This window comes from Burkholderia sp. Bp9016 (assembly GCF_003857765.1).
Lineage (GTDB): Bacteria > Pseudomonadota > Gammaproteobacteria > Burkholderiales > Burkholderiaceae > Burkholderia.
Genome location: NZ_QTPY01000033.1, coordinates 1 through 56270, shown reverse-complemented (window position 1 = coordinate 56270; position 56270 = coordinate 1). Strand labels below are relative to the sequence as shown.

Genomic DNA, 56270 nt, shown 5'->3' with positions numbered 1-56270 from the left:
AGGTCAGCTTCGATACGAACCTGCGCCTGAAGCTGTGGCCGCTGCCGCGCGCCCGCGCGGTGATGCGCGAGGCGCTGCGCCAGACGGACATCTGTCTGCCGAGCTGGGACGACGTCACGGCGCTCACCGGCGCGAACGATCGCGACGCGATCGTCGACGCGATGCTCGAACACGGGCCGCAGGTCGTCGCACTGAAACTCGGCAGGGAAGGCGCGTACGTCGCGACGCCGCACGAGCGACGCGTCGTGCCGGGCTTCGCGGTGGAAGCCATCGATGCGACGGGCGCCGGCGACTGCTTCGGCGGCGCGTTCGTCGCGCGGATCGTCGCGGGCGACGATCCGTTCGCGGCCGCGCACTATGCGAACGCGGCGGCGGCGCTGTCGACGACGGGCTACGGCGCGGTCGCGCCGATTCCGCACCGCGATGCGGTGGAACGCCTGATGCAGGGCTGACGCGGGTTACGCACGCTGGTCGCGGCCGCGCACGATCGGTTCATTCGAACGACGTGAAGTGGCGGCGGGCAGGGTGCGTACCGCGGTCGCTGTGCGTTCGCGACGATGTGTATCGGCGACGCGCGGTCACGGTCGATCGCCGCAGTCGGCGAGCGAATCTGAAGCAAGGAGCAATACAAGGTGGGTCGATATTCGGAATGGCCGCGAGCGCTCGTGCTCGCCGGCGCGCTGGCAGCGGGCTTCGCGATGCCGGGCGTGGCCGCGGCGCAGGTTGCCGCATCGGGTGTGCAGCAGGATGAACCGGTGCCTGCTCGGCCGCTGCGGCCGAATCCGGAATTCGCCCGGCTGCCGCGCTACGAGGGCACGCTTGGCGATCGGCCGATCGTCGTGCATCTCGGTCCGAAGACGGACGAAGAAGGCGTGCATGGCGAATACCAGTTCACGGATACCGGCGAGGTGATCCTGCTCGCGGGCGATCGCGATGGCGATACACTCGAGATCGAAGAATCGAACGACGGCACGAACATCACGGGCGTGTGGATCGGCCGCTTCGATTCGACCGGCGCCCTGAAAGCCGACCGGATGAATTCCGACGAATCGGATCCGCAGCCCGTCGTGCTGCATCCCACGCCGGCCAGGCGCGCGGCGCTGCAGGTCCGCAACGGTCGCGTGCAGGAGATCGAGACGGTCGGCGGCGTCGTCAACCTGCGCACCGACGACTGAGAACGCCCGAGCGCGCGCTGGCTCGGCGCGTGCGGCGCGCATTGTACCGGGCCAAGCGCGCCGATTTTGGCTAACCTAGCAGGATATTCCGCAACCGAACGGCCTTGTGCCCGCCCTCTGCCATGACTGCATCCACTTCGAAGCGCGCACTGCAAACCCGCATCGTTCAACCCGACGACGTCATCCCGGAAGGCTTCCGCTCGTTCGTGCCGCCGGTTGCGCGCGCGTCGACGGTCGTGTTCCCCGATCTCGCGACGATGCGCGCGCTGGTCTGGCACAACGACAACCAGTGGCGCTACGGGCTGCATGCGACCCCGACGTCGCTCGCGCTCGCGCAGCGGCTGGCCGAGATCGAAGGCGGCACGCACGCGCTGCTGCAGCCGTCGGGTCTCGCGGCGATCATGAACGTCTATTTCGGGATCGTGAAGGCGGGCGACGATGTGCTGATCCCGCACAACATCTACGGACCGAATGCCGATTTCGGCAACTGGCTCGCGAAGGACTTCGGCATTACCGCGCGTTTCTACGATCCGCTCGTGGGTGCGGGTATCGCCGACCTGATCCGGCCGAACACGCGGCTGATCTGGATCGAGGCGCCAGGCTCCGTGACGATGGAAGTGCCCGACGTGCGCGCGATTACGGCGGTCGCACAGGCGCGCGGCATCGTCACCGCGATCGACAATACGTATTCGGCCGGGCTCGCGTTCAAACCGTTCGAGCACGGCGTCGACATCTCGGTGCAGGCGCTGACCAAGTATCAGTCGGGCGGCAGCGACGTGCTGATGGGCTCGACGATCACCGCGAACGCGGAACTGCATGGGCAACTGAAACTCGCGCGGATGCGCTGCGGGATCGGTGTGTCGGTTGACGACTGCTCGCTCGTGATGCGCAGCCTGCCGAGCATGCAGGTGCGTTTCGACGCGCACAGCAAGAGCGCGCTCGCGCTCGCGCAGTGGCTGAAGGCACGGCCGGAAATTGCGGCCGTGCTGCATCCGCAACTGCCGGACTGCCCGGGGCATGAAGCGTTCGTGCGCGACTTCACGGGCGCGGGCGGGCTATTCTCGGTGGTGTTCGACGAACGCTACAGTGCCGAGCAGATCGACCGTTTCGTCGAGGCGCTCGAGCTGTTCGCGATCGGTTGGAGCTGGGGCGGCGCATGCAGTCTCGCGATGCCGTACGACGTCGCGTCGATGCGCGCGGACTGGCCGCATCGCGGCACGCTGGTGCGCTTCTACGTCGGTCTCGAGGACGAATCCGACCTGCGCGCGGACATCGAACGCGCGCTGCAGGCCACGCTCGACCGATAATCGCGGCAGAAAAACGAAACGCCGGCGCGATGCAACGTCGCGCCGGCGTTTCGCATTGGCGGCTCGCGCGGATCAGAACAGCCGCAGCAGCCCGTCGAGACCGACGTGGTCGAACGCGACGGTGGCCGCATCGCGCACGACCGGCTTCGCGTGGAAGGCGACCGACAGCCCGGCTTCGGCCATCATCTTCAGATCGTTCGACCCGTCGCCCATCGCGATCGCGCGGCTTGGCGCGATGCCGAGCGACGCGCACGTATCGCGCAGCATGCGCGCCTTCACGTCCGCGTTGACGATCTCGCCGAGCACCTTGCCGGTCAGCTTGCCGTCGACGATCTCGAGCGTGTTCGCGTGCGCGTAGTCGAGGCCGAGGCGTGCCTTCAGACGCTCGGTGAAGAACGTGAAGCCGCCCGACACGAGCAGGGTCTTCAGGCCCGCGGCCTTTACGCCGGCGAGCATCGTCTCGGCACCCGGTGACAGTTGCAGCCGTTCCTCGTACACGCGTTCGAGCGCCTGCGCGTCGAGGCCGGCGAGCAGCGCGACGCGGCGCGTCAGGCTTTCGTTGAAGTCGCGGATCTCGCCGCGCATCGATGCTTCGGTGATTTCGGCGACTTGCGTCTTCAGCCCGCAGAAGTCGGCGATCTCGTCGATGCATTCGATCGTGATCAGCGTCGAATCCATGTCCATCACGACGAGCCCGAAGTCGCCGAGCGCGCGGCCGGCGTCGACGAAGCCGAAGTCGAGTGCATGCGTGCCGCAGTACGCGTCGATGTCGAGGCGCTGCGCCGGATGTGCGTTTTCGATGCGCAGCGCGTGATCGTCGGTCTGCACGATGCGGGTGCCGCGCGACAGCGCGAGCAGCGGTTTGTGATGCGCGTCCGACAGCGGCGCGAGACTCTGGATGACGAGGTTCTGGGTCATGACGGAATGATTGGAAGCGAATGAAACGCGTGCGTGGCCGGCGTGCGGCCACCTGCGAGCGCGGGGCCCCGTTCGGCTGCGGGCCGCGGCGTCGCGAACGCGCCATTGTAGCCGGTTGGTATCCAGTCGCGATCGGATCGCTGGCGGATGCGGCCGTGAGTGGCGCCGGAAGCCGCTCCCCGTGGGATTTGCCGGGCGCGGGCGCTTACCGTTCGCCCGCGCGATCCCAGTAAGGCGGATCGCCGAAGTGATCGGCGAGAAACGAGATGAAGGCGAGCGTCTTCAGCGGCACGTGCGCGCGGCTCGGATAGACGGCCCAGATCGCGATGTCGTTCGCGAACGGATAGTCGTCGAGCACGGTGACGAGCGCGCCGCTCGCGAGCAGCGGACCGACATCCCAGGTCGACTTGATCGCAATGCCGAAGCCGTCGACGAGCGCTTCGCGGATCGCCTCGCCGTTGCTCGCGACGAGCCGGCCGCCGACCCGCACGGTGAGCGGGCCTTGCGGCGTCGCGAACGACCAGTCGCGCTGATCGCCGAGGATCACGCATTCGTGCTGCGTGAGGTCGGCCGGATGGCGCGGCGCGCCGCGTTCGGCGAGATACGCGGGCGAGCAGCACAGCACGCGCCGGTTCGCCGCGAGCTTGCGCGCGACGAGCGTCGAATCCTTCAGCGCGCCGAGGCGGATCGCGACGTCGTAGCCGTCGTCGACGAGGTCGACGATCTCGTCGGACAGCCGCAGGTCGAGCGACACGGACGGGTAGCGGCGCAAGAACGCAGGAATTACCGGCGCGACGTGCTGGCGGCCGAACGACGACGACATCGACACCTTCAGCCGCCCATACGGCTCGCTGCGGCCGTGCCCGACCGACGCGCGCGCGGCGTCGGCGGCCGACAGCAGCGCTTCGGCGCGCGCCATGAAGACTTCGCCATCCTGCGTGAGGCTGATGCGGCGCGTGGTGCGGTGCAGCAGCCGCGCGCCGAGCTGGCGCTCCAGTTGTGCAATGCGCGCGCTCGCGACGGCGGCCGATACGCCGAACTCGCGCCCGGCCGCGGTCACGTTCGCGAGCAATGCGGCGCGCACGAACAGGCCGACATCGAGCAGGTCGAGCGGCTTGTCGGAGGCGGGCACCGGATCGGATCTCATTATTCGGAAATTCCTGAAAATGTTTCAGGAAATATAGCGGTTTTCTGAAATGATCGGGCGGCCTACGATGGGATCCATGGGGCTGCTTTGCGGCCCGACCGATTTCCGTGAACCCTGAAGGAGTGTCGTGATGAAAGCCGTTGGACTGACCCGTTACCTGCCGATCGACGACCCGCAGGCGCTGCTCGACGTGGAGGTGCCGCAACCGGTGCCGGGCCCGCGCGACCTGCTGGTGAAGGTCGAGGCGATTTCCGTGAACCCGGTGGACACCAAGGTGCGCGCGCCGAAGCCGCAGGTCGAGGAAATGCCGCGCGTGCTCGGCTGGGATGCGGCCGGCACGGTCGTCGCGGTCGGCGCCGAGGTCACGCTGTTCCGGCCGGGCGACGCGGTGTTCTATGCGGGCAGCATCACGCGGCCCGGAGCGAACAGCGAATTTCACGCGGTCGACGAGCGCATCGCCGCACTCAAGCCGCGCACGCTCGATTTCGCTGCCGCTGCCGCGTTGCCGCTTACCGCGCTGACTGCCTGGGAGGCGTTGTTCGACCGGTTGCGCGTGTCGCCGCAGGGCGCGGACGCCGGCAAGTCGGTGCTGATCATCGGCGGCGCGGGCGGGGTGGGCTCGATCGCGATCCAGCTCGCGAAGACGCTCGGCAAGTTGCACGTGATCGCGACGGCATCGCGGCCAGCGTCGGCCGAATGGGTGCGCTCGCTCGGTGCGGACGACGTGGTCGATCATTTCGGCGACCTGCCGGCCCAACTGCGCGAAATCGGCCGCCCGAACGTCGACTACGTGCTGATCTTCAACGACACGGATCGCCATTTCCCTGCCGCCGCGGAAGTCATCCGGCCGCAGGGCGGCATTTGCACGATCGTCGAGAACGAGAAGCCGGTTCCGGTCGAACAACTGAAGGCGAAGAGTGCAGCGTTTCACTGGGAGTTCATGTTCACGCGCGCGATGTTCGAGACGCCGGACATGATCGAGCAGCATCGGATCCTGAGCGAGGTGGCCCGGCTCGTCGACGGCGGGACGCTGCGCACGACGCTCGGCGCTCAGCTCGGCACGATCAACGCAGCGAACGTGCGGCATGCGCACCAGTTGCTCGAAGCCGGGCGCGCGATCGGCAAGCTCGTGCTGAGCGGCTTCTGAGCGGCTCCGGGGCCGGGCATCACGGGTACGGGATGCCGCGTCGCGAACGCAAGCGGGGTAACACCCGATGCGTTTGCGGCGCATTGCCTGCCGCTTGGCGGTAGACTGACAACGCGTCATGCATCGAAAACCGCGCGGCGCGCGCGTGCCGCCGCATTACAAGGAGGTCAGCATGAGCCAACGCAGCTTGTCGGTCGCCGTATCGTGGTCGGCCGTATTCGCGGCGGCGTGCGTCAGCGCGAGCGTATTCGCGGCGCCGCCGGTCAAGGGCAGCCTGAAGGGCGGAGGGACAGGGCAGCTCGAATACACCGTCAAGGTCGATTCGAAGACCTTCGGCAACACGCAGGAGACGCGCAAGATCCGCTCGGGCGAAACGGACGACTTCAACTGGAAGTCGGTGCCGCCGAGCGGCGCGGTCGCGATGCCGAACGGCTGCCCGAACGCCGACAATCTGCCGCGCGACGAGAATGGCGCGATGGTCCGCCAGACCCAGATCCGGCTCGCGCCGTCGGTCGACGCGAAGGGCATCGCGAACGTGCAGATGAGCTTCCAGGCCGCTGCGCCGAAAGGCACGCGCAACGTGAGCGTCGGCGGCAAGTCGCTGCAGTGCCCGGACGCCATATCGGTGAGCCAGGTCAAGTGGATATCGATTCCGACCAATGGCGGTTCGAAGTCCGTCACGATGAGCGACGGCACGAAGGTGACGGTGTCGATCAAGCACTGAGCCGTGTGCGCGGCCGGTGAATCGTCCGGTGCGCGCGCAACCAAAATCGGCATCCGGATTCGCGCGATCTCGGCGTGGCGGCGCGCGAGCATTTCGTGTCGCGCGTCGTCGCTGCCTTCGTCGCGCCTTTCATGTGATTCACGTGACGTCATGCGGATGCCACGCTATTCTCGTCGGCATCCTTCATCTTTCCCGAACGTCGTCCCGATGAAACATCGCATGCGCGTACTGCTGTCGGCTGTTGCGTTCGTCGCCGCACATGCACAGGCGGCCGACGATTGCAGCTTCGTGAAAAAAGTCGAGCTGCCGTCGCGCCAGCAGACGGCCGTCGTATCGAGCGGTGCACTCGAACCATGCTCGGCCGGCAGCTATGCGGTGCGCGTGTATTCGACCGCGCATGCCGCACCGGGCTTCGATACCGACGACTACGTAACCGGTGTGCTGCATGCGCGCGATGGTACGGTCGCCGACGCGTTCACGGCCGATCTCGGGGTGCGCGCGCCGCAAGCGCTCGTCGTCACGACGCGCTCGGCCGGCAGCGGCGGCTACGTGAGCGCGCAGGCCTATGTGACGACGCCGCGCGCGGTGCGGCTCGTTGCGTCGGTCGACGGACTCGCGCCCGATGCGGACGTCACGGCCGCGCTGCGACAGGCCATCGGCAAGCGCCGCGCGGCGCACTGAGCGCCCACCGCGCGAAGACCGCGCGTGTCAATGCGCGCGTTCTTCGAGCCGCGATGCGAGAAAGCGATGATCGGCCGAGAACAGCCGGCGATATGTCATCAGGACCGCACCGACCGTGCCGAGCGCGGATGCCGCGGCGATCAGGAACATGATCACGATCTGGTAGCGCACGGCCTGCAGCGGCGACTGGCCCGCCAGCACCTGGCCCGTCATCATCCCCGGCAGGCTTACGACGCCGACGACGGCCATCTGGTTGAGCGTCGGCAGCATGCCGGCACGCACGGCCTGGCGTGCCGCGTCCTGTGCGGCCTCCCAGCGCGTCGCGCCGAGCGCGAGCACGGTCTCGACGCGGTCGCGCCGTGCGGTCAATTCCTCCATCATCCGCTCGACGCCGAGCGACACGCCCGTGAGCGTATTGCCGAGGATCATCCCGAGGATCGGGATCGCATATTGCGGCGCGTACCACGGATGAATGCGGATCACGACGAACAGGCCGATCGCCGCCACGAACCAGCTGCTGAACCAGATCGACACGATGCTGTCGGCGCGCTGCCCGCGATACGTGTGCTTGCCGCGCCCGGCGCCTGCGAAGCCGGCGATCAGCGTCATCAATGCCGTGAGCGGCAGCACGACGGTCCAGTGCGGATGGCCGAACACCCAGCCGAGCACGTAGCCGATGGCGAGCAACTGCACGACGGTTCGCACGGCCGCGAGTGCGAGCTTGCGGCCGAGCCCGAGCGACAGTGCGGCCGAGAGTGTGCCGTTGACCGCGACGAGTGCGGCGGCGATGCCGACGTCGACGAGACTGAGATCCTGCAGTGCCGGGCTCATTGCGTGGCCTCCTTCGGGTCCGTGGCGTGCAGCACGCCGGCCTGCATCATGAGCCGTGTCGCGGCGATGCGTGCGGCCTGTGCCGGATCGTGCGAGATCCACATGTATGCGCGTGCATCGGGCGCCGCATCGAACCACGCGCCGACGAGCGCCTCGATCGCGCGCGTCGAATCGGGATCGAGCGCCGACGTCGGTTCGTCCAGCAGCAGCACGTCGGGATCGAGTTGCAGCACGCGCAGCAGCGCGGCGATCTGCGCTTCGCCGCCCGACAGTTCGCTTGCGCGCTTGTCGAGGAAGTCGGCGCCGCGGCCGGCACGCACGGCGAGCGATTCGACGCGCGCGCGATCGAACGCGACGTCGCGATAGATCGCGAGCGAATACGGGTAGCGCAATTGCGCTTCGACGGTGCCGTCCATTTGCGCGGGGCGCTGACGCACGTACGCGACGCTGCGCCGGTAGCGCGGAATCGCGCTGCGCCGGATCCGCTCACCGCGCCACAGAATGTGTCCGCCATCGAGCGGATCGAGCAACGCGAGCGCGCGCAGCAGCACGCTCTTGCCCGATCCCGACGGCCCCGTGATAGCAATTCGCGATCCCGCCGCGAGACTGAAGTCGGTCGGGGCGAGCAGCGTCCTGCCGCTGCTGGTGTCGCGGCGCGTGATGTGCCGCGCATCGATGAGACCGGTCGGGGCTGTCATGTCAAAAGTGAAAAAAAGCGTTAATGGCGCCGAAGTGTGTCCGCAGCGTGCGTCATAATACCGATTGAAAAGCCGCCGGTGTCGTGCGCCGTTCATTCACGCAAGCGGCCCGACATGGCGCAAAACCCGGCAGAACAACAACGGACCCGCCATGACGCTAACCCGAGCCATCGGTAAATCGGCTGCATGGATCGTCGGAATTGTCGCAATCGTCATTGCTGCAGCCGGCATCTTTCTCTTCACGTTCGACTGGAACCGCGCGAAGCCGTGGATTAACGAACGGGTGACGGCTGCACTCGGCCGTCCATTCGCGATCAACGGCGACATCAAGGTCGGCTGGCGTCGCCCGTCGGGCGAGAGCGGCTGGCGCGCGTGGGTGCCCTGGCCGAGCTTCTCGGCCACGCAGCTCGAGATCGGCAATCCCGATTGGGCGAAGGCGCCGAAGTTCGTCACGCTCGACGCCGCGCATTTCGACCTGGCAATCCTGCCGCTGTTCGCCCACGAGATCGTCATTCCGTCGATCGACATCGTCAATCCCGCGGTCGACCTCGAACGGCTCGCCGACGGTCGCAATACGTGGACCTTCCAGTTCCAGCAATCGTCGCAGCCATCGCCGTGGAAGGTGCGGCTCGACAGCTTCGGTTTCGCGAAAGGGACCGTCGCGTATCGCGATGCGATCACCAAGGCCGATCTCACGGTTGCGATCGATACGCTCGGCCAGCCGATTCCGCTTGGCGACGTGCTAAAGGAGCAGGAGCAGACTTCGCGTGCGGCATCGGCCCAGCGTGTCGGCAAGCGCGGTGCCGCGCAACTGAGCGCGAAGGCGAATGCCCAGGCCGCGTCGAGCGCGTCGGCGGCGGAGGCCGCGAGTGCGTCGTCGTCGGATGCCGCTTCGGCTGCCGCGACTGGTTCGGGTTCCTCCGTATCGACGGTCGCATCGGCCTCCGGTGCAAGCGGCGCCAGTGGTGCTGCCGCTGCAGCGCCGTCCGGGCCGACGTATGCGTTCGGGCTCAAGGTCGACGGCCGCTACAAGAACGTGCCGATCAACGGCACCGGCAAGCTGGGCGGCGTGCTCGCGATCGAGAACGCGACGCAACCGTTCCCGTTGCAGGCCGATGTGAAGGCCGGCGATACGCGGCTCGCGATCGTCGGCACGCTGACCGATCCGATGCATCTCGCGGCGATCGACCTGCGACTGTGGCTGCAGGGCACGTCGATGTCGCACCTGTACCAGCTTACCGGCATCACGCTGCCCGATACGCCGCCGTATGCGACCGAAGGGCGCCTGATCGGCAACTTCAAGCCGCACGCGAGCACGTTCCGCTACGAGAACTTCAACGGCCGCGTCGGCGGCAGCGATCTTGGCGGCACGCTCGCCTACGCACAGGGCGAACCGCGGCCGAAGCTGTCGGGCGAGCTCGTATCGAACCTGCTGCAGTTCTCCGATCTCGCGCCGGTGATCGGCGCGGACACCGCCGCGAGCAAGGCCAAGCGCGGCGACACGACGCGCCAGCCGCCGGGGCGCGTGCTGCCGGTCGAGACGTTCCGTACCGACCGCTGGCGCGCGCTCGACGCGGACGTGAAGTTCACCGGCCGCAAGCTGATCAAGAGCGCGAACCTGCCGATCACGAACCTGTACACGCACATCGTGCTGCAGGACGGCGTGCTGTCGCTCGAGCCGCTGCAGTTCGGCGTCGCGGGCGGCACCCTCGCGACGACCGCGCATCTCGACGGCAGCGGCACGCCGCTGAAGGGCCGTTTCACGGTGGCTGCACGGCACCTGAAGCTCAAGCAACTGTTCCCGACGCAGAAGGTGATGCAGTCTGCGCTCGGCGAGATCAACGGCGACGCGTCGCTGTCGGCCACCGGCAACTCGCCGGCCGCGCTCGCCGCGACCTCGAATGGCGAGGTGAAGGCGCTCGTTACGGACGGCCGCATCAGCCGCCTGCTGATGGAGGCGGCGGGGCTGAACGTCGCGAACGTCGTCTACGAGAAGCTGTTCGGCAACCGCGACGTGAACATCAATTGCGCGGCGATCGATTTCACCGCGACCAACGGCATTCTCGATCCGAAAGTATTCGCGCTCGACACCGACGACGCGCTGATCAACGTCGACGGGCCGATCAGCCTGCGCGACGAATCGCTCGATCTGAAGATCCACCCGCATACGAAGGGTTTCCGGATCTTCTCGCTGCGCTCGCCGCTGTACGCGAAGGGCACGTTCAAGAATCCGAACGTCGGCGTCGACGCGGGCGCGCTCGCGCTGCGTGCCGGCGCGATGATCGGCCTCGGCCTGATCAACCCGTTCGCAGCACTGATTCCGCTGATCGCGCCGAGCAACAACAAGGATGTGCCGTGCTCGCAGTTGTTCGGGCAGATGAAGGAGAAGGCCGCGCAGAAGCAGGCGGCGAAGGCCGGGAAGTGAGGGGCGAGGGCGCCGGCCGGCTGCTGATGTCGGTTGCCGGCGCGCGTCCATTTCAGAGGTCAGCGCGCCGTCGTCATCGAGATTAAAGGGGTCTGGTTGCGCGATATGGCCTTCCGAGCGCCGAGGCGACTGCCCGCAATTCACAGTCGGGCTGAGGGGCGAGCGTGACCGCCGCCAGCGACCGTCGAAAGGCCCGCGTCCCGCCGTATTCACGGGGTGCCGGGCCGCGCGGAAACACCTCGTCACCGGCTGTCGTAGCGGTGCGGTCGGCAGTTTCTCCGACACCTGCTAAAATACACGGTTTTCCGTCGATTTCTCTCTTACGGGACCTGCCGTGCTTTCTACTGCCAACATCACGATGCAATTCGGGCCGAAGCCCTTGTTCGAGAATATCTCGGTCAAATTCGGCGAGGGCAACCGCTATGGTCTGATCGGCGCGAACGGCTGTGGCAAGTCGACCTTCATGAAGATCCTCGGCGGCGACCTCGAGCCGAGCGGCGGCAACGTCGCGCTCGAGCCGAACGTGCGCCTGGGCAAGCTGCGCCAGGACCAGTTCGCGTATGAAGACGTGCGCGTGCTCGACGTCGTAATGATGGGCCACACTGAAATGTGGGCCGCGATGACCGAGCGCGACGCGATTTACGCGAACCCGGAAGCCACTGACGACGACTACATGCACGCAGCCGAACTCGAAGGCAAGTTTGCGGAATACGGCGGCTATGACGCCGAGGCGCGCGCGGGCGCGCTGCTGCTCGGCATCGGCATCGAGGAGAAGTTCCACAACGGCACGATGGCAGACGTCGCGCCGGGCTGGAAGCTGCGCGTGCTGCTCGCCCAGGCGCTGTTCTCGAAGCCGGACGTGCTGTTGCTCGACGAACCGACCAACAACCTGGACATCAACTCGATCCGTTGGCTCGAGCACACGCTCAACGAGTACAACTCGACGATGATCATCATCTCGCACGATCGTCACTTCCTGAACTCGGTGTGCACGCATATGGCCGACATGGACTTCGGCACGCTGAAGGTCTGGCCGGGCAACTACGACGACTACATGCTCGCATCGGCACAGGCGCGCGAGCGCCAGGCTGCGGCGAACGCACGTGCGAAGGAGCGCGTGGCCGAGTTGCAGGACTTCGTGCGCCGTTTCTCGGCGAACAAGTCGAAGGCTCGCCAGGCAACCAGCCGCGCGAAGCAGATCGACAAGATCAAGATCGAGGAATTCAAGCCGTCGTCGCGTCAGAATCCGTTCATCCGCTTCGAGTTCGAGAAGAAGCTGCATAACGTAGCGGTGGTCGCCGAAGACATCACGAAAAAGTACGAACGCACGATCTTCCAGAACTTCAACCTGTCGGTGCAGCCGGGCGAGCGCATCGCGATCATCGGCGAGAACGGCGCGGGCAAGACGACGCTGCTGCGTTCGCTGCTCGGCGCGCTCGAGCTCGATCACGGCACGGTGAAGTGGTCCGAGAACGCGAATGTCGGCTACATGCCGCAGGACACGTACGAGGAATTCCCGAACGACATCACGCTGATGGACTGGATCGACCAGTACCGCAAGGATGGCGACGACGAAACGATGGTGCGCGGCACGCTGGGCCGCCTGCTGTTCTCGTCGGACGACATCAAGAAGTCGGTGAAGGTGCTGTCGGGCGGCGAGAAGGGCCGCATGATCTGGGGCAAGCTGATGCTCGGCCGCCACAACGTGCTGCTGATGGACGAGCCGACCAACCACATGGACATGGAGTCGATCGAGTCGCTGCAGATCGCGCTCGAGCAGTTCGAGGGCACGCTGATCTTCGTATCCCACGACCGCGAATTCGTGAGCGGGCTGGCGAACCGGATCATCGAAGTGCGCACGGACGGTACGCTGTTCGACTTCGGCGGGAATTACGAAGAGTTCCTGACGAGCCAGGGGCAGGAGTAATTGCCCGGGCGTCATGCCCGACACTGATGTACCGCAAGCCCGCCAGGTGGAAACCCGGCGGGCTTTTCCATATCCGGCTATCCGGACTGCTCGCTCGTCGTCATTGAACCGGCTCCATACTCAACGGGCCTGAACTGGCACCGACCTGGCGCAGCCGCGTGCCCGTCCATTCGCAGAAGAAGCGCACCGCATTCCCCGTCAAGCATTGTCAAATCCGCTGCAATATCACGATGCCTGACGTTTTGCGCCGGCGCCGAGGCTGTGTTCGACCGATCGATTGAGTATCCTTGAGTGCGAATCGCGGTACCCACGCAGTCACGACAGGGAGGCTTCACATGAATGCACGTCTATACCGCGCGACCGTGGCCGGTGCGCTGATCGGATTGCTCGCGCCGTTTTCGGTCGCCCATGCGCAGCTTGGCGATGTGCTGAAGCAGGTCGGCGGCGGTGACTCGGGCGGCAGCGCGGGCGGTGCACTGGGCAACCTGGGCGGCCTCGGCGGCGCGCTCACGGGGGGCGGCGGCGCGTCGTCGCTGATGTCGGGCAGCACCAGCAACGTCGCGGGCCTGCTGCAGTTCTGCATCCAGAACAACTATCTGGGCGGCGCGTCCGGCGGCGCATCGTCGGTGAAGGACGCGCTGATGAGCAAGCTCGGCGGCAACGCGTCGTCCGACAGCGGCTATACGAGCGGCGCGAGCGGGATCCTCGACGCGGGCAACGGCAGCAAGGTCGACCTGAGCGGCGGCGGCCTGAAGCAACAAGTCACCAAGCAGATTTGCGACAAGGTGCTCGCGCAAGGGAAGTCGCTGCTGTAAGCCGGCGTCGCATACCGTTCGCGCACGTCCGGTTCGTGCGCGAACGGCGGAAAAGGCCGGTGTGGCGGCAGAAGCGGGCGGTCGCCATCGCCGGCGGTCACGTCCGGCCGCGTCAACCCGAAAAGTCCGTCACGACCGTCACGCCGGCGCCTTCGAACCGGTTCATGTTCATCAGCGCGTCGATCGACTGTCCGAGACTGATTTCCTTGCCGATCAGGCGGCTCGGCGCGAGCGTGCCGGCATGCACCATATCGAGCATCGCGTCGTAGCGATGCGCCTGCATTCCGTGGCTGCCGAGAATCTCGAGCTCGTGCGCGATGACTTTGCTCATCGGCACGGCCGGCGTCGCATGCTCGCCGAGCATCAGCCCGACCTGCACATGCTTGCCGCGGCGGCGCAGATTGCTGATCGAGTTGAAGCAGGTAGTCGGATGGCCAAGCGCATCGAGCGACACGTGTGCGCCGCCGCGCGTGATCTCCTTTACCGCATCGACAACGTCGGCGACTTGTGACGCATTGACAGTCGCCGCGGCGCCGACCGATCGCGCCAGCGCGAGCGCCCGGTCCGAAATGTCGATCGCGACGACGTTCGCGCCGATCGCATGCGCGATCATGATCGCCGACAAACCCACGCCCCCGCAGCCGTGCACGGCGACCCACTGGCCGGCCGACGTGCGTCCCTGGTCGACAACCGCGCGAAACGACGTCACGAAGCGGCATCCGAGGCTGGCCGCGGTGGGGAAATCGAGTGCATCGGGCAGTCGCACCAGATTCAGATCCGCGTGATGGATGCCGACATATTGGGCGAACGAGCCCCAGTGCGTGAAGCCGGGCTGAAACTGCTGCTCGCATACCTGCTGGTTGCCCGAGTGGCACTCCGGGCAGTGGCCGCAGCCGCCGACGAACGGCACCGTGACACGATCGCCGGTCTTCCAGCGCGTGACCGCCGCACCGGTCGCGACCACGACGCCTGCGAGTTCGTGCCCCGGCACATGCGGCAGCACGATGTCCGGATCGTGCCCCATCCAGCCGTGCCAGTCGCTGCGGCACACGCCGGTCGCCTTCACCTCGATCACGACGCCGTCGGGTGCCGGCGTCGGATCGTCTACGTTCATCAACCGCGGTGCGGCGCCGAATGCTTCATAGACGACTGCTTTCACTATTTCCTCCTGAATAGAATGACTCTTTCAATATAGCCCGGCTATGGCGGATTTATCTTTCGATTCGCCATTGAGAAACGGTCATTTCCGAGATAGTCTTGCGACCATCGCGGGATTGCCGCAAGGAGCTTTCATGGAGCAACTGGACAGGATCGATCGTGGCATGCTCGACATGCTCCAGCAGGACGGACGCGTGTCGAACGCGCGACTGGCCGAAGCGTTTTCGCTGAGCGAGACGTCCTGCTGGCGCCGGCTGCGGCGGCTGGAAGAAGCGGGGTTGATCGCGGGCTATCACGCGCGGCTCGACCGCAGAAAGCTGGGGCTCGGCGTGATGGCGTTCGTGCAGATCGTGTGCACGCAGCACAGCGAGGCGGTGACGGCCGAGTTCGAGCGCCTGATCCAGGCCAGCCCCAACGTGCTTGCGTGCGACAACACGACCGGCGAAGCGGATTTCCTGCTGCAGGTCGTGGCAGCCGATCTCGACGACTACAGTCACTTCGTCGAGAAGGTGTTGCGTAAGCTGCCGGGCGTATTGAGCATCCGCTCGAACCTGTCGCTGCGGCAGTTGAAGTCGACGCAGCGGTTGCCGATCGAGTGACGGCGCGCGCCGGCGCGCGCTCAGTCGGCAAGCCGCTTGTCGGCGAGCGCCTTGCAACAGTCTTCGTACACCCACTGCACGAGTTTGGCCCGGTAGTCGAGGTCGTCGGTATCGACGATTTCCTCGACCGCGTCGCGCGCCCACGATGCGTCGACGAAGCCGGCGTGGCGCTTGGCGATGTCCTGCGCGAGCGCGGCCAGCTTCGCGATGGCGAGCCAGTCGGACTGCCGGTGATGGCGGTCGAGCCAGCGGTGCGCGGCCTGGACCTGGAACGACGCGTCGGGCCAGGATTCGTTGAGGTAAAACGCGCCGAGATTGCCGCAGGTGAGCCAGCACAGCAGCTCCAGGCGGTCTTGCGAGCCGAGGTTGTGGGATGCGTCGGTCATGGCAGCGCTCACGAAAGGCATCGAGTCCGGATGGTGCGGTTTGCAACAGCCGGCGCCGATACTAAAAACATAGCACGATGCGGGCCATATGGCGCGTCGGCGTGGCGCGAATGCCGCAACGGCGGGAACGGGCAGGCCGTCGGGAGTCGTGCCTGCATCCGTGCAGCCTGTGTGCCGGACCTTTCGGTGTCGTTCGACGTCATCGCGGCGGCGCGCCACTCTCGCTAGAATGGCCGTTTTCCGGGAGACAGGAAACGATGAAAATCTACGATCAGTTTTACATCGACGGCGCATGGCGCAAGCCGGCCGGAACGGGCGCGATCGACGTGATCGACTCGGGCACCGAGGCCGTTATCGGCCGGATTCCGGAGGGCGTCGCGTCCGATGCGCAGGACGCGATCCGCGCCGCGCGCGCGGCCTTCGATTCGTGGGCCGCAACGCCGGCCGCGACGCGTGCGGGCTATCTGCGCAAGATCGTCGAGCGCCTGCAGGCGCGCAGCGAGGAACTCGCGCAGTCGATCACCGGCGAAGTCGGGATGCCGATCAAGTTGTCGCGCGCGATCCAGGTCGGCGGTCCGATCCATAACTGGAAGGCGTACGCGAAGCTCGCGGAATCGTTCGAATTCGAGGCGACGGTCGGCAACTCGCTGGTGGTGCGCGAGCCGGTCGGCGTCGTCGCGGCGATCACGCCGTGGAACTATCCGCTCAACCAGGTCACGCTGAAGGTCGCGCCGGCGCTCGCGGCCGGCTGCACGGTGGTCCTGAAGCCGTCGGAAGTCGCGCCGCTCAATGCATTCATGCTCGCCGAGGCGATTCACGAAGCGGGCCTGCCCCCGGGCGTGTTCAACCTCGTGTGCGGCTACGGGCCGGTCGTCGGCGAGGTGCTGGCCACCGATCCGGACGTCGACATGGTGTCGTTTACGGGATCCACGCGCGCCGGCAAGCGCGTGGCCGAGCTGGCGGCCGCGGGCGTCAAGCGCGTCGCGCTCGAACTCGGCGGCAAGTCGGCGTCGGTGATCCTCGACGATGCCGATTTCGCGACGGCGGTGAAGGGCACGGTCAACGCGTGCTACCTGAATGCCGGCCAGACCTGTTCGGCGCATACGCGGATGCTGGTGCCCGAAGCGCGCTACGACGACGCGCGCGCGCTCGCGAAGGCGGCGGCCGAAGCGTACGTCGCGGGCGACCCGCGCCAGGAAACGACGCGTCTCGGCGCACTCGCATCGGCCGTGCAGCAGCAGCGCGTGCAGGCGTACATCCAGCGCGGTATCGACGACGGCGCAGAACTGGTGACGGGCGGCACAGGTCTGCCGGAAGGGCTTGCGAAAGGCTTCTTCGTGAAGCCGACCGTGTTCGGCCGCGTCGATCCGAAATCGGCGATCGCGCAGGAAGAGATCTTCGGGCCGGTGCTGTCGATCATCACGTACCGCGACGAAGACGAAGCCGTGCGGATCGCGAACGATTCGCCGTACGGGCTCGGCGGCGCGGTGTGGGCCGGCAGCGACGAGCGCGCGATGCGCGTGGCGCGCCGCATCCGCACGGGTCAGGTCGACATCAACGGCGGTACGTGGAACGGCGCCGCGCCGTTCGGCGGCTACAAGCAGTCGGGTTACGGCCGCGAGAACGGTGTGTACGGGCTTGAAGAGTATCTCGAGTACAAGTCGATGCAGCGCAAGCAAACGCCTCAGGGCTGAGCGTTTCACCTCGCACGACCGGCAACGGCACGCTCGCGTGCCGTTTTTTTATTGACGGCCGTCAAGGTGCGCGCCGGTGGATCGTCGATCATCGCGTTTTCGATTTTCGATGTTTCGACGAGGTTCCCGATGACCGCACGCACTTCCTTCCCGCCGCTGACGATTCGCGGCCGCACCTTGCTGCCCGTCGTGCAGGGCGGCATGGGCGTCGGCATCTCCGCGCACCGTCTCGCGGGCAGCGTCGCGCGCGAAGGCGCGCTCGGCACGATCGCGAGCATCGACCTGCGTCACCACCATGCGGACCTGCTCGCGCGCTGTCGCGCGAATTCCGACCGCGCGACGCTGGAGGCCGCGAACCTCGAGGCGCTCGCGCGCGAGATTCGCCTCGCGAAGACCTACGCCGAAGGGCGCGGAATGATTGCGGTCAACGTGATGAAGGCGGTGAGCGCGCATGCGGACTACGTGCGCGTCGCGTGCGAAGAGGGCGCCGACGCGATCGTGATGGGCGCCGGGTTGCCGCTGGACTTGCCGGACCTCACGCAAGGCCATGACATTGCGTTGATCCCGATCCTGTCGGACAGCCGCGGGATCGCGCTGGTGCTGAAGAAATGGATGAAGAAGGGGCGACTGCCCGATGCGATCGTGATCGAGCATCCGGCCCATGCGGGCGGCCATCTCGGCGTTACGCACATCGACGACATGCACGATGCGCGTTTCGATTTCGCACGCGTGCTCGACGAGACCGCACACGTCATGGCGTCGCTCGGCCTCGCACGCGACACGATCCCGCTGATCGTTGCGGGCGGGATCAACAGTCACGACGCGGTGCGCGCGGCGCTCGAAGCCGGTGCGAACGGCGTGCAGGTCGGAACGCCGTTCGCGGTGACCGAAGAAGGCGACGCGCATCCGAACTTCAAGCGCGTGCTGGCCGACGCATGCGCCGACGACATCGTCGAATTCGTCAGCGTGACGGGACTGCCCGCACGCGCGGTGAAGACGCCGTGGCTCGATCGCTACCTGCGCAACGAAACGCGTATTCGCAACAAGCTCGGCGCGTTCCGGCAGCGCTGCCCGACCGCGCTCGAATGCCTGAGCGTGTGCGGGCTGCGCGACGGCATCGAGAAATTCGGCCACTTCTGCATCGACACGCGGCTGGCGGCCGCACTGCGCGGCGACGTCGCGAACGGCCTGTTCTTCCGTGGCCGCGAAGCGCTGCCGTTCGGCAACGCGATCCGCAGCGTGCGCGACCTGCTCGACCTGCTGCTGACCGGCCGTGCGTCCGAGCCTGCGACAAACCGTCCGATGTTTACGCTGGCTTGACGGATATCAAGACGGCGAAAAGACCCCACTGGGAAAATGGAATCAATTCTTAGGGGGCGTTCCATGCACAAAGCAATTCGAATCCGAGTCACCGCTGCTGCTGCCGTTGCGGCAGCCCTCGTCGCGATGCCTTCGCTGTCGCACGCGGCGTCGCCGGGCGACGGCATCAACCAGGGCGACGTACTGGTCCGGCTGCGCGCGATCAGCATCCAGCCGGACGAGCGCGCGAGCGACACGCTCGGTGCGATCAACACCGGCGTGAACAACGCGATCGTGCCGGAGCTCGACTTCACCTACATGATCCGCGACTACCTCGGCGTGGAGCTGATCCTCGGCACGTCGCGGCATCAGATGACGTCGAGCCTCGGCAATCTCGGCGGCGTGGGCGTGCTGCCGCCGACGCTCTTGCTGCAGTACCACTTCAACCATGCCGGCAAGGTGCGTCCGTACGTCGGTGCGGGCCTGAACTACACGTACTTCTACAACAACGGACTCAACGTCGGCGGGGAGGGCGTGTCGATCAACAAGAGCAGCTTCGGTCCGGCGCTGCAGTTCGGCGTCGACGTGCAGGTGACGAAGAAGGTGTTCATGAACGTCGACGTGAAGAAGATCTGGATGAGCACCGATGCGACGCTCGGCGACAAGGGCATCGGCACGCTGCACATCGATCCGCTGATCGTCGGCGTGGGCGTCGGGATGAAGTTCTAGACGCGTGCGGAAAAGAACAGAGTTGGGGTTGGCGGCATGGCGGTCGGCATGCCGCTCTTTTTTTGTGCGACTGTTTTACAGCTTGTCGTACTGAAAGCGCATCGCGGTGCCTTCGCGCTTGATGCGTTCCCACACCGCGTGCTTTTCGTCGTCGCTCAGGAACACCCAGTTCGAGACTTCGGCGGCCGTGCGGCCGCAGCCCTTGCAGACTTCGTCGAAGAGGGTGGAGCACACGCCGATGCAGGGGCTGTCGGGCAGGTCGTGGAGATTGGAGGTCATCGGAAGGGTTCGTGCCATGAATCGTCAGGGCATCATTTTAATGCATCGGCGCCGGTTGGCCGGCGCGCGTGCTCGCCGTGCGGATGCCGTTTCGCCGGCGCTTTCTTTTCCTGATGGACAGCCGCCGATTACCCGATAGAATTCCCCCGGAACACCCCGCCGTGCGGCCCGCCCGGAGCGGCTCGCAGCGGGAATCTGTTCCGTTTGCGCGACACCGGCATGATTTTTTTGTGACGGCGCGTGAATGATGGTAGTTTTCGGGGTTTTCGAGGGGCGGAGCACCGGGATGCGCCGCCATGACGAGGCAGACGGCAGCCGGGCAACTGTCCGGCCGGAGGGAGAACGGGATGAAAGCAAAGGTAGTGGGCCGGTTCGCAGCGCTCGCGCTGTGCGTGGGTGCATCGGCGGCGGCGGCGAAGGATACGCAGCTCAATGTCTATAACTGGTCGGACTACATTGCGAAGGACACGATCCCGAACTTCGAGAAGCAGACCGGCATCAAGGTTCGCTACGACAACTACGACAGCGACGACACGCTGCAGGCGAAGCTGCTGACGGGCAGCTCGGGCTACGACATCGTCGTGCCGACCAGCAACTATGCGGGCAAGCAGATCGCAGCCGGCATCTTCGCGCCGCTCGACAAGTCGAAGCTGCCGAACCTCAAGTACCTCGATCCGCAACTGATGGCGCTCGTCGCCGGCGCCGACCCGGGCAACAAGTTCTCGGTGCCCTGGGCGTACGGCACGACCGGCCTCGCATACAACCTGACGAAGGCGCAGCAGGCACTCGGCAAGGTGCCGCTCGACAACTGGGACATCCTGTTCAAGCCGGAAAACCTGTCGAAGCTGAAGACCTGCGGCGTGTCGGTGCTCGACGCGCCCGACCAGATGTTCGCAGCGGCGCTGCACTACATCGGCAAGGATCCGATGAGCACGAACCCGGCCGACTACAAGGCCGCGATGGAAGTGCTGAAGAAGATCCGCCCGTACATCACGCAATTCAACTCGTCGGGCTACATCAACGATCTGGTCGGCGGCGACATCTGCTTCGCGTTCGGCTGGTCGGGCGACGTCGTGATCGCGAAGCATCGCGCGATGGAAGCGAAGAAGCCGTACAAGATCGAGTACTACATTCCGAAGGGCGGCGCGCCGGTCTGGTTCGACGTGATGGCGATCCCGAAGGACGCGAAGGACAAGGATGCCGCGCTGCAGTGGATCAACTACATCGAGGATCCGAAGGTGCACGCGGCGATCACGAACGCCGTGTACTACCCGAGCGCGAACGCCGAGGCCCGCAAGTACGTGCGCCCTGACGTCGCGAACGACCCGGCGGTCTACCCGCCGGCCGACGTCGTGAAGACGCTGTTCCTGCTCAAGCCGCTGCCGCCGGAAATCCAGCGTCTGCAGACGCGTCTGTGGACCGAGCTGAAATCGGGCCGCTGAAGCGAGCCGAAGCGAGCCGGCAGTCATGAAGCCCCTGGGTGCCCCCGGGGGCTTTTTCGTCAAACGCAGGAGAGAAGCAGCAGATCATGAATAGCCAGTCGGGTGCGCCGGTCGCGGGTGCGCCGTCCTTCGTTCCTTCGTCCGGCGCGGATGCGCGCGCCGAGAACTTTGTCCAGATCGTCGACGTCGTCAAGAAATTCGGCGAGACCGAGGTGGTGCGCAACGTGAACCTCACGGTGCGCCAGGGCGAGCTGTTCGCGCTGCTCGGCAGTTCGGGTTCCGGCAAGTCGACGCTCTTGCGGATGCTCGCGGGCCTCGAGACGGTCACGTCGGGCAAGATCCTGATCGACGGCGAGGACCTCGCGCAGATGCCGCCGTACAAGCGGCCCGTGAACATGATGTTCCAGTCGTATGCGCTGTTTCCGCACATGTCGGTCGAATCGAACGTCGCGTTCGGCCTGAAGCAGGAAGGCACGCCGAAGGCCGAGCTGAAGGAGCGTGTGGCCGCGGCGCTCGACCTCGTGCAGATGGGCAAGTACGCGAAGCGCAAGCCGCACCAGCTGTCGGGCGGCCAGCAGCAGCGCGTCGCGCTCGCGCGTTCGCTCGTGAAGCGTCCGAAGGTGCTGCTGCTCGACGAGCCGATGTCCGCGCTCGACAAGCAGATTCGCCAGCGCACGCAGATCGAGCTCGTCAACATCCTGAAGAAGGTCGGCGTCACCTGCATCATGGTCACGCACGACCAGGAAGAAGCGATGACGATGGCGAACCGGCTCGCCGTGATGAGCGAAGGGCAGATCGTGCAGATCGGCTCGCCGAACGACGTCTACGAATATCCGAACAGCCGCTTCTCGGCCGAGTTCATCGGCTCGACCAACCTGTTCGACGGCGTCACCGTCGAGGACGAACCCGATCACGTGTACATCGAATCGCCGGAGCTGCCGAGCCGGCTTTACGTGAGCCACGGGATCACGGGCCCGCTCGGGATGCCGGTCACGGTGTCGGTGCGCCCCGAACGGATCGCGCTCACGCGCAAGCCGCCCGAAGGCGCGTTCAACTGGGCGCACGGCAAGATCAGCAACGTCGCGTACATGGGCGGCTATTCGCTGTATCACGTGCTGCTCGACGCGGGCAAGACGGTGATCGCGAACGTGTCGAGCCTCGCGATCACCGAGCTCGAGACGCCGGCGCTCGGCGACGAAATCTACGTGCGCTGGAGCGCGACGGCAGGCGTGGTGCTGACGTCATGAGCACGCTCAAGTCCCTGCTCGCATGGCCCGTGCGGCGCTTCAACCTGACGGGCGGCTCCGCGGTCGTCGCGGGGCCATACACGTGGCTCGTGCTGTTCTTCCTCGTGCCGTTCGTGCTGGTCGTGAAGATCAGCTTCGCGGAGCTGCAGCTCGGCATTCCGCCGTATACGGAACTCGCGTCCTACACCGACGGCGTGGTGCACATCGCGCTGAACCTGTCGCACTACGCGTTCCTGTTTACGGACAGCCTGTATTTCGCGACCTACGTTAACTCGGTTTGGGTGGCCGCGATCACGACGCTGCTGTGTCTGCTGCTCGGCTATCCGATGGCGTACTACATCGCGCGCTCGAACCCCGCGTCCCGCAACCTGCTGATGATGGGCGTGATGCTGCCGTTCTGGACGTCGTTCCTGATCCGCGTGTACGCCTGGATCGGGATCCTGAAGAACAACGGGCTGCTGAACAATTTCCTGATGTGGATCGGGCTCACCCATACGCCGATCGAGCTGTATCGCACGAACTATGCGGTGTACATCGGGATGGTCTATTCGTACCTGCCGTTCCTCGTGATGCCGCTGTACGCGCACCTCGTGAAGATGGACCTGCGCCTGCTCGAAGCCGCGTACGACCTCGGCGCGAAGCCGTGGAAGGCGTTCGTGCAGATCACGCTGCCGCTGTCGAAGAACGGGATCATCGCGGGCTGCCTGCTGGTGTTCATTCCGGCGGTCGGCGAGTACGTGATTCCGGAACTGCTCGGCGGCGCGAACACGCTGATGATCGGCCGCGTGATGTGGAACGAGTTCTTCAACAACGCCGACTGGCCGATGGCGTCGGCCGTGACCTGCGCGATGGTGCTGCTGCTGCTCGTGCCGATGGCGATGTTCCAGCACTTCCAGGCGAAGGAGCAGGAGGGCCGCCGTCGATGAAGCCGAATCGTTACCTGCAGTTCGCGGCACTGTTCGCCGGCTTCGCGTTCCTGTACATCCCGATCGTCAGCCTGATCGTCTATTCGTTCAACGAGTCGAAGCTCGTCACCGTGTGGTCGGGTTTCTCGCTGCGCTGGTACTCGGCGCTCGTGCAGGACGATGAACTGCTGACCGCCGCATGGCTGTCGCTGAAGATCGGCGTGATGACCGCGTTCGCGTCGGTGTTCATCGGCACGTGGGCCGGCTTCGTGCTCGCGCGCATGGGCCGCTTTCGCGGCTTCGCGCTGTTCAGCGGGATGATCAACGCGCCGCTCGTGATTCCCGAGGTGATCCAGGGGATCTCGCTGCTGCTGCTGTTCATCGAACTGGCGAAGTGGATCGGCTGGCCGGCCGAGCGCGGCGTGTTCACGATCTGGCTCGGCCACGTGATGCTGTGCATCTCGTACGTCGCAATCATCGTGCAGTCGCGCGTGCGCGAGTTGAACCCGTCGCTCGAGGAAGCCGCGCTCGATCTGGGTGCGACGCCGCTGAAGGTGTTCTTCACGATCACGCTGCCGCTGATCTCGCAGGCGTTGATCGCGGGCTGGCTGCTGTCGTTTACGTTGTCGATCGACGACCTCGTGCTGTCGGCGTTCCTGTCGGGCCCGGGCTCGACGACGCTGCCGCTCGTCGTGTTTTCGCGCGTGCGCCTCGGCCTGAATCCGGAGATGAACGCGCTCGCGACGTTGTTCATCATCGCGGTGACGGCCGGCGTCGTGATCGCGAACTTCGTGATGCTGCGTCAGGAGCGCAAGCGGATGGCCGCGTTCGCGACCTGACGCACCGGTTGCCGACGCAACGAAAAACGCCCGGCGCCGACGATCAGTCGGGCCGGGCGTTTTGTCTGGCCGATGCAGGTTGGAGGTTACGCGCCGAATGCGGCCTTCGCCAGCAGCCCGAGCGCGACGCACACGAGGACGGCCGCGAAGCCGACCTGCACGTGTCGCGCGGACAGATGCCGCGACGCGCCGCGACCGGCCGCCATGCCGATGGCCGTCGCGACCGTGAACCACAGCATCATGTCCAGCGGCGCGCGCGTGCCCGACACCAGCGTCGCGAACACGCCGCCGGTGCCGACCAGCGCGATCACCATCAGCGACGTCGCGACCACGCCGTGCATCGACACGTTCGTGAACTTGCGCAGCATCGGCACGATCACGAACCCGCCGCCGACGCCGAGCAGCCCCGTCATCAGGCCCGTCACCGCGCCGGTCGACGCGAGCGCGAGACCGACCGGCCAGGACCACACGAGCCGGCCCGTGTCGGGATTCACGCGGCCGACGCACAGCCGCGACTCGTCCGCGTCGCCGGGCGCGTTGCGCAGCGCCTGCCGCAGCAGGCGGACAGCGACGACCAGCATCGTCAGCGCGAACAACGCCAGCAGCACGTGTTGCGGCAGCACGTGCGCGAGCTTCACGCCGAGCGTCGTGAGCGGCACGCCTGCCACGGCCATCAGCAGCGCCGCGCGGTAGCGCACGAGCCCGCGGCGAAAGCCTTCGAGCGCACCGAGCGCGGCGCTGCCCGCCACCGCGACGAGCGCGACGGGCGTGGCCTGCTGCATCGGCCAGCCCATCCCGACGACGAGCGCGGGCACCGCGAGAATGCCGCCGCCCGCGCCGGTGAGGCCGAGCACGGCGCCGACGAAGCCGCCCAGTACGAGGGAAATCAGCATGGCGTCATCCGGTGGGTCAACGTGCGATCGCGGGTTTCGCAAGCCATTCACGGCCCTTGAGCATCGCCTTCCAGTAGATCGGCGGCAGCACGCGCTCCTTGAGCAGCCATGCCAGCCGCGACGGGCGCTTGCCGTCGATCAGCCAGGAGGGGAACGTCGGCGCGACCTTGCCGCCGTACAGGAATTCCGCGAGCACGATCTTGCCGCGCTCGACGGTGAGCGGGCACGAGCCGTAGCCGTCGTAAGTGGCATGGCCTTGCGCGCGGCCGAGCGACGCGAGCACGTTGTGCGCGACGACGGGCGCCTGCTTGCGGGCGGCCGCGGCGGTTTTCGCGTTGGTCGTATTGGTGACGTCGCCGAGCGCGAATACGCTCTCGAACTGCTTGTGGCGCAGCGTCGCCGGATCGACGTCGATCCAGCCGGCCGCGTCGGCAAGCGGGCTCGCGCGCACGAAATCGGGCGCCTTCTGCGGCGGCACGACGTGGATCATGTCGAACGCGCGCTCGATGGTCTCGGTGCCGCCGCCGGGCAGCGTGCGCGTGAACGTCGCGCGTCGCGCCGGCCCGTCGATCGCGACGAGGTTGTGGCCGAACGACAGCGCGATGTCGTAGCTTTTCACGTACTCCATCAGCGCAGGCACGTAGTCGGCGACTCCGAACAGCGCGCCGCCTGCGTTCAGGAATTCGACGTTCGCCGTGCCGAGGCGGCCGGTGCGCCGCCAGTGATCGCACGACAGGTACATCGCCTTTTGCGGCGCGCCCGCGCACTTGATCGGCATCGGCGGCTGCGTGAAAAGCGCATTGCCGCCGCGGAACGCCTGCACCAGTTCCCACGTGTACGGTGCGAGATCGTAGCGGTAGTTCGACGTCACGCCGTTGCGGCCGAGCGTGTCGGCGAGACCGTCGATCGCGTGCCAGTCGAGCTTGAGCCCCGGGCACACGACGAGTTTGCGGTAGCCGATGCGCCGGCAGCCGTCGAGCACGACCGTGTGCGCGTCGGGTTCGAAGCCGGCGACGGCGGCCTGGATCCATTTCACGCCGCGCGGCAGCAGGTCGGCAATCCGGCGCGCGGTCGTTTCCGGCTGGAACACGCCGGCCCCGACCATCGTCCAGCCGGGCTGGTAGTAGTGGGTATCGGCCGGGTCGATCACCGCGATATCGAGCGACGCGTCGCGTGCGAGCAGGCTCGATGCGACCGCGACGCCGGCCGCGCCCGCACCGACGATCACGATGTCGTGCCGCGCGTCGACGGCCGGCGCGGCGTACCGGCCGCCCTGTACGAGGCGCGACGCGAGTGCGCTGAGGTCGTAGCCGGCCGCGGCGGCCGTCGCGACGATGTCGTTCAGCGGGCGCAGGCCGGCTTGCGACAGCGCCCACAGCGTCGCCGAGCGCGTGCCGCTGCGGCAGTACGCGAGTAGCGGGCCGGCGAGCGACGCGACGAGCGCGCCGAACTGCGCGGCCTGGTCGTCGGTGACCTTGCCCGTATCGACGGGCAGGTAATGCACGGCGATGCCGAGCGGCGCGGCGGCGGTGCGGATCTCGGCGACGGTCGGCTGGTCGGCGCCTTCGCCGTCGGGGCGGTTGCAGATGATCGCGCGGATGCCGACCGCACGCAGCGCGGGCAGGTCGGTCGCGGCGATCTGGGGTGAGACCGACAGCGTGTCGGTCAGCTTGCGGATGTTCATGTCGGGGATTCTCCGGTCGCGGCTGCGGCTTAGATCGCGTCGAGCGGGATCTTCAGGTAGCGCACGCCATTGTTTTCGGGTTCGGGCAGGTGGCCGGCGCGCATGTTGACCTGCACGGACGGCAGCATCAGCACGGGCATGTCGAGCGTCGCGTCGCGCGCGGTGCGCATGTCGACGAACGCGTCCTCGGTCACGCCGTCCTTCACGTGCACGTTCGCGCGGCGCTGCTCGGCGACGGTCGTCACGTACTGCACGTCGCGACCGCCCGGCTGGTAGTCGTGGCACAGATACAGGCGCGTGTCCGGCGGCAATGCCAGCACGCGTGCGATCGAGCGGTACAGCGTGCGTGCGTCGCCGCCGGGGAAGTCGCAGCGGGCCGTGCCGTAGTCGGGCATGAACAGCGTGTCGCCGACGAAGGCCGCGCGCCGCGTCGCGTCGTCGACGCAGTAGGTCAGGCACGCGGGCGTATGGCCCGGCGTGTGCAGCGCGCGGATCGTCAGCGTGCCGAGCGCGAGCGTGTCGCCGTCGTCGACGAGCCGGTCGAACTGGCTGCCGTCCTGCGCGAAGCCGGGGCCGGCGTTGAACAGCGTGCCGAACACGTGCTGCACGCGGCGCACGTGCGAGCCGATCGCGATCCGGCCGCCGACGTGCGCCTTCAGGTACGGCGCGGCCGACAGATGGTCGGCATGCACGTGCGTCTCCAGTAGCCAGTGCACGGTCGCGCCGAGTTCGGCGACGCGCGCGATCAACCGGTCGGCGCTGGCCGTGTGCGTGCGGCCGGATTTCGGATCGTAGTCGAGCACGCTGTCGATCAACGCGCACGCGCGGCTCGCCGTATCGAGCAGCAGATAACTGACGGTGTGGGTCGCCGGGTCGAAAAAGCCTTCGACCGACAGCGTGGGAGTAGGGCTCACGGGAATGTCCTCGATCGGGTTCTGCATCTGCAATCGGGAATCTCATGATCAAGAAGCGTGCCAATCGGCAACGTCGTGCACGAAGATGTAGCAGGTAATTGATTTGGCTCGACTTTTCGATGCGATCGAGACGATCTGCCACGGCTGGGGGCGCGCTGCTGCCCATGTGGACTGCCACTTCTGGCAGTGTCGTGGCAGAATTGGCAGTCGACCTGGCAGCCCGTCCGGTCATCCGCTTTCGAGCCTCCGCATGCATCCGCACGACACCATTCCGATCGTTCCCGCGCCGCCGCGCGATGTGATGCCCGACGTGCGCGCGCTCGTCGCGTATCTCGAGCACGACCCGCAGCCGATGATCGTCGTCGATCCCGATTACCGCATCCTCGCAGCGAACGATGCGTATCGTCGCCAGTTCGGCGTGGCGGGCGTCGAGCACGTGGGCCGGCACTGCTTCCAGGTGTCGCATCACTACGACGTGCCGTGCGACCAGGCCGGCGAGCATTGCCCGATGAAGCAGGCGCGCGAATCGCGCAGCCTGAACCGCGTGCTGCACATCCACCATACGCCGCGCGGCCCCGAGCACGTCGACGTCGAACTGCGGCCGATCTTCGATGCGAGCGGCACCGTGATCGCATACGTCGAGCGGCTGACGACGGTGCGCAGTGCGTCGGCGCAGCCGAGCGCGGAAGGGCTCGTCGGCGGCGCCGACGCGTTCAATGCGGCGCTCGGCGCGCTGCAGCGGGTCGCGCCGTCGACGCTGCCCGTGCTGCTGCTCGGCGAGTCAGGCACCGGCAAGGAATTGTTCGCACGGGCGTTGCACGAGGCGAGCGATCGCGCGATGGGGCCGTTCGTGGTCGTCGATTGCTCGGGGATCGCCGAGACGCTGTTCGAAAGTGAGCTGTTCGGCTACGAGAAGGGCGCCTTTACCGGCGCGAACCAGCGCAAGCCGGGCCTCGTCGAGACCGCGCAGGGCGGCACGCTGTTTCTCGACGAGATCGGCGACGTGCCGCTGCCGATGCAGGTGAAGCTGCTGCGGCTGATCGAGTCGGGGACGTTCCGGCGCGTCGGCGGCGTCGAGGCGCTGCGCGCGGATTTCCGGCTCGTCGCGGCGACGCACAAGCCGCTGCGCGAGATGATCGACGACGGCCGGTTCCGACAGGACCTGTACTACCGGATCAACGCGTTTCCGATTCCGCTGCCCGCGCTGCGCGAACGGCGCGGCGACGTGGCGCTGCTGGCCGAATCGATCCTGCGGCGGATCGCGAATGCGCGCGCCGGCGCGGGCGATGCCGGGGCGCGGCCGTTCGTGCTGAGCGAGCGCGCACGCGCGTGCCTCGACGCGTACGCGTGGCCCGGCAACATCCGCGAGCTGCGCAACGTGCTCGAGCGCGCGTGCCTGTTCGCGGACGACGGGACGATTCGCGTCGAGCATCTGCCGGCCGAGCTGGTCGCGGCATCGGCGGCGCCGCGCACGCGCGCGGCGGAATCGCGCGGCATGCCGGACGCGGAGCTCGTGCGCATTGCCGGCACGTTCGAAGGCACGCGCAAGGCGCTGGCCGAGCACGTCGGGATGAGCGAGCGGACGCTGTATCGGCGGATGAAGGCGCTCGGGATCGGGATGCGCGGCGGGTGAGCGCAGCGTAGCGTCGTGGTACCTGGCGGCCACAGGCGGCTTTGTCGATAATGGCGCGTTCGATTCCAACGTCATCGCCGATGAAGAGCCATCTCCTTTCCCGCTGCATGTTTCTGGCCGCCGCTGCGCTGGCCAACCCGGCGCAGGCTGCCGAATATGCGTGGACCGATGCGCTGGGCGCGCATGCGGTGACATTCGCCCGGACCGAGTCCGGCGACGACGTGCAGCTCAAGGTATCCGCGACACTCGACGGCCGGCCCGACTGGACGGTGCGCGACTATGTGAAGGAATGCCCGGTCGACGTCATCCTCGACGTCGTGCCGGCTTCGGTCGAGATGACCGACCTGCTCGGCAACGGTCGCAAGCAGTTCCTGTTCGCATACAAGATTGGCTGCCGCGGCGACGTCAGCGCGGACCAGGTCAAGTACTTCCTGATCGACCAGGGGACGAAATACGTGCTGCGCGGCGAGGAGACCGTCACGGTCAAAGGCAAGTTCATGGACGGCGGTGCGGCACCCGCGCCGAGTGCGGACCTGAAGGCGCAGCCCGTGTTCCTGCGCTACATGACGAAGCACTGGCATGCGATCAGCCTGCAGGACTATCGTTGAGTGCCCGGGCTGGCGGGTGGTTCAGTGCATGTCGATCACGCTGAGGGTGCGACGACAGTGCTCTGACACGACGGCTCGCCGGGCGGCGCGCGAAACCGCCACGCGCCGTCCGCGACGTCGACGTCGTGCGATCAGCGTGCGGGCGCGAGTTGCGCCATCGCCTCGCGCATGAAGCCGAGCAGCGTGCCGTCGACCCATGCGTCCTTCGTCAGCACCGGCTCGGTCATCATCGCCTTGCGGAATTTCGCATGCGTGGCGGGATCGTGGCCAGCATAGCTGCAGAACAGGTCGAGCCAGCGTTTCGCGAGCGCACGGCCTTCCGGCGAATCGGGCTGTGCACCGGCCTCGATCGCATCGCGCGCGTCCGCCATCAACTGCGGCCACTCCATCGCGCGCTCGCCATAGTGCGCTCGCATGAAACGGATTTCGTCCGGCGCCAGATACGTCTCGAAGATCCGCATCTTGGTCTCGGCCACCGCTTTCAGCACATAGTCGCGCAACCCGGTCGAGATGCCGATCTGCGCCTGCATCGACGGCTCGCGCTCGTGCATCAGGTTCAGCTTGGCCAGCAGGCGCGGATCGTTGTTCGTGTCGCGCACGAGCAGCGTCATCCAGCGATCGGCGAGCGCGCGCGCTTGCTCGTCCTCGGGCGGCACGCCCGCGTCGTGCAGTGCCCGCACGTCGGCGACGAGCGCGATCCATTCCGCGTCGCCGGTCTGGCTCTTGCGGTACATCGGCAGGCGCGCGAGTTCTTCCTCGGAAAAATATTGGTCGTACACGGTCATCAACTCCAGTGTGATGAGCCAGTCGGCCAGCTCCGGCTCCGCGCCCGCGGCGAGCTGCGCGTGCAGATGCACGAGCCGTTCGCGCAGCTGCGCGGTTTGCGCAAGCTGGTGGTCGAGCGACGCGATCTGCTTAGCGACGAGCTCGACGAGCGGCGTGCCGGGCTGGTTCAGGTGGTCGCCGATTTCGGCGAGCGACAGTCCGAAGCGACGCAGGGTCTGGATCTTGTGGAGCCGGGCGATGTCGTCGCGGTCGTACAGCCGGTAGCCGTTGTCGGCACGCGCCGAAGGCGTCAGCAAGCCGATCGCGTGATAGTGATGAAGCGTGCGGACGGTCAGTCCGCTCCGCTTCGCCAGTTCTCCCACTTTCAGCCGCATGGTGTCCTCCGTTCGGTGCGCACACTGGAGTCTCGAACGTTACGCTACGTGAGGGTCAAGCGGAAGATCGCACATCGGCGCGCGGGGTGGCTCCGCGCGCCGTCGGCCCGACACGAAGGGCGCGTGATGTCGTTATTGCGGTGACGGCGGCGCGTCGGGTATGCCCGTGCTTGCCTGGGCGCCGGGGGTGTTTTGATCCACGTTGCCGGCTGCGTCGGCTTTCCCGGCCTTCGCGGCGTTGCCGGCCGGGGCGACCGGCGACGTGCCCATCGCCTGGTAGAGCCGCGCGGTGTCGGCGAAGCGCGCGCCGGTCGCGCGGATCTCGTCGAGCCGCGCATTGCGGTACTGCAGTTCGCTCGCACGCGCGGCCGACGGCGGCAACGCGCCGAGCCGCACGCGGGCGGCCGCGTCGTCGTAGGCGCCGCGCGCGGACAGCGCGGCGCGCGACGACGCATCGAGCGCTTCCGCATCGTGCTCCAGCGCGGCGAGCGAATCGGCGACGTTCTGGAACGCGGCCAGCACGGTCTGCTTGTACTGGTCGACCGCGGCCTCGTAGGTCGCCTTGGCCGCCCGGCGCTGCGCGAGCAGTGCACCGCCGTGGAACAGCGGCTGGCTCAGCGACGCACCGACGTTCCAGATCGCGCCGGCGCCCGACAGCATCGCCGGCCAGCTGAAGCCGCCTTTGCCCAGCGCCGCCGACAGCGACAGTTGCGGGAACATCTGCGCGGTCGCGACGCCGACTTCGGCGGCGGCCGCCTTCAGCCCCGCATCGGCGGCCTGGACGTCGGGGCGGCTTTGTAGCAGGACCGACGGCACGACCACGGGCACCTGCGTGGGCAGGTGCAGGTCGGCGAGCGTGAGATCGGCGGGCGGTTGGTCGGGGGTACGGCCGATCAGCACAGCGAGCGCATGGCGCGCCGAGTCACGCTGCTGGCGCAGCGCGGGCAGGCTGGCCGCGAACGTGTCCGCGCTCTGCTGCGCGGTCAGCGCGTCGCTGCGCGATGCCGAACCGAGCGCATAGCGGCGCTGCGCGTCGTGCGCCTGGTCGTTCGCGAGCGCGACGAGCCGCTCGGTCGTCGCGATCTGCGCGTTGAGCACCGAGACCGTGATCGATGCGGTGACGATGTTCGCGGCGAGCGCGCGCCGCGCCGATTCGAGCTGGAACGCGCTGACGTCGACGCGTTTGGCGAGCGCGCGGTTCGCGAAGCGCGCCGCGCCGAACAGGTCGATCGTGTAGCTCGCCTGCAGTTGTCCGACGAAGGTGTCGTACAGCAGCGTCGGCGCGCCGAGCGCCGGAATCGGTACGCCCAGCGCGCGCTGGCGCGTGGCCTGCCCGCCCGCATCGATCGACGGCAGCATCGAACTGCCGATCTGCCCGCGCAACTGTTCGCGCGCGGCATCGAGCGAATGCGACGCCGCGCCGAGCGTCGGGCTGTTGCGCAGCCCTTCGTCGACGAGCGCGTTCAGCGCATCGGAGCGGTACTGCGTCCACCAGTCGGGCACGGGTTGCGCGCCGACCTCGAACTGCTGCGCGACGCCTTGCGCGGCAACCGTCTGCTGCACTTGCGGCGTGGCGCCGTAGTGGGCGGGCGACGGCATCGGGGGCGGCTCGCCGCTCGGCGCGAACCATGCGCAGCCGGCGAGCGGGCCGGCGAGGGTCGCGGCCGCGAGCGCCCGTGCGGCCTTCGTTTTCAGGTTCATCGACAATTCCATGATCAGGCTCCCGACGGCGCGGCAGGCGTGCTGCCGTCGGTGGGCGGGCCGTCGCGCGGATCGCGTTCGTCGCGCTTTACGCGGAACCACGTGGCGTACAGCGCGGGCAGGTAGAACAGCGTCAGCACGGTCGCGCTCGTGATCCCGCCCATCAGCGCGGTGGCCATCGGCCCGAAGAAGTTCGAGCGCAGCAGCGGGATCAGCGCGAGCACGGCGGCCGCGGCGGTCAGCGTGATCGGTCGGAAGCGTCGCACGGTCGCGCCGACGATCGCGTCGAAGCGTCCGTGGCCGGCGGCGATGTCCTGCTCGATCTGGTCGACCAGAATCACCGAGTTGCGCATGATGATCCCGAACATCGCGATCACACCGAGCATCGCGACGAAGCCGAACGGCTGGCCGAACAGCAGCAGCGTGCCGACCACGCCGATCAGGCCGAGCGGCGCGGTGAGCACGACCATCAGCACGCGCGAGAAGCTCTGCAACTGGATCATCAGCAGCGTGAACACGGCGATCGCCATCAGCGGCATCTGCGCGTTGATCGATGCCTGCGCTTTCGCGCTTTCCTCGACCGACCCGCCGATGTTGATCTGATAGCCGACCGGCAGTTGCGCACGCAACGCATTCAGCTTCGCGTCGATCGCATGCGTCACGTCGATGCCCTGCGCGCCGGCGCGCACGTCGGACTGCACGGTGATGGTCGGCTGGCGGTCGCGCTCCCACACGACACCGTATTCGAGCGTCGGCGTGAAGCGGCCGAGCGAGCCGAGCGGCACCGGACCGTTCGGCGTCGGCATCGCGAGGCCCGCGAGCCGGGCCGGATCGACGCGGTCCGCGCGCGGCGCGCGCAGATCCACCGCGATCAGCTTGTCGCGTTCGCGATACTGCGTGACGGTGGTGCCGGACAGGGTCATCGCGAGGAAGCTCGACACGTCCTGCGACGTGACGTTCAACTCGCGCGCCTTCTTCTGGTCGAGCTCGAAGCGCACCGAGCGCTCGGCGGGCTCGTCCCAGTCGAACTGCACGTTGACCGCGCGCGCGTCGCCGCGCATCGTCGCCGCCACCTTCTCGGCGATCGAGCGTACCGTTGCAATATCGTCGCCGCTCACGCGGAACTGCACCGGGTAGCCGACGGGCGGCCCGTTCTCGAGCCGCGACAGGCGCCAGCGCACGGCCGGAAACTGGTTGCGCAGCGTGGTTTCGAGCCAGGTCGCGAGCTTTTCGCGATCCTCGACCGATTTCGCGGTGACGACGAACTGCGAGAAGTTCGGCAACTGAAGCTGCTGGTCGAGCGGCAGGTAGAAGCGCGGTGCGCCGCTGCCGACGAAGTTCACCGAATGATCGATCTCGGGTCGCCTGTCGAGCACCTTTTCCAGGCGCTCCGTTTCGCGCAGCGTCGCCGCGAACGACGCGCCTTCGGGCAGCCGCAGGTCGACCAGCAGCTCGGGACGGTCGGAGCTCGGGAAGAACTGCTGCGGCACGAGCGTGAAGCCCATCAGCGCGACGACGAAGAGGGCGCCGGTGATCAGCAGCACGACGAAGCGCCGCTCGATGCACCAGTCGATCCAGCCGCGCAGCCGCGTGTAGAAGCGCGTGTCGTAGATGTCGTGCTCGTGATCGTCCGGCAGATGCGCCTCGTGCGCGTGCTTCTTGCGCTCGGGCAGCAGGTGATAGCCGAGCAGCGGAATCAGCACGACGGCCGCGAACCACGACGCGATCAGCGCGATCGCCGACACCTCGAAGATCGAGCGCGTGTATTCGCCGGTGCTCGATTTCGCGAGGGCGATCGGCAGGAAGCCCGATACCGTGACGAGCGTGCCGGTCAGCATCGGAAACGCGGTGCTGGTGTAGGCGAACGCGGCGGCGCGGGCGCGGCTGTAGCCCTGCTCGAGCTTCACGGCCATCATCTCGACCGCGATGATCGCATCGTCGACGAGCAGCCCGAGCGCGAGCACCAGCGTGCCGAGCGACACCTTGTGCAGCCCGATGTCGAACAGGTACATGAAGAGCGCGGTGACGGCGAGCACGACCGGAATCGAGATCACCACGACCATTCCGGTGCGCAGCCCGAGCGACACGAGGCTCACGACCAGCACGATCGCGACCGCTTCGGCGACGGCTTCGAGGAAGTCGTCGACCGAATGCGCCACCGCATGCGGCATGCTCGACACCAGCGTCAGCTTCAGGCCGGCCGGCAATTGCGCCTGCAGATCCTTCGATTCGGCGTCGAGTGCCTTGCCGAGCCGGATCACGTCGCCGCCGGGCTGCATCGTCACGCCGATGCCGAGCACCGCATGACCGTTCGCACGCATCTGCGTGACGGGCGGATCGTCGTAGCCGCGCTTCACGGTGGCCAGGTCGCCAAGCCGGAACGTGCGGCCGTTGATACGGATCAGCGTGTCGGCGATCGCCGCGACGTTGTCGAACTGGCCGCTCGGCCGCACGAACACGCGATCGTCGGCGGTGGTCAGCGCGCCGGCCGACGAGATGTCGTTCTGCGCGTTGATCGCCTGTCCGAGCTGTTGCGGCGAGATGCCGAGGCGCGTGAGCTGCGCGTTGTCGGCCTCGATGAAGATGCGCTGGTCGGGGTCGCCGAAGTAGTCGACCTTGCCGACGCCCGGCACGCGCAACAGCACCGTGCGCAACTGGTCCGCGTAATCGTGAAGCTGCGCGGGCGTGAAGCCGTCGCCTTCGAGCGTCCAGATGTTGGTGTAGACGTCGCCGAACTCGTCGTTGAAGAACGGGCCCTGCACGCCTGACGGCAGCGTATAGCCGATGTCGCCGACCTTCTTGCGGATCTGGTACCAGGTCTCGGGCACGTCCTTCACGGGCGCCGAATCCTTCATCGTGAAGAAGATCAGCGATTCGCCGGGGCGCGAATAGCTGCGCAGGAAGTCGATGGCCGGCGTTTCCTGCAGCTTGCGGCCGATCCGGTCGGTCACCTGCTCCTGCACCTGGCGCGCGCTCGCGCCGGGCCAGAACGTGCGGATCACCATCACGCGGAACGTGAACGGCGGGTCTTCGGATTGCGCGAGGCGGGTGTACGCGAGGATGCCCGCGAGCGTCGCGAGCGCGATCAAGTAGACGACCAGCGCCTGGTGGCGCAGCGCCCACGCCGACAGGTTGAACCGGCCTTCTTCACGGGAGCCGCTCATGACGCGAAGTCCTCCGGATGCAGCGGCGCGATCGCGCGCACTTTCTCCCCCGCGCTGACCGTGTGCACGCCCTGCAGCACGACGCGCTCGCCCGGCTGCAGCCCGTGCGACACGGTGACGGTGCGTTCGTTGAAGCGCGCGACGTCGACACGGCGCAGCTCGAGCGTGTCGTCCTTCGCGCGCACGATCCATACGGCCGGATGCGGGCCGTCATGGAACAGCGCGGTCGCGGGCAGCGTGATGGTCACTGCGTTGCCGGCGGCCGGCGCGCCGTCGAACGCGACGTTCGCGGTCATCCCGAGACGGACGGCCGGATCGGGCGCGGCGAGCGTGAGTTTCACGCGATACGTGCGGCTTTGCGGATCGGCGGCCGGTGCGATTTCGCGCACCTTGGCCGCGAACTGGCGGCCCGGCAGCGACGGCAGCGTGATGCTGGCCGCGTGACCGGGCGCGAGCGACGCGAGCGCGGCCTCGGGCACGTCGCTGACGACGTCGACGTCGCCCGACCAGGCGAGCTGGTAGACGGCCTGGCCGGCCGACACGTTCTGGCCGGTGTCGGCCTGTTCGGCGGTGATGGTGCCCGCGTGATCGGCGACGAGCGTCGCATAGCGGAGCTGGTTCTTCGCGAGCGCGAGCTGCTGCTGCGCCTGGTCGCGCTGCGCAAGCGCCGACGTGTAGCTGTTCTCGGTCTGCTCGAGCTGTGCGGTCGCGATCAGGTTCTCGCGCGCCTGCGCGCGATCGCGGTCGAGCTGCTGTTTCGCGAACGCGAGGCCGTGCGACGCGGCATCGAGCTGCGCCTGCGCGCTCGCGGCGTTCTTCTCGACGTCGGACGGATCGAGCAGTGCGACGACCTGGCCGGCCTTTACCGTATCGCCGAGCCGCACCTTGCGCTCGACGATCTTGCCTGCGATGCGGAACGACAGCGGCGTCGCGTAGCGCGGCTGGATCTCGCCGGGCAGCGTGTGCGCGGGCGCTGCATCGTCGGCATGCGCTGGCAGCGCGACGACGGGGCGCGGCGCGGGCGGCGCGGCCTCCTTCGGATGGCAGGCGGCGAGGACGAGCGCGGCGCCGAGCAGCAGCGCGGCGCGGGAACCGGAGCGATTCACGAAACCCCCAGATCAGGTGTGAGCGGAACGAAGCCGGCAAGCGCGACGGGCGCTTGCCCCGAGTGGCGCCGGCCTCGGCGCGCACGAACAGAGCCGAACGAGGTCGTTCGGAAACTGCGGTGGATTCTAATACACACATGTATCCAAATGCAAAAATGAATCCGAAAGGGAGTTGGTGCTAGACTGCGCGACATGAAACCACAGCGCCTAACTCGCGAGCAGAGCAGGGACCAGACGCGCGAACGTCTGCTGAATGCCGCACACAGGATTTTTATGAAGAAAGGCTATGTCGCCGCGAGCGTCGAGGACATCGCGGCGGCAGCCGGCTATACACGCGGCGCGTTCTATTCGAATTTCCGCAGCAAGTCGGAGCTGCTGCTCGAACTGCTCGCGCGCGACCATGATTCGGTACGGGCCGATTTCGAAGCGATCTTCGAGGGAGGCGGCCCGCGCGAGCAGATGGAGTCGATGGCGCTCGCGTACTACCGGACGCTGTTTCGCGACGACGAATATTCGCTGCTGTGGGGCGAGGCAAAGCTGCAGGCGGCGCGCGACGCGAAGTTTCGCGTGCGCTTCAATCAGTTCCTGCACGGCAAGCGGCTGCAGATGGCCGAATTCATCCAGCGCTTCGCCGAGCGCGCGGGCACGCCGCTGCTGTTGCCGGCCGAGACGCTCGCGTTCGGCCTGATGTGCCTGTGCGACGGCGTGCAGTCGTTTTACACAGCTGATCCGCAGCACGTGTCGGCCGACGCGGCCGAATCGGTGCTCGCAGGGTTCTTCGCACGGGTCGTGCTGGGGCGCGCGCCGGACTGAGCGTTCAGGCGCGCGGCGCGTAGTTTAGGGGGGTGTTCGCCGAGGATGCGGGGCGCAGCGCACGCAACACCGGGTCGCGTGCACCGAGCCCGTCAGCGCTCGCCCGTCATCCGCCGGTACGCGTCGAGCAGCGAGGTCTTGTAGACCACGCCCGCGAGCGTCGGCTCGGCTTCGCTTTCGATCACCGGCAGCCGTTCGCCCTGGAACGCCATGAAACGTTCGAGCGCGGTCGCGAGCGGCATGTCGGGCGTGAGCAGCGGAAACGGCGTATGCACGTAGTGCGCGGCCGTCTTGTCGGTCGTGTCGCGCTTGTCGAGCAGGTCGGACGTGATGTCCTTCAGCGCGACCGCGCCGCGAAAGCGCCCGGTGTCGTCGGTCACGTACAGATACTTCACCGGATATTCGAGAAACACGCGCGTCATGTCGGCCACGCTCGCGGTAAGCGGCACGACCGTCTGCGCGGGCTGGATCAACTGGCGCATCTGCGTGGTGCGCAGGCGCACCCGTTCTTCCGCGTCCTGGTGATGACGCAGCGTGATCTCGTACATCGACGTCGTGCCCGTCGCACGCGCGACGAAATACGCGAACACGCACGACACCAGCAGCGGCAGCACGACCTGGTAGCTCAACGTCATCTCGAAGATCATCAGGATCGCCATCAGCGGCGCCTGCGTGGCGCCTGCCATGAACGCACCCATCCCGACCATCGCATACGCGAAGTACGCGGACGTGTGGCCCGGCCACAGCGTGTTCATCGCGAGCCCGAACAGCGAGCCGAACACCGCACCGACGAACAGCGTCGGCGTGAAGACGCCGCCGACCGCGCCGGAGCCGGCCGTCGCGGCGGTCGCGACGATCTTGAACACCAGCACCGCGACGAGCGCCTGCCAGGTCCACGGCGAATGCAGGATGTGGTTCACGACGCTGTAGCCGTTGCCCCACACGTCCGGAATCCACACCGAAATCACGCCGACGACGAGGCCGCCGATCGCGAGCCGTACCGGCAGCGGCACGGGCAGCCGCTTGAACTGGTTCTTCGACGCGTCGAGCAGGTGCAGGAACTGCGGCGCGAGCACGCCGCACAGCGCGCCGAGCACGACGAACAGCAGCACCTCGGGGCCGGTGACGGCCGGGAACACCGGCATCTCGTAAGGCGGCCGGTAGCCGGCGAATTCGCGCATCACGATGTTCGCGACGACCGACGCGACGACCATCGGCCCGAAGCTTTCCATCGCGATCGTGCCGAGCACGATTTCGGACACGAAGAACGCGCCTGCGATCGGTGCGTTGTACGCCGACGTGATGCCGGCCGCGGCGCCGCACGCGACGAGCAGGCGCAGGCGCGGCGGATCGAAGTGCGCAAAGCGGCCGACCAGCGACGCGGCGAGCGCCGCGAGTTGCACCATCGGGCCTTCGCGGCCGATCGAGCCGCCGCTGCCGATGGTCAGCAGCGACGACACGCTGCGCCACAGGCTCTGCCGTACGGGCACGATGCCGTCGCCGAGCGCGACGGCTTCCATGTAGTCGGTCTTGCCGGATTTCCTGTCGCCGCGTGTCGCGAGCAGCAGCACGCAGCCGGCGAGGAAGCCGCCCGCGGCCGGCATCCAGAACCGCACGTACCACGGCAGGCTTCTCGCCATCTGCACGAAGCTGCCGCTGTGCCCCGAGATCAGGTGCTGCATCAGGTCGATGCCTTCGCGAAACGCCATCGTGGCGAAGGCGCCGCCGACGCCGACGATGGCCGACCAGATCAGCATCGTATGGGCGTCCGACAGGCGGAACAGCGTTTGGGCGCGAGTGCGCAGCTTCAGCAGGAACGAGAGCACGGCTGAAAGAGAGCGGAAAAGAGGACGAGGGAAACCGTCGCGAAGCATAGCACTGCGCCGCGCCCGCGGGACTTCCCCGTCGGGCGCGGCGCTTGTCGCGGCGTGGGCGTGCGGCTCAGCCAAGCCAGTGCTGCACGGCGAGCGTGATGCCGTAGCCGCCGGCGATCAGCCACACATACAGGATCAGGCCGGTGGTCAGCGCGCGGGGGCCGGCCTCACGGATCTGCGATACGCGGGTTTCGATGCCCAGGGCCGTCATCGCCATCGTCAGCGCGAAGGTATCGAGCACGTTCAGCGTATGCGTGGCGTCGGCAGGCAGCACGTTCAGCGAGTTGACGATCACGAAGCCGAGGAAGCCGAGAGCGAACCAGGGCACGGCCACCTTGCGCTTGCCCTGCGTGCTGTCGGCGGTTGCCCGTGCGGAGCGGGCGAGCCACCAGCCGAGCGTGAGCAGCACCGGCACCAGCAGCATCACGCGCGTCATCTTGACGATCGTTGCGACGTGCGTGACCTGCGGGCTGATGTCGCTTGCGGCGCCGACCACCTGCGCGACCTCGTGGATCGTGCCGCCGAAGAACAGGCCGAGGCCGGCGGGGTCGAGATCGAGCAGGCCGGCGTGATACGCGAGCGGATACAGGAACATCGACAGCGTGCCGAACAGCACGACGCTACCGACGGCCATCGCGCTCTGGTGCGGCTTCGACTGCAGCGTCGACTCGAATGCGAGCACCGCGGCCGCGCCGCAGATCGCGCTGCCGGCGGCGGTCAGCAGTGCTGCGTCGCGATCGAGCTTCATCACCTTCATGCCGACCCAGGTGCCGATCACGAGCGTGCTGACGACCACCAGCACCGACACCGTGAGGCCCGGCAGGCCGACCTGCGCGATTTCCTGCAGGCTCACGCGCAAGCCGAAGAACGCGACCGCGATGCGCAGCAGCTTGCGCGCGGAAAAATTGACGCCGGCTGCCCAGCTTGCCGGCATGCCGTCGCGCAACGCGTTGCCGTACAGCGCGCCGGCGATGATCCCGACGATCAGCGGCGACAGGCCGAGCCCGGCGATGGCGGGCAGTTGCGACAGGCTGGTAACGGCGGCGGCGAACAACGCGACGAACAGCACGCCGTTCAACTGGCCGCGCATCGACGGCGCGGCGCGGTCAAGATGGGGAGTCGGGGCAGTGGACATGGAGGCACCCTATGAAGCATGTTGCGATGTCCTAATCCTAATTTGGTTATATCGATATGAAAAATTGTGATTTGTGACGTAAAATATCCGGAAATCCGATAATTCAACCCAATGACCCCGGATCAACTGATAACGTTCGCCGCCGTTGCCGAACACCTGAACATCAGCCATGCCGCCGTAGCGCTGCATCTGTCGCAGCCGGCCGTATCGGGCCAGTTGCGCCTGCTGCAGGAGGAGTTCGGCGAGCCGCTGTACCAGCGCGACGGCCGCGGCATCCGGCTGACGCCGGTGGGCGAACAGCTCGCGCAATACGCGAAGGCGCAGCGCGACACCTTCGCGCAGGCGCGCGCGTTTCGCGACGCGGTGCGCGGGCTCGACGCCGGCACGCTGCGAATCGGTGCGAGCACCACACCGGCCAGCTATCTGCTGCCGTACCTGATCGCGGCATTCCAGCCGCGCGCGCCGCGCGTGGCAATCCAGACGATGAGCGGCAACACGGCCGACGTGGTCGCCGCGCTGGCATCGCTCGACATCGCGATGATCGAAGGGCCGCCCGGCGAGGCGCTGCCGCCCGGCACCGCCGTGCATGCGTGGCACGAGGACGAGATCGTCGCGATCGTGCCGGCCGGGCATCCGCTCGCCGCCCCCGGGTACGACGCGGGCGTCACGCTCGGCGCACTCGCCGCGCATCCGCTCGTGTTGCGCGAGGAGGGCTCCGGCGTGCGCCAGCTCGTCGAGCGTGCGTTCGCGCACGGCGGCGCGCCGATGCGCGTCGCGTTCGAGATTTCGGGCGTCGAGGCCGTGAAGGAGGCCGTGCGCGCGGGGATGGGCGTCGGTTTCGTGTCCGCGATGTCGCTGCGCCATCAGGATGCAGCGCTGGTGGCGCGTTCGCTGGCGCCCGAGCCGCTCACGCGTCATTTCTCGATTCTCGTGCCGCACGGCGCCGCGCCATCGCGCGTGGCTGTCCAGTTCCTCGAGATGAGCCTCACGCACGACGCCGGATAAGCGGGCCGAGCGCGGCCCGGGAACGCCGGATGCGCGTCGGCTGGCGCGTACTTGCACGACGGTCCGGCCTAGGGATTTCCTCTATGGCGCACGCCAAAGGCGAAGCGCACCATCCGTCTCAAACGAATGGAACCGGTTCCATTTCAGGAAAAAAGGGCGAGAAATGGCAGACATCGTGATCGTGGCGAGTGCATTCGGAATGGACCGCGTGCGCCAGCAGGGCCACCGAGCATTCATCGAGACCGCGGCGGCGTCCGGCGCGACCGGTTTCGAGGTGCGGCGCGAGTTGTTCGCGTCGGACGACGACGCGACGCCGGGCGCGCTGGCCGCGCTCGGCGCGGAACTCGCCGCGCACGGGCTGTGGTCGGTCTACTCGACGCCGGCCACGCTGTACACCGAAACGGGCGCGCTCGATGCCGACGCGTTGCGCGACACGCTCGTGGAAGCTGACGCACTCGGCGCGCGCTTCGTCAAATTCCAGCTCGGCGGCTTCGCTGGCGACGCGCACGCGGCCGATCTCGTCGCGCTGTCGCGCGGCGCGCGGGCCCGCGTGGTGGTCGAGAACGGCCAACTGCCGGTGGGCGGCGCGCTCGCGCAGTTCCGCGGGCTGTTCGCCGCGTTGAGCGACGCGGGCATGCCGGATGCGGTCGGCATGACGTTCGATATCGGCAACTGGCAGTGGCCGGGCGAAGCGCCGCTCGCGTGCGCACAGGCGCTTGCGCCGCATGTGGAATACATTCATTGCAAGGCAGTCGTTGGCGAGGGCGCACGCCGTTTCGCGGTGGCCCCGACGCCGGGCGATCCGCTCGTCACGGGCGTGCTCGCGGCCTTGCCGCAAGCGGCGCCGCGCGGCATCGAGTTCCCGTTCGATGCGGCCGACCTGGCGGGCGACGCCGGCCGGCGCGTCGCGTGGCTCGCCGCCGCGTGAGACCGTAAGGACACGGAGGAATTCAGTCATGAAAGTAGCACTCGATGTCGTGACCTACGGCGAAGCGATGGCGATGTTCGTCGCCGCCGAGCCAGGCCACCTCGCGCACGCGGCGCAATTCACGAAACGGATCGCGGGCGCGGACCTGAACGTGGCGATCGGCCTGTCGCGGCTCGGCTTCCGGGTCGGCTGGATGAGCCGGGTCGGCCGCGATTCGTTCGGCGGCTACGTGCTCGACACGCTGGCGCGCGAAGGCATCGATGCGTCGTGCGTGACCGTCGATCCGCGCTATCCGACCGGCTTCCAGCTGAAGTCGCGCAACAACGACGGCAGCGACCCGACTGTCGAATATTTCCGCAAGGGCTCGGCCGCGAGCCACCTGTCGTGCGACGACTACGTGGCCGACTACGTGCTCGGCGCGCGCCACCTGCACCTGACGGGTGTCGCGCCGGCGATCTCCGCGACGTCGTGCGAACTCGCGTTCCGCCTCGCACGCGAGATGCGCGCGGCCGGCAAGACGATCTCGTTCGACCCGAACCTGCGCCCGACGCTGTGGCCGTCCGCCGACGTGATGGCGAAGACGCTGAACGCGCTGGCGGCGCTCGCCGACTGGGTGCTGCCGGGTCTGGCCGAAGGGCGGCAACTCACCGGGCACGACACGCCGGCCGATATCGCGGGCTTTTACCTGGCGCAAGGTGCGCGCGGCGTGGTGATCAAGCTGGGCGCCGAAGGTGCGTACTTCCGCACGGCCGACGACCGCGAGGGCACGGTGGCGGGCGAGCGCGTCGCGAACGTGGTCGACACGGTCGGGGCCGGCGACGGCTTCGCGGTCGGTGTGGTCAGCGCGCTGCTGGAAGGCCGCTCCGTCGAGCAGGCCGTCGCGCGCGGCAACCGCATCGGGGCGCTGGCGATCCAGGTGATCGGCGATTCGGAAGGCCTGCCGACGCGTGCGGCACTCGATCGGCTCGAAAACGCCGGCGATCGCGCCGGTCGCCTGGAGGAAACCGTCACCGCGCAATGAGAGGCCGGGCACGGCACAATCCGCGGACCCATATCGTGCTTCGTGCACGGTTTTGCATGAGGCCGGATCCGGCGCCGCCGCGCCGCCGCCGGTCGATTCCCAAAGGACGGGAGCGGAGCCGGGCGTTTGACCCGCCCACTCCGATCACCCAAGGAGACACTCTGATGGCAGCCAATCTTGCAGCCCGACGCTGGTGGACGATCATGCCGATCGTCTTCATCACCTATAGCCTCGCTTACCTCGACCGCGCGAACTACGGGTTCGCGGCGGCGGCCGGCATCAACCAGGACCTCGGGATCAGCAAGGGTCTGTCGTCGCTGATCGGTGCGCTGTTCTTCCTCGGCTACTTCTTCTTCCAGATCCCGGGCGCGATCTATGCGGAGCGCCGCAGCGTCAAGAAGCTCGTGTTCGTCAGCCTCGTGCTGTGGGGCGGCTGCGCGGCGCTCACGGGCATCGTCAGCAACATCCCGTCGCTGATGGCGATCCGGTTCGTGCTCGGCGTCGTCGAAGCGGCCGTGATGCCCGCGATGCTGATCTACATCAGCAACTGGTTCACGAAGAACGAGCGCTCGCGCGCGAACACGTTCCTGATCCTCGGCAACCCGGTGACGGTGTTGTGGATGTCGGTCGTGTCCGGTTATCTGGTCCACGAATTCGGCTGGCGCCACATGTTCATCGCCGAAGGCGTGCCGGCCGTGATCTGGGCCGTGTGCTGGTGGTTCCTCGTGCAGGACAAGCCGGCCGAATCGCCGTGGCTCACCGCACAGGAAAAACGCGACCTCGACGCGGCGCTCGCGGCCGAACAGGCGGCGATCAAGCCGATGCGCAACTACGGCGAGGCGTTCCGCTCGCCGGCCGTGATCAAGCTGTGCGCACAGTACTTCTGCTGGAGCATCGGCGTGTACGGCTTCGTGCTGTGGCTGCCGTCGATCGTCAAGAACGGCTCCGCGCTCGGGATGGTCGCGACCGGCTGGCTGTCGGCGCTGCCGTATCTGGCGGCGACGATCGCAATGCTCGTCGCATCGTGGGCGTCGGATAAGGTCGGCTCGCGCCGCGGTTTCGTGTGGCCGTTCCTTCTGGTTGGTGCTGCCGCATTCGCCGCGTCGTATGCGCTCGGCTCGTCGCATTTCTGGATCTCGTATGCGCTGCTCGTCGTCGCGGGCGCCGCGATGTATGCCCCGTACGGCCCGTTCTTCGCGATCGTGCCGGAGCTGCTGCCGAAGAACGTCGCCGGCGGCGCGATGGCGCTGATCAACAGCATGGGCGCGCTCGGCTCGTTCGTCGGCTCGTACTTCGTCGGCTACCTGAACGGCGCGACCGGGTCGCCCGTCGCATCGTATGCGTTCATGAGCGTCGCGCTCGTCGCCGCGGTGATCCTCACGCTGTCCGTCAAACCCCAGGCGCGCGACGAGCACTCGCTCGCAGCGCCGCTGCAAGGAAAATGAAACGATGAAGCCTCGTATCGTCGCGTACAAGCCGCTGCCCGATGACGTTCTCGCGTACCTGCGCGAGCATGCGGAGGTCGTGCAGGCCGACGGTGCCGACGCGCTCGCCGATGCGCTCGGTGACGCGGACGGCGCGATCGGCGCGAGCCTGAAGGTCACACCCGAGATGCTCGATCGCGCGCCGCGGCTGAAGGCCTGGTCGACGATCTCGGTCGGCTACGACAACTTCGACGTCGACGACCTGACGCGGCGCGGCATCGTGCTCGCGCATACGCCCGATGTGCTGACCGAATCGACCGCCGACACTGTGTTCTCGCTGATCCTCGCGTCCGCGCGGCGGGTGGTCGAACTGGCGGAGTGGGTGAAGGCGGGCCACTGGCATCGCAGCATCGGCCCCGATCTGTACGGCACCGACGTGCAGGGCAAGACGCTCGGCATCGTCGGGCTCGGGCGCATCGGCGGGGCGGTCGCGCGCCGTGCGGCGCTCGGCTTCCGGATGCAGGTGCTGTATGCGAACCGGTCCGCGCACGAGGAAGCCGAGACGCAGTACGGCGCGCGCCGTGTGACGCTCGACGCATTGCTCGCGCAGTCGGATTTCGTGTGCCTGCAGGTGCCGCTGTCGCCGCAAACGCATCATATGATCGGCGCGGCCGAATTCGCGAAGATGAAGCGCGGCGCGATCCTGATCAACGCTTCGCGCGGGCCGGTGGTCGACGAGGCCGCGCTGATCGAAGCGCTGCGCGCGGGGACGATCCGCGGTGCGGGGCTCGACGTGTTCGAGAAGGAGCCGTTGCCGGCGGATTCGCCGCTGCTGCAGATGCGCAACGTCGTCGCGCTGCCGCATATCGGCTCGGCGACGCACGAGACGCGCCACGCGATGGCGCGCTGCGCCGCTGAAAACCTGGTCGGCGCGCTCGCCGGCACGCTGCGCACGAATCTCGTCAATCCCGACGCGCTCGCGCGCGCCTGAGCGCCGACGGCCGGCCGGCGAGGCTGCCGGCCCCGTTAGAGTCGGTAGTATTGGTACGGGAGGGCAGGCTGCGTTATGATCGCCCGCTCGTCGCATCCGCGGCCCGGCCCACCTTGCCAACGGCCTCCGGCGACGGGCATCCGTGCCAGATCCGGTGCGGCCGGCCGTTGTTCGTTGCAGCAGATGACCGGGTCGGGCGCGAATGCGCCGGCTTCGGTCGATCGCACAGCATCGGATCGGCATGGGCGCTGAAGCGCCGACGCTGATCGACAGCGGCGCGCGCCGGGTGGCTTTCGTATCCAACAACAAAGTCCGTCCGCACATGAAGCGGCGCGGATCGACCGTCGCGAGGCACGACTTGACCGATTCGCAACTTATCACGCAGCGTCCGGCGACGATCAGCGACGTCGCGCGCGAGGCCGGCACGGGCAAGACCAGCGTTTCTCGCTACCTGAACGGCGAGACGCACGTGCTGTCCGCCGATCTGCGCCAGCGGATCGAGGCGGCGATCGCCCGGCTCAATTACCGGCCGAACCAGATGGCGCGCGGGCTCAAGCGCGGTCGTAACCGGCTGCTCGGCATGCTCGCGGCCGACCTGACCAATCCCTATACCGTCGAAGTGCTGCAGGGCGTCGAGGCCGCCTGTCACGCGCTCGGCTACATGCCGCTGATCTGTCACGCGGCGAACGAAGTCGAGATGGAGCGGCGCTTCCTGCAGCTGCTCACGACGTATCGCGTCGAAGGGCTGATCGTCAACGCGCTCGGCGCCGAAGAGGAAGTGCTGCGCCCGCTGCGCGGCGGCGGTATTCCGGCCGTGCTCGTCGATCGGACCGTCGAGGGCTTCGAGGCCGACCTGATCGGCCTCGACAACGCCGATGCGATCGAGACGGCGCTCACGCACCTGATCGAGCGCGGCTTCGATGCGATCCATTTCGTCGTGCAGCCGTTCGAGCAGGTCAGTTCGCGGCGCGTGCGCGAGGCCGCATTCCGCGCGACACTCGACGCGCGCGGGCTGCCGGTGCCGCCGACGGTCGTACTCGACCTGAACGAACCCGATGCGGCCGCGGCGGCGCTCGCCGACCTCGACGCGCGCATCGACGCTGCGACGCAACGCGGCGTGCGCGCGGCGCTGTTCGCCGCGAACGCGCCGGTCGCGCTCGCGATCGCGCGCCATCTGCGCGCGCGTTTCGGTGCCGCGTGGCAGGCAAAGGCCGCGCTGCTGTCGATCGACGATCCCGAGTGGGCCGAGTTGATCGGCATCACGACGATCCGCCAGCCGACCTACGAAATCGGCTACAAAGCCGTCGAATTCGTGCACGAACGCATCGACGGCGCGGCCGGCGACGTGCGCGTCGCGATGCTGCCGGGCGAGCTGATTGCGCGCGCGTCGACGGCAAGCTGAGTATCATTCGGGGCACGCAGCGCGTCAGGTGCGCTGCCCTGAACAAGGAAATACATGACTGTCGCCCCCGTCACGCTGGCGGTGCTGATCGCCGCCACGCTGATCATCGCGCTGCTGCCGTTCGTTCTCTTCCGTATTTTGCGCAAGCCGCTTGCGCTCGACCGCCGCGACACGATCGTCGGCGTCGCCGTCTTCACGCTGTTCGCGATGATCGTCGAACGCGCCTTCCACGGTCTCGTGCTGAGCCAGACGCCGGCAGGCGGGTGGCTCACGCAGCCGCTGGCGTTCGTCGCATACAGCGCGCTCGCGACCGCCGTATTCGAGGAAGTCGGCCGCTATCTGGGGATGCGCTTCCTGAGTCGCCGTTATGGCGCGTCGGCCGGCGACGGTCGCGGCATCGGCTACGGGATCGGCCATGCGGGCGCCGAAGCGTGGTTCGTCGGCGTGCTCGTGTGGGGCCAGTGGTCGTATCTCGCCTGGCTCGCGAGCCGCGGCCAGCTCGAAACACAGCTCGCGGACCTGCCGGGCGATACCGTCGTGCGGCTGCACGTGATGCTGGCGACGCTGTCGGCGCAGTCGATCCTGTTGTTGCTGCTTGAACGCTGCGCGGGCTTCGTGGTGCAGCTCGCGCTGTCGGTGCTGGTATGGCACGGCGTGCGCGCCGGCCGCGCAGGCGTGCTGCCGCTCGCGATCGTGCTGCATGCGCTGGTGGTCGCGCCGACGCTGCTTTACCAGGTCCGTGTACTGCCGGCCGGATGGCTCGAGGCCGTGTATTTCGTGCTGACCGCGATTCTGGTCGTCGTGCTGTCGAAGACGTGCCGGCCGCAGCGTGTGGCGGCCTGACGGGAGAGAGGGAATGGACGACTATCTGATCGAATGCCAGAGCGCTGAATTCGACGCGCTCGCGCGCGTGATCTGCGATCTCTTTCCGGAGCAGACACGTTTCGCGGAAAGCAGCGACGCGCGCGGGCGGTTCCTGTCCGTGCACTGGCTGGCAATGCGTTTCGGCGCGACGCCGAAGCGGATGACGCTCGATATCCGCATCGTGCCGGCCGCGCTCGCGCGGTATCTGGCGCTTCGGCCGATGCAGCGCGCACGCAGCCACGCGGTGCTGCATGCGTATACGGAAGCGATGCTGGGTTCGCTCGAGGAGCGGCACGCGGCCGGTCAGGCCATCGAGCGCGACGCGGAGCTCGAACTCGACGAAGACTTCGCGTAAGCGCAAGCGCCGATGCAATGCCGGCGCGGCCGGTTACGCGTCGTGGTAGACCTGCGCGAAGCGCTGCGCCTGTACGACGCCGTAGTCGCCGGGCGCATATTGCATCACCCAGTCGCCGGCGATGCCGTGCAGCGTGTCGCCGTTTTCCGAGCGGGCGATCGTGAACGGCTCGTCCATCCGGCGGGCAAGCACGACGGTCGGCCGGTTTCGGTACGCGCCCGGCACGCCGTGTGCGAGCGCGGAGTCGGCGGGCAGGTACTTGGCGTCGAAGCGCGCGCGCGACACGACCCAGCGATCGCCGGTCGAGCCGGTGATCAGCGCGTCGCCCGCGACGTAGCGGTTCGGGCCTTCGAGGCTCATCAGTTCGCCGTCGGCATCCGCGAAGGCGACCGCGACGGTTTCGTCCTTGACGACGCGACGGGCCTGCGGATCGGTACGCAGATCGAGGTGCTTGAGTTCGAGCATGGCGGGGAAGTGCGGGAAAAGCCGGCAGCTTATCCCGAAATCGGCGCGCCGTGTGACGCGCCGATTACCCGCGGGACGCGCGGTGCCGTTCGGCCCGGACGGGCAGGGCGGCACCGGCAATGCGGAGATCAGGGCTGGGCGGGAGCGCTTGCGGCGGGCGCGGCTGCTGCCTTGCCTTCCTTGCTTCTGGCCTTGGCCTTGCCCTTGCCGTGGTGTTCGCCGCCGTGGTGCAGCCAGTTGCGGAACGTCGTGTCGGCCAACGCCTTCTGTTCGGCCGGGAAGCTCTCGTAGAGCGGTGCGAAGGCGTCGGCGAGCTTCTTCGCGCCGTCCGCGTTCGCCTGCGCGAGTTCCGCGTACTGCTTCACGTCGTCGACCGCCGACACGTTGTGGTTCTCGATCCGTGCGCGATAGAGGCGGCCCATCGTTTCGCCGTTTTCGCGCATCGCGTCGGCGAACGTTTTCCACTGCGGTTCCTGCGCCGACGTGATCTTCAACTGGTCGTGCAGATACTTGATGCGCTGCTCGATGCGCGCTTCATGGCGTGCCGCACGCTGCTCGGCGCCCGGCGCCGACGCGGCCGTCGGCGTGGCCGTAGCCGGAGCGGGCTGCGATTGCGGTTGGGTCTGCGCGAATGCACTGGCCGCAACGACGAGCGTAGCGAGGGTGAGCGAGATTTTCTTCATGGTTGGCTCTCCGGGGTGGTGTCGTGCGAGCGGGCGCGGCGGCAACTGCCGCGAGCGCGCATCTCGCGTCGCCCGCTATTAGTAGCACGTTGTGCACGACACGGCAGCGAAAGCGACACTTGCTTACAACCGATACGAATAGAAATTGAAAGGGACATAGCGGGCGGACGCGGTGTCGGGCGCGTTCGGGCGGCGACGGTGGCGCGCGATCGATGCGTACGAAACAGTCCGCGCGATGTACCGGTTCGATCGTTGCCACGATGCACGATCCCGTTTGGGCGGCCCGGCGTTCAGCGCTATCATCGCGTCACGTTCCATTTCGCCGGTGCGCTGCACGCCGGCCCAGCCTCATGCGTCCACCCCGCCTCGACCAACTCGACGACCTCGACCGGCAACTCGTTGCGCTGCTGCAGGCGGATGCGCGCGCAAGCGTCGCCGATCTCGCGCGGCAGCTCGACGTCGCGCGCACGACCGTCGTCGCACGCATCGCGCGACTCGAGCGGACGAACGTGATCGCCGGATACAGCGTGAGGCTTGGACAGGACGTGCTCGATGCGAGCATTTACGCGTATGTCGGCATCATCCTCACGCCGAAGTTCGGCAAGGACGTGCTGCGCAGGCTCGACCGGATGCCCGAGGTGCAACTGCTGTGCGCGGTGAGCGGCGAGTACGACTATGTCGCCTGGCTGCGCGCCGATTCGCCGGAGCGCCTCAACGATCTGCTCGACCAGATCGGCACGCTCGAAGGCGTCGAGCGCACGACGACGTCGATTATTCTGTCGCGCAAGATCGATCGCGGCACGATCGGCGGCTAATGCTTCGCATGCGGCGTCGCGCGTGACGTCGCAGCGCGATCGTTGCGCGGATCTTCCTCCTTTACCTTTCATTGATGCTCGCCGTTTGCGTTTGCCGCAGGACGGCGCGCTGGCGTGCGCATCGTCACGCCGGCGTCGTTGCGTCGACTGATGGTGCTGGCGTGAGCAACGGCTCATGCGTCTTCCGGCATCCCGCTCCGATCCCGTTTGGATTCGTTCTTTCCGAGCGCCCGGACGCGGCTTGTGCGGCCCGTTTGCAGCCGGCGATTGATGCGATTTTTAGACGATTCGGTCATTATGACGAAAAGCTTCGTCATATCGTCGAATGTATCGGTCGTTTCGCATCATTCTTCGTCTTGGAACTGATTTTGCGCGTCCCTAAACTGTGTTCATGGCTCGACGCCGTACACCAACACCAAACCCATTATCAGGAGATAAGCGCATGAAAATCGCCATCGTCGGCGCAGGTCTGATCGGCCACACCATTGCTCACATGCTGCGTGAAACGGGCGACTACGAAGTCGTCGCGTTCGACCGCGACGCCGATGCGCTTGCGAAGCTGTCGCGCGAAGGGATCGCGACGCAACGCGTCGATTCGGCCGACGCCAATGCGATCCGCGAAGCCGTGAAGGGCTTCGATGCGCTCGTCAACGCACTGCCGTACTACCTCGCGGTCAACGTCGCGGCTGCGGCGAAGGCTGCCGGCGTTCACTACTTCGATCTGACCGAAGACGTGCGCGCAACCCACGCAATTCGCGAACTCGCCGACGGTTCGGACCGCGCGTTCATGCCGCAGTGCGGCCTCGCACCGGGCTTCATCGGCATCGCCGCACACGAGCTCGTGAACGGCTTCAGCGAAGTGCGCGACGTGAAGATGCGCGTCGGCGCGCTGCCCGAGTATCCGACCAACGCGCTGAAGTACAACCTGACGTGGAGCGTCGACGGTCTGATCAACGAATACTGCCAGCCGTGCGAAGCGATCCGCGATGGCCGCAAGCAGTGGGTGCAGCCGCTCGAAGGCCTCGAGCACTTCTCGCTGGACGGCACCGAATACGAAGCGTTCAACACGTCGGGCGGCCTGGGCACGCTGTGCGAGACGCTGTCGGGCAAGGTCGAGACGCTCGACTACAAGTCGGTGCGCTATCCGGGCCACCGCGAACTCGTGCAGTTCCTGCTCGAAGACCTGCGCCTGTCGAGCGACCGCGACACGCTGAAGTCGATCATGCGCCGTGCCGTGCCGTCGACGAAGCAGGACGTCGTGCTCGTGTTCGTCACGGTGACGGGCGTGAAGGACGGCCAGCTCGTGCAGGACGTGTTCACCCGCAAGATCTTCGCGAAGGACGTGTGCGGGATGCACATGAGCGCGATCCAGATCACGACGGCCGGCGCGATGTGCGCGGTGCTGGATCTGTTCCGCGAAAAGAAGCTGCCGCAGAGCGGTTTCATCCCGCAGGAAAAGGTGTCGCTGAAGGCATTCCTGTCGAACCGCTTCGGCAAGCTGTACGAAGGCGGCACGATGGAGCGCGTGCACGAAGTCGCCTGACGACGGATCGACGGCACGAGGGTGGTATGACGACGCCGGGAGCGCAGCAGCGCTTTCGGCGTTGTTTTTTCAGGCGCGGAAGAAGAGAAGGGCGGGGGCGCGCTCAGGCCGGCAGCGGCGGGACGATCGTCGCTTGCGGCACGGGCGGCGCCGGTGGTGCGATGCGGTACAGCAACGTCTCGATGTCGGCGTCGGACGGCGCGGTGTTGTCGAACATCACGATCCCGTCGCATTCGTCACCGGTCGGCACGAAGCGGCGTTGCCGGTATTCGTCCCAGTGCGCGAGCTTGTAGGCGTCGTTCGGGTTGCCGCGTGCGACGATTCGCTCGTGTGCGACGTCCTCTGTCGTATGGACCCAGACGACGGTCAGCGTGACGTCGGGCGTAATGCCGAGCCACGCGCGGTCGAGGATGCGCCGGTCACGTACTTCGCGCGACAGCGGGCCGACCACCAGCGCGCCGATGCCGAGTGCGAGGTTCTCGCGGGCGGTGTCGAGCAGGCCCTGGTACTCGGGATCGCGCAGATGCTTCAGGTAGAGCGGGCTGTCGCGGTCGTTCGGATCCGACGTGAGGGCGCCCATCGCGGCCGAGCTGTAGTGGCCGTACAGCGTGTCCTTGTCGAGCAGGCAGAAGGCCTCGCCGGTCGCGCGCATCAGCGGCCCGATCAGCCGCTTCGCGAGCGTGGTCTTGCCGGTGCCGGCATGGCCGCAGAAGAACACCAGGTGCGTCACGAATACCGGCTCCGCGAATCCGCACGCGACGTGTCGGTGCGTTTGTCGTCGCGCGAGAACACTTCCGCTTCCAGCCACATCACATTGATGATGCCGAAGCCGAGGGCCACGCCGATGCCGAGTATCCACGCGAAATACCACATGGGTCTGTCTCCTGGACGGTTGGGGCGCACGAGCGGGCCGTGAGCCTGTCGAAGCGATGCCGTGCGGCATGCAGTCCGATCATGACCAATATCGGCGCGACGCGCAAGCCGGGCCGCCTGCGCGGCAAACCGGTAAACTGACGCGCAAACCGCAACATCACGGACACCATGCTGATCAACTGTGCTGCATACCAGGACGGCCGCAAGCTGGCCGACATCGATATCGACGCCATCAGTGACTACGTGTCGAAACCCGAGTGTTTCGTGTGGGTGGCGCTGAAGGATCCGACGCCCGAGGAAATCGACCTGATGGGCGAAGAGTTCGGGCTGCACGAGCTGGCGCTCGAGGATGCCCGCAACGGGCATCAACGGCCGAAGATCGAGGAGTATGGCGACTCGCTGTTCGCCGTGCTGCATACGGTCGAGCTCGACGACGACGACGAATTCAAGGTCGGCGAGCTGAACGTGTTCGTCGGCCCGAACTACGTGCTGTCGATTCGTAACCATACGGAACAGGACTTCCGCGAGGTGCGCAAGCGCTGCGAGCGCGAACCGCATCTGCTGCAGGAGGGCTCGGCGTTCGTGTTCTATGCGCTGATGGATCAGGTCGTCGATCGCTATTTTCCGATTCTCGAGGCGCTCGGCAACGAGCTGGAGGAACTCGAGGACCGTATCTTCACGAAGAGCTCGCCGTCATCGTCGCGCGCGATCATCGAGGATCTCTATTCGCTCAAGCGTCGGCTCGTGATGCTGTACCAGCACACGGCGCCGCTGCTCGAGCCGCTCGCGAAGCTCACCGGCGGGCGGACTCCGCAGGTCTGCAGCGGGATGGAACATTATTTCCGCGACGTGTACGACCATCTGCAGCGGATCGTGAAAACGATCGAAGGGCGGCGCGAAATGGTCGTGACCGCGATTCAGGTCAACCTCGGGATGATCTCGCTTGCGGAAAACGAGGTGACCAAGCGGCTCGGCTCGTTCGCCGCGCTGTTCGCGATTCCGACGATGATTGCCGGCATCTACGGGATGAACTTCGCGAACATGCCCGAGCTGCATCTCAAATACGGCTTCTACGGCTGCATCGCGGTGATGCTCGCAGCCGATCTCGGACTATGGTGGCGGTTCAAGCGGGCGGGGTGGCTGTAGCCGCGCCCGTCGCCGCGCGCCGCTAACGCGGTGCGTGCTTGCCGACCACGACACGCCATGGCCGCACGTGCCACGATTTGACGAGGCCGTTCTGCACGTACGGATCGGCGCGCGCGAACGATTCGGCAGCTTCCGGCGAATCGCCTTCGAACACGAGCACGGCCTGGTCGGCCGGATCCTGCAACGCGCCGGCGAGCATGAGCTCGCCGCGTTCGGTTGCGGCCTGCGCGAGTGCGAGGTGCTCGGCGCGGAACTGTTCGCGCCGGGCCAGGTAATCGTCGACGAGATCGTAGATCAGCTGGTAATGCATGGTTGCTCCCGGAATCGGTTGCCGCGCAGGTTCGGCGGCCGGCTCAGTATAGGACACGGTTCGGTCTTTGTCGGCGCGGTTCGCAGAGACTCTCCCGGCGTGTCCGGACGCGTTCGCGTGGCTGCGGCGCTTGCCATTCGTGCGTCTGTACCTTTTCCCATAAATGCAACTAACGGTCTACCGCTTCTCCGCCGTCGTATTGGGTTGAGCTATCGCGGCAGGACGTCCATCGACAGACCCTGTCTTCAGGAAAGGCAACTCGACGAGCGTATTCCGGGTCCGGATTTCACATGCCGGCGAGGGCGGGCGATCTGCCGGAAACGAGGCCTCGTCCGGCCGTCGGCGGGCCCGTACGGATGCCGCGCGAGGGCGTTTCCATTGGCCCGAATGCGACCTATGCTGAACGAATCCGGTGCGAACTTTGTTCGCTCGATTCGTCCAGATGAGGTGTGCCATGCCTGTATCCGCCACCCTGCAGGATTGCCTGCGCCAGAAGTCATCGCGGTACGAAGTTGTGTACCACCCGTATAGCCATACCAGTATGGAGACGGCCGCTGCCGCGCATATCCCCGGCAATCGTCTCGCGAAAACCGTGCTGCTCGAGGACGACGAAGGCTACGTCGCCGCCGTGTTGCCGACGTCGCACGCAGTGCGGCTGTCGGACCTTTGGGTCAAGACCGGACGCCATCTCGTGCTCGCCAGGGAAATCGAACTGCGCGAACTGTTCAAGGATTGCGACATGGGCGCGCTGCCGCCGGTGTGCATGGCGTACGGGATGAAAACATTCCTCGAGGAACATCTCGCGGAGCAGCCGGAAGTGTATTTCGAAGCCGGCGACCACGAAGCGCTGATCCACATGATGCAGGACGAATTCCTGTCGCTGATGGAGACGGCCGAGCGTGCGCATTTCTCGCACAGGATGCAGGGAATGTGGGTGTCTTGATCGGCTTGTCGCGGGTGGTTTGCGACGGGTGGTGACGGCGTCCGGCGGGCGGACGCGGAGGCAACCGTGCGCCGCTGATTTCGTCGAGGCAGCGGCGTGTTTGAAGAATTTTTTAAACTAGTTGAGTCTGGAAGACGGACCCAATTGGGAGATTCTGATTCTAGAGATTGCTGCGGAAGCTCGAGCGCCGTATTTTCTTACGCTCGAGCAGGCCAGCGAGTACTTTCCGGATGCTCGCAGAGAACTCGAAAAGATTGCGCCGCGAAAGTGAGGGGTGGCGGACTGGTCAAGATCCACCGATGTTCAGTGGTGGTTTCCGGTGAATTTGTGATTTGACATAATCATAATTATCAACCTGACTGGTTGTAGTGGCTAGATAGAAATGTCCGCTTTTGGCTACATAGAAATGTCCGCTTTCGGACCGCGTAAGCTGACCGGCCGCCGG

Annotated in this window: 54 protein-coding genes (1 of these 54 running past the window's edge); 33 read left to right on the top strand and 21 right to left on the bottom strand. The window is 66.9% G+C overall.

Annotated features, from left to right (window positions below; genetic code table 11):
• The 3 genes from DIE13_RS29055 to DIE13_RS29045 form a co-directional block, all read left to right on the top strand.
• Window positions 1–452, top strand: the 3' end of a protein-coding gene (locus DIE13_RS29055; RefSeq protein ID WP_124830487.1) for a sugar kinase. 475 nt of this gene lie to the left of the window's left edge; only the last 452 of its 927 coding nucleotides appear in the window; its start codon lies off the left edge, out of view; it ends in the stop codon at window positions 450–452.
• Window positions 453–632: 180 nt separating this feature from the next.
• On the top strand, window positions 633–1175 hold the full coding sequence (locus DIE13_RS29050; RefSeq protein ID WP_124830486.1) for a hypothetical protein: 543 nt from the start codon (window positions 633–635) through the stop codon (window positions 1173–1175).
• A 122-nt stretch (window positions 1176–1297) separates the two neighbouring features.
• Window positions 1298–2482, top strand: coding sequence for a cystathionine beta-lyase (locus DIE13_RS29045; RefSeq protein ID WP_124830485.1), 1185 nt, complete (start codon window positions 1298–1300; stop codon window positions 2480–2482).
• Between the two features lie 72 nt (window positions 2483–2554).
• On the opposite strand, the gene serB is transcribed toward DIE13_RS29045, so the two are convergent.
• Together serB and DIE13_RS29035 are read right to left on the bottom strand one after the other, a co-directional pair.
• Complete coding sequence (serB, locus tag DIE13_RS29040; RefSeq protein WP_124830484.1) at window positions 2555–3400, bottom strand: phosphoserine phosphatase SerB; 846 nt, start codon at window positions 3398–3400, stop codon at window positions 2555–2557.
• A gap of 205 nt (window positions 3401–3605) precedes the next feature.
• Entirely contained in the window at window positions 3606–4547 is a 942-nt protein-coding gene (locus DIE13_RS29035; protein ID WP_124830483.1) for a LysR family transcriptional regulator, read from the bottom strand.
• 130 nt (window positions 4548–4677) lie between these two features.
• Here DIE13_RS29035 and DIE13_RS29030 point away from each other — a divergent pair, with 130 nt between their 5' ends.
• The 3 genes from DIE13_RS29030 to DIE13_RS29020 all read left to right on the top strand — a co-directional run bounded on the left by DIE13_RS29030 (window position 4678) and on the right by DIE13_RS29020 (window position 7099).
• On the top strand, window positions 4678–5694 hold the full coding sequence (locus tag DIE13_RS29030; protein WP_124830482.1) for a zinc-binding alcohol dehydrogenase family protein: 1017 nt from the start codon (window positions 4678–4680) through the stop codon (window positions 5692–5694).
• 172 nt (window positions 5695–5866) lie between these two features.
• Window positions 5867–6418, top strand: coding sequence for a DUF6013 family protein (locus tag DIE13_RS29025; protein ID WP_124830481.1), 552 nt, complete (start codon window positions 5867–5869; stop codon window positions 6416–6418).
• 207 nt (window positions 6419–6625) lie between these two features.
• On the top strand, window positions 6626–7099 hold the full coding sequence (locus DIE13_RS29020; protein WP_124830480.1) for a PliI family lysozyme inhibitor of I-type lysozyme: 474 nt from the start codon (window positions 6626–6628) through the stop codon (window positions 7097–7099).
• Window positions 7100–7126: 27 nt separating this feature from the next.
• On the opposite strand, the gene DIE13_RS29015 is transcribed toward DIE13_RS29020, so the two are convergent.
• Together DIE13_RS29015 and DIE13_RS29010 are read right to left on the bottom strand one after the other, a co-directional pair.
• Complete coding sequence (locus DIE13_RS29015) at window positions 7127–7930, bottom strand: ABC transporter permease (RefSeq protein ID WP_124830479.1); 804 nt, start codon at window positions 7928–7930, stop codon at window positions 7127–7129.
• Window positions 7927–8628, bottom strand: coding sequence for an ATP-binding cassette domain-containing protein (locus DIE13_RS29010; RefSeq protein WP_124830478.1), 702 nt, complete (start codon window positions 8626–8628; stop codon window positions 7927–7929). The genes DIE13_RS29015 and DIE13_RS29010 overlap by 4 nt, the downstream gene beginning before the upstream one ends.
• Window positions 8629–8779: 151 nt before the next feature.
• Here DIE13_RS29010 and DIE13_RS29005 point away from each other — a divergent pair, with 151 nt between their 5' ends.
• From DIE13_RS29005 to DIE13_RS28995, 3 genes are all read left to right on the top strand, one after another.
• Window positions 8780–11053 (top strand): AsmA family protein, encoded by a 2274-nt coding sequence (locus DIE13_RS29005; RefSeq protein ID WP_124830477.1) that lies wholly within the window; start codon window positions 8780–8782, stop codon window positions 11051–11053.
• 334 nt (window positions 11054–11387) lie between these two features.
• The gene (locus DIE13_RS29000; RefSeq protein ID WP_124830476.1) at window positions 11388–12980 is read left to right on the top strand and encodes an ABC-F family ATPase; all 1593 of its coding nucleotides are present in this window, start codon (window positions 11388–11390) and stop codon (window positions 12978–12980) included.
• A gap of 335 nt (window positions 12981–13315) precedes the next feature.
• Window positions 13316–13795, top strand: coding sequence for a DUF2501 domain-containing protein (locus DIE13_RS28995; RefSeq protein ID WP_124830475.1), 480 nt, complete (start codon window positions 13316–13318; stop codon window positions 13793–13795).
• Between the two features lie 112 nt (window positions 13796–13907).
• Here the strand turns inward: DIE13_RS28995 and DIE13_RS28990 are convergent, their stop codons facing one another.
• Window positions 13908–14954, bottom strand: a complete 1047-nt coding sequence (locus tag DIE13_RS28990; RefSeq protein WP_124830474.1) for a zinc-dependent alcohol dehydrogenase family protein — start codon at window positions 14952–14954, stop codon at window positions 13908–13910.
• Between the two features lie 133 nt (window positions 14955–15087).
• On the opposite strand from DIE13_RS28990, the gene DIE13_RS28985 reads away from it, so the two are divergent.
• Window positions 15088–15552, top strand: coding sequence for an Lrp/AsnC family transcriptional regulator (locus DIE13_RS28985; RefSeq protein ID WP_124830473.1), 465 nt, complete (start codon window positions 15088–15090; stop codon window positions 15550–15552).
• Between the two features lie 20 nt (window positions 15553–15572).
• Here the strand turns inward: DIE13_RS28985 and DIE13_RS28980 are convergent, their stop codons facing one another.
• Window positions 15573–15938 carry a hypothetical protein gene (locus DIE13_RS28980; protein ID WP_096505175.1) on the bottom strand — a complete coding sequence of 122 codons (366 nt, stop codon included), beginning with the start codon at window positions 15936–15938 and terminating at the stop codon, window positions 15573–15575.
• A 257-nt stretch (window positions 15939–16195) separates the two neighbouring features.
• Here DIE13_RS28980 and DIE13_RS28975 point away from each other — a divergent pair, with 257 nt between their 5' ends.
• From DIE13_RS28975 to DIE13_RS28965, 3 genes are all read left to right on the top strand, one after another.
• Complete coding sequence (locus DIE13_RS28975; protein ID WP_124830472.1) at window positions 16196–17632, top strand: aldehyde dehydrogenase family protein; 1437 nt, start codon at window positions 16196–16198, stop codon at window positions 17630–17632.
• Window positions 17633–17761: 129 nt separating this feature from the next.
• Window positions 17762–18952 carry a nitronate monooxygenase family protein gene (locus DIE13_RS28970; protein ID WP_124830471.1) on the top strand — a complete coding sequence of 397 codons (1191 nt, stop codon included), beginning with the start codon at window positions 17762–17764 and terminating at the stop codon, window positions 18950–18952.
• Between the two features lie 63 nt (window positions 18953–19015).
• Window positions 19016–19660 (top strand): OmpW/AlkL family protein, encoded by a 645-nt coding sequence (locus tag DIE13_RS28965; protein WP_124830470.1) that lies wholly within the window; start codon window positions 19016–19018, stop codon window positions 19658–19660.
• Between the two features lie 75 nt (window positions 19661–19735).
• Here DIE13_RS28965 and DIE13_RS28960 read toward each other — a convergent pair whose 3' ends face one another.
• Entirely contained in the window at window positions 19736–19939 is a 204-nt protein-coding gene (locus tag DIE13_RS28960) for a DUF1289 domain-containing protein (protein ID WP_124830469.1), read from the bottom strand.
• Between the two features lie 347 nt (window positions 19940–20286).
• Here DIE13_RS28960 and DIE13_RS28955 point away from each other — a divergent pair, with 347 nt between their 5' ends.
• The 4 genes from DIE13_RS28955 to DIE13_RS28940 all read left to right on the top strand — a co-directional run bounded on the left by DIE13_RS28955 (window position 20287) and on the right by DIE13_RS28940 (window position 24372).
• Window positions 20287–21381 (top strand): polyamine ABC transporter substrate-binding protein, encoded by a 1095-nt coding sequence (locus DIE13_RS28955; RefSeq protein WP_124830468.1) that lies wholly within the window; start codon window positions 20287–20289, stop codon window positions 21379–21381.
• An 86-nt stretch (window positions 21382–21467) separates the two neighbouring features.
• Complete coding sequence (locus DIE13_RS28950; RefSeq protein WP_124830467.1) at window positions 21468–22628, top strand: ABC transporter ATP-binding protein; 1161 nt, start codon at window positions 21468–21470, stop codon at window positions 22626–22628.
• Entirely contained in the window at window positions 22625–23554 is a 930-nt protein-coding gene (locus DIE13_RS28945; protein WP_124830466.1) for an ABC transporter permease subunit, read from the top strand. The genes DIE13_RS28950 and DIE13_RS28945 overlap by 4 nt, the downstream gene beginning before the upstream one ends.
• Complete coding sequence (locus tag DIE13_RS28940; RefSeq protein WP_096505189.1) at window positions 23551–24372, top strand: ABC transporter permease subunit; 822 nt, start codon at window positions 23551–23553, stop codon at window positions 24370–24372. The genes DIE13_RS28945 and DIE13_RS28940 overlap by 4 nt, the downstream gene beginning before the upstream one ends.
• Window positions 24373–24458: 86 nt before the next feature.
• Here DIE13_RS28940 and DIE13_RS28935 read toward each other — a convergent pair whose 3' ends face one another.
• From DIE13_RS28935 to DIE13_RS28925, 3 genes are read right to left on the bottom strand one after another with little or no spacing between them, the layout of a single operon-like run.
• Window positions 24459–25265 carry a sulfite exporter TauE/SafE family protein gene (locus DIE13_RS28935; protein ID WP_096505191.1) on the bottom strand — a complete coding sequence of 269 codons (807 nt, stop codon included), beginning with the start codon at window positions 25263–25265 and terminating at the stop codon, window positions 24459–24461.
• 16 nt (window positions 25266–25281) lie between these two features.
• Complete coding sequence (locus DIE13_RS28930) at window positions 25282–26949, bottom strand: bifunctional protein tyrosine phosphatase family protein/NAD(P)/FAD-dependent oxidoreductase (RefSeq protein WP_124830465.1); 1668 nt, start codon at window positions 26947–26949, stop codon at window positions 25282–25284.
• Between the two features lie 29 nt (window positions 26950–26978).
• A complete protein-coding gene (locus tag DIE13_RS28925; RefSeq protein WP_261323848.1) occupies window positions 26979–27890 on the bottom strand; it encodes an MBL fold metallo-hydrolase in 912 nt (303 codons plus the stop codon).
• A 223-nt stretch (window positions 27891–28113) separates the two neighbouring features.
• Here DIE13_RS28925 and DIE13_RS28920 point away from each other — a divergent pair, with 223 nt between their 5' ends.
• Window positions 28114–29496 carry a sigma-54-dependent Fis family transcriptional regulator gene (locus DIE13_RS28920; protein ID WP_124830463.1) on the top strand — a complete coding sequence of 461 codons (1383 nt, stop codon included), beginning with the start codon at window positions 28114–28116 and terminating at the stop codon, window positions 29494–29496.
• An 80-nt stretch (window positions 29497–29576) separates the two neighbouring features.
• Window positions 29577–30104, top strand: coding sequence for a M949_RS01915 family surface polysaccharide biosynthesis protein (locus DIE13_RS28915; protein WP_124830462.1), 528 nt, complete (start codon window positions 29577–29579; stop codon window positions 30102–30104).
• Window positions 30105–30235: 131 nt separating this feature from the next.
• Here the strand turns inward: DIE13_RS28915 and DIE13_RS28910 are convergent, their stop codons facing one another.
• The 4 genes from DIE13_RS28910 to DIE13_RS28895 form a co-directional block, all read right to left on the bottom strand.
• The gene (locus tag DIE13_RS28910) at window positions 30236–31264 is read right to left on the bottom strand and encodes a MerR family transcriptional regulator (protein ID WP_124830461.1); all 1029 of its coding nucleotides are present in this window, start codon (window positions 31262–31264) and stop codon (window positions 30236–30238) included.
• A gap of 132 nt (window positions 31265–31396) precedes the next feature.
• Window positions 31397–32977, bottom strand: a complete 1581-nt coding sequence (locus DIE13_RS28905; RefSeq protein WP_124830460.1) for an efflux transporter outer membrane subunit — start codon at window positions 32975–32977, stop codon at window positions 31397–31399.
• A gap of 2 nt (window positions 32978–32979) precedes the next feature.
• On the bottom strand, window positions 32980–36129 hold the full coding sequence (locus DIE13_RS28900; protein ID WP_124830459.1) for an efflux RND transporter permease subunit: 3150 nt from the start codon (window positions 36127–36129) through the stop codon (window positions 32980–32982).
• On the bottom strand, window positions 36126–37235 hold the full coding sequence (locus DIE13_RS28895) for an efflux RND transporter periplasmic adaptor subunit (protein WP_124830458.1): 1110 nt from the start codon (window positions 37233–37235) through the stop codon (window positions 36126–36128). Before DIE13_RS28895 ends, DIE13_RS28900 begins: the two co-directional genes overlap by 4 nt.
• 192 nt (window positions 37236–37427) lie before the next feature.
• Here DIE13_RS28895 and DIE13_RS28890 point away from each other — a divergent pair, with 192 nt between their 5' ends.
• The gene (locus DIE13_RS28890; RefSeq protein ID WP_124830457.1) at window positions 37428–38048 is read left to right on the top strand and encodes a TetR/AcrR family transcriptional regulator; all 621 of its coding nucleotides are present in this window, start codon (window positions 37428–37430) and stop codon (window positions 38046–38048) included.
• Window positions 38049–38140: 92 nt separating this feature from the next.
• Here DIE13_RS28890 and DIE13_RS28885 read toward each other — a convergent pair whose 3' ends face one another.
• Together DIE13_RS28885 and DIE13_RS28875 are read right to left on the bottom strand one after the other, a co-directional pair.
• Entirely contained in the window at window positions 38141–39874 is a 1734-nt protein-coding gene (locus DIE13_RS28885) for a ClcB-like voltage-gated chloride channel protein (protein ID WP_199568439.1), read from the bottom strand.
• A 115-nt stretch (window positions 39875–39989) separates the two neighbouring features.
• Window positions 39990–41057 (bottom strand): YeiH family protein, encoded by a 1068-nt coding sequence (locus DIE13_RS28875; RefSeq protein ID WP_124830454.1) that lies wholly within the window; start codon window positions 41055–41057, stop codon window positions 39990–39992.
• 111 nt (window positions 41058–41168) lie between these two features.
• Between DIE13_RS28875 and DIE13_RS28870 the strand changes: the two genes are divergently transcribed.
• From DIE13_RS28870 to DIE13_RS28835, 8 genes are all read left to right on the top strand, one after another.
• The gene (locus DIE13_RS28870; RefSeq protein WP_124830453.1) at window positions 41169–42062 is read left to right on the top strand and encodes a LysR family transcriptional regulator; all 894 of its coding nucleotides are present in this window, start codon (window positions 41169–41171) and stop codon (window positions 42060–42062) included.
• Window positions 42063–42225: 163 nt separating this feature from the next.
• Window positions 42226–42990: a TIM barrel protein gene (locus DIE13_RS28865; protein WP_124830452.1), complete on the top strand. Its 765-nt coding sequence runs from the start codon at window positions 42226–42228 to the stop codon at window positions 42988–42990.
• 28 nt (window positions 42991–43018) lie between these two features.
• Window positions 43019–44011: a sugar kinase gene (locus tag DIE13_RS28860; protein ID WP_124830451.1), complete on the top strand. Its 993-nt coding sequence runs from the start codon at window positions 43019–43021 to the stop codon at window positions 44009–44011.
• 164 nt (window positions 44012–44175) lie between these two features.
• Entirely contained in the window at window positions 44176–45456 is a 1281-nt protein-coding gene (locus DIE13_RS28855; protein WP_124830450.1) for an MFS transporter, read from the top strand.
• A gap of 4 nt (window positions 45457–45460) precedes the next feature.
• Complete coding sequence (locus DIE13_RS28850; RefSeq protein WP_124830449.1) at window positions 45461–46426, top strand: NAD(P)-dependent oxidoreductase; 966 nt, start codon at window positions 45461–45463, stop codon at window positions 46424–46426.
• Window positions 46427–46784: 358 nt separating this feature from the next.
• Entirely contained in the window at window positions 46785–47828 is a 1044-nt protein-coding gene (locus tag DIE13_RS28845; RefSeq protein WP_124830448.1) for a LacI family DNA-binding transcriptional regulator, read from the top strand.
• 54 nt (window positions 47829–47882) lie between these two features.
• The gene (locus DIE13_RS28840; RefSeq protein ID WP_124830447.1) at window positions 47883–48671 is read left to right on the top strand and encodes a YhfC family intramembrane metalloprotease; all 789 of its coding nucleotides are present in this window, start codon (window positions 47883–47885) and stop codon (window positions 48669–48671) included.
• 13 nt (window positions 48672–48684) lie between these two features.
• Window positions 48685–49047 carry a DUF3022 domain-containing protein gene (locus DIE13_RS28835; RefSeq protein WP_124830446.1) on the top strand — a complete coding sequence of 121 codons (363 nt, stop codon included), beginning with the start codon at window positions 48685–48687 and terminating at the stop codon, window positions 49045–49047.
• Window positions 49048–49080: 33 nt separating this feature from the next.
• Here DIE13_RS28835 and DIE13_RS28830 read toward each other — a convergent pair whose 3' ends face one another.
• Both DIE13_RS28830 and DIE13_RS28825 read right to left on the bottom strand, forming a co-directional pair.
• The gene (locus tag DIE13_RS28830; RefSeq protein WP_124830445.1) at window positions 49081–49512 is read right to left on the bottom strand and encodes a PGDYG domain-containing protein; all 432 of its coding nucleotides are present in this window, start codon (window positions 49510–49512) and stop codon (window positions 49081–49083) included.
• 128 nt (window positions 49513–49640) lie between these two features.
• On the bottom strand, window positions 49641–50195 hold the full coding sequence (locus tag DIE13_RS28825; protein ID WP_124830444.1) for a Spy/CpxP family protein refolding chaperone: 555 nt from the start codon (window positions 50193–50195) through the stop codon (window positions 49641–49643).
• A gap of 350 nt (window positions 50196–50545) precedes the next feature.
• Here DIE13_RS28825 and DIE13_RS28820 point away from each other — a divergent pair, with 350 nt between their 5' ends.
• From DIE13_RS28820 to DIE13_RS28810, 3 genes are all read left to right on the top strand, one after another.
• Window positions 50546–51010, top strand: a complete 465-nt coding sequence (locus DIE13_RS28820; RefSeq protein WP_006755043.1) for an Lrp/AsnC family transcriptional regulator — start codon at window positions 50546–50548, stop codon at window positions 51008–51010.
• A gap of 161 nt (window positions 51011–51171) precedes the next feature.
• Window positions 51172–51456, top strand: coding sequence for a hypothetical protein (locus tag DIE13_RS28815; RefSeq protein ID WP_124830443.1), 285 nt, complete (start codon window positions 51172–51174; stop codon window positions 51454–51456).
• Window positions 51453–52553: a saccharopine dehydrogenase family protein gene (locus DIE13_RS28810; protein ID WP_006755042.1), complete on the top strand. Its 1101-nt coding sequence runs from the start codon at window positions 51453–51455 to the stop codon at window positions 52551–52553. Before DIE13_RS28815 ends, DIE13_RS28810 begins: the two co-directional genes overlap by 4 nt.
• Window positions 52554–52656: 103 nt before the next feature.
• Here DIE13_RS28810 and DIE13_RS28805 read toward each other — a convergent pair whose 3' ends face one another.
• On the bottom strand, window positions 52657–53283 hold the full coding sequence (locus tag DIE13_RS28805; RefSeq protein ID WP_124830442.1) for an AAA family ATPase: 627 nt from the start codon (window positions 53281–53283) through the stop codon (window positions 52657–52659).
• Window positions 53280–53426 (bottom strand): cytochrome bd-I oxidase subunit CydX, encoded by a 147-nt coding sequence (gene cydX, locus DIE13_RS28800; RefSeq protein WP_124830441.1) that lies wholly within the window; start codon window positions 53424–53426, stop codon window positions 53280–53282. The genes DIE13_RS28805 and cydX overlap by 4 nt, the downstream gene beginning before the upstream one ends.
• 168 nt (window positions 53427–53594) lie before the next feature.
• On the opposite strand from cydX, the gene corA reads away from it, so the two are divergent.
• Window positions 53595–54572, top strand: a complete 978-nt coding sequence (corA, locus tag DIE13_RS28795; RefSeq protein WP_124830440.1) for a magnesium/cobalt transporter CorA — start codon at window positions 53595–53597, stop codon at window positions 54570–54572.
• Between the two features lie 22 nt (window positions 54573–54594).
• Here corA and DIE13_RS28790 read toward each other — a convergent pair whose 3' ends face one another.
• A complete protein-coding gene (locus DIE13_RS28790) occupies window positions 54595–54882 on the bottom strand; it encodes a YciI-like protein (protein WP_124830439.1) in 288 nt (95 codons plus the stop codon).
• A 454-nt stretch (window positions 54883–55336) separates the two neighbouring features.
• Here DIE13_RS28790 and DIE13_RS28785 point away from each other — a divergent pair, with 454 nt between their 5' ends.
• Window positions 55337–55825 (top strand): aminoacyl-tRNA deacylase, encoded by a 489-nt coding sequence (locus tag DIE13_RS28785; RefSeq protein WP_096505238.1) that lies wholly within the window; start codon window positions 55337–55339, stop codon window positions 55823–55825.
• Window positions 55826–56270 lie beyond the last annotated feature (445 nt).

Bases quoted from the DNA above. Each gene is read 5' to 3' on its own strand.
- DIE13_RS29015 (WP_124830479.1), bottom strand. From the start codon at position 7,930: ATGAGCCCGGCACTGCAGGATCTCAGTCTCGTCGACGTCGGCATCGCC.
- DIE13_RS28955 (WP_124830468.1), top strand. From the start codon at position 20,287: ATGAAAGCAAAGGTAGTGGGCCGGTTCGCAGCGCTCGCGCTGTGCGTG.
- DIE13_RS29045 (WP_124830485.1), top strand. From the start codon at position 1,298: ATGACTGCATCCACTTCGAAGCGCGCACTGCAAACCCGCATCGTTCAA.
- DIE13_RS28905 (WP_124830460.1), bottom strand. From the start codon at position 32,977: ATGGAATTGTCGATGAACCTGAAAACGAAGGCCGCACGGGCGCTCGCG.
- DIE13_RS28910 (WP_124830461.1), bottom strand. From the start codon at position 31,264: ATGCGGCTGAAAGTGGGAGAACTGGCGAAGCGGAGCGGACTGACCGTC.
- DIE13_RS28790 (WP_124830439.1), bottom strand. From the start codon at position 54,882: ATGCATTACCAGCTGATCTACGATCTCGTCGACGATTACCTGGCCCGG.
- DIE13_RS28980 (WP_096505175.1), bottom strand. From the start codon at position 15,938: ATGACCGACGCATCCCACAACCTCGGCTCGCAAGACCGCCTGGAGCTG.
- DIE13_RS28870 (WP_124830453.1), top strand. From the start codon at position 41,169: ATGACCCCGGATCAACTGATAACGTTCGCCGCCGTTGCCGAACACCTG.
- DIE13_RS29005 (WP_124830477.1), top strand. From the start codon at position 8,780: ATGACGCTAACCCGAGCCATCGGTAAATCGGCTGCATGGATCGTCGGA.
- DIE13_RS28920 (WP_124830463.1), top strand. From the start codon at position 28,114: ATGCATCCGCACGACACCATTCCGATCGTTCCCGCGCCGCCGCGCGAT.
- DIE13_RS29010 (WP_124830478.1), bottom strand. From the start codon at position 8,628: ATGACAGCCCCGACCGGTCTCATCGATGCGCGGCACATCACGCGCCGC.
- DIE13_RS28890 (WP_124830457.1), top strand. From the start codon at position 37,428: ATGAAACCACAGCGCCTAACTCGCGAGCAGAGCAGGGACCAGACGCGC.
- DIE13_RS28985 (WP_124830473.1), top strand. From the start codon at position 15,088: ATGGAGCAACTGGACAGGATCGATCGTGGCATGCTCGACATGCTCCAG.
- DIE13_RS28850 (WP_124830449.1), top strand. From the start codon at position 45,461: ATGAAGCCTCGTATCGTCGCGTACAAGCCGCTGCCCGATGACGTTCTC.
- corA (WP_124830440.1), top strand. From the start codon at position 53,595: ATGCTGATCAACTGTGCTGCATACCAGGACGGCCGCAAGCTGGCCGAC.
- DIE13_RS28935 (WP_096505191.1), bottom strand. From the start codon at position 25,265: ATGCTGATTTCCCTCGTACTGGGCGGCTTCGTCGGCGCCGTGCTCGGC.
- DIE13_RS28835 (WP_124830446.1), top strand. From the start codon at position 48,685: ATGGACGACTATCTGATCGAATGCCAGAGCGCTGAATTCGACGCGCTC.
- cydX (WP_124830441.1), bottom strand. From the start codon at position 53,426: ATGTGGTATTTCGCGTGGATACTCGGCATCGGCGTGGCCCTCGGCTTC.
- DIE13_RS28950 (WP_124830467.1), top strand. From the start codon at position 21,468: ATGAATAGCCAGTCGGGTGCGCCGGTCGCGGGTGCGCCGTCCTTCGTT.
- DIE13_RS28900 (WP_124830459.1), bottom strand. From the start codon at position 36,129: ATGAGCGGCTCCCGTGAAGAAGGCCGGTTCAACCTGTCGGCGTGGGCG.
- DIE13_RS29035 (WP_124830483.1), bottom strand. From the start codon at position 4,547: ATGAGATCCGATCCGGTGCCCGCCTCCGACAAGCCGCTCGACCTGCTC.
- DIE13_RS28915 (WP_124830462.1), top strand. From the start codon at position 29,577: ATGAAGAGCCATCTCCTTTCCCGCTGCATGTTTCTGGCCGCCGCTGCG.
- DIE13_RS28995 (WP_124830475.1), top strand. From the start codon at position 13,316: ATGAATGCACGTCTATACCGCGCGACCGTGGCCGGTGCGCTGATCGGA.
- DIE13_RS28855 (WP_124830450.1), top strand. From the start codon at position 44,176: ATGGCAGCCAATCTTGCAGCCCGACGCTGGTGGACGATCATGCCGATC.
- DIE13_RS28940 (WP_096505189.1), top strand. From the start codon at position 23,551: ATGAAGCCGAATCGTTACCTGCAGTTCGCGGCACTGTTCGCCGGCTTC.
- DIE13_RS28830 (WP_124830445.1), bottom strand. From the start codon at position 49,512: ATGCTCGAACTCAAGCACCTCGATCTGCGTACCGATCCGCAGGCCCGT.
- DIE13_RS28875 (WP_124830454.1), bottom strand. From the start codon at position 41,057: ATGTCCACTGCCCCGACTCCCCATCTTGACCGCGCCGCGCCGTCGATG.
- DIE13_RS28965 (WP_124830470.1), top strand. From the start codon at position 19,016: ATGCACAAAGCAATTCGAATCCGAGTCACCGCTGCTGCTGCCGTTGCG.
- DIE13_RS28925 (WP_261323848.1), bottom strand. From the start codon at position 27,890: ATGCAGAACCCGATCGAGGACATTCCCGTGAGCCCTACTCCCACGCTG.
- DIE13_RS28975 (WP_124830472.1), top strand. From the start codon at position 16,196: ATGAAAATCTACGATCAGTTTTACATCGACGGCGCATGGCGCAAGCCG.
- DIE13_RS29020 (WP_124830480.1), top strand. From the start codon at position 6,626: ATGAAACATCGCATGCGCGTACTGCTGTCGGCTGTTGCGTTCGTCGCC.
- DIE13_RS28930 (WP_124830465.1), bottom strand. From the start codon at position 26,949: ATGAACATCCGCAAGCTGACCGACACGCTGTCGGTCTCACCCCAGATC.
- DIE13_RS28785 (WP_096505238.1), top strand. From the start codon at position 55,337: ATGCCTGTATCCGCCACCCTGCAGGATTGCCTGCGCCAGAAGTCATCG.
- DIE13_RS28970 (WP_124830471.1), top strand. From the start codon at position 17,762: ATGACCGCACGCACTTCCTTCCCGCCGCTGACGATTCGCGGCCGCACC.
- DIE13_RS28945 (WP_124830466.1), top strand. From the start codon at position 22,625: ATGAGCACGCTCAAGTCCCTGCTCGCATGGCCCGTGCGGCGCTTCAAC.
- DIE13_RS28865 (WP_124830452.1), top strand. From the start codon at position 42,226: ATGGCAGACATCGTGATCGTGGCGAGTGCATTCGGAATGGACCGCGTG.
- serB (WP_124830484.1), bottom strand. From the start codon at position 3,400: ATGACCCAGAACCTCGTCATCCAGAGTCTCGCGCCGCTGTCGGACGCG.
- DIE13_RS29030 (WP_124830482.1), top strand. From the start codon at position 4,678: ATGAAAGCCGTTGGACTGACCCGTTACCTGCCGATCGACGACCCGCAG.
- DIE13_RS29025 (WP_124830481.1), top strand. From the start codon at position 5,867: ATGAGCCAACGCAGCTTGTCGGTCGCCGTATCGTGGTCGGCCGTATTC.
- DIE13_RS28960 (WP_124830469.1), bottom strand. From the start codon at position 19,939: ATGACCTCCAATCTCCACGACCTGCCCGACAGCCCCTGCATCGGCGTG.
- DIE13_RS28840 (WP_124830447.1), top strand. From the start codon at position 47,883: ATGACTGTCGCCCCCGTCACGCTGGCGGTGCTGATCGCCGCCACGCTG.
- DIE13_RS28825 (WP_124830444.1), bottom strand. From the start codon at position 50,195: ATGAAGAAAATCTCGCTCACCCTCGCTACGCTCGTCGTTGCGGCCAGT.
- DIE13_RS28860 (WP_124830451.1), top strand. From the start codon at position 43,019: ATGAAAGTAGCACTCGATGTCGTGACCTACGGCGAAGCGATGGCGATG.
- DIE13_RS28820 (WP_006755043.1), top strand. From the start codon at position 50,546: ATGCGTCCACCCCGCCTCGACCAACTCGACGACCTCGACCGGCAACTC.
- DIE13_RS28810 (WP_006755042.1), top strand. From the start codon at position 51,453: ATGAAAATCGCCATCGTCGGCGCAGGTCTGATCGGCCACACCATTGCT.